Below are 42,122 nucleotides of genomic sequence, written 5' to 3'. Positions count from 1 at the left end.
AGTAAACCGGAGGCAGGAATAATAAATAATAAAGTAAACAGCTGCCAGGGTTAGTAATATTTCTAGTCAACACATAGCAGCTATTAGAGATAAACAAGTCAACCATTATTAGGGAAGTACAAAGTAATCCCAATCGACAGTAGTTTCAGATAGTTTCAAGCGTCTGAAACTTTTGTTTCAAGGCTTGGAACTAATGGTTTCAATGCTTGAAACTAGAGTTCCAAGCGCTTGAAACTATCTGAAACAACCGTGATTTTGAATTGGAAATTGCAGTTTGTACGAGAAGAATCAGGATGGAATTGACAACATAGATACAAGACAGGTATGAGAGCAAACGTTTGCTCTCATACCTGCTACCACACTTGCTACCATACCTGAAACAACGATGAATAAAGGGATACAGGCAAATTGTTAGAGCATGAGAGCAAAAACGCATTCAAATTACATGGGGAGATATGCAGAACCAATAAAAAGCAAATTAAAACGAAAGAAGGCTATTTATGGTAACTTTTTGCATAACATATTGGTTAACTTTGCACTCAATAATAAAAAACTTATGAACATCAATTCTGAAACAAAATATTGCCAGACTTGCGGGATACCTTTGGATATTGATTATACCAATCTGAAGGTAGACCAAAATGAGGAATATTGTGATTACTGTCTGAAAAATGGAGTTAAACTGTATGACTTCTCAATGGATTATCTTATCTACCTTTGGGGACTTTTTCCCGAAGAATACTATAAAGAGGTCGGCATACGCCATACTTCGTCGGAGTTGAGAGAAATTATGTCCAGACGGTTACCTGAAATTAAAAGATGGAAGCAAAAAATTAATACCGCTCACATACAATATGAATTGGTGATCAGAGTTCAAGAATATATCAATTGTCATTTATTTGATGACCTTGATTCTGAAAAGTTATCCCAAATTGTATGCATTTCCAAGTATCATTTCCGCCGACTTTTTAAAGCAGTTTGCGGTGATAGCCTTGGGAATTACATCCAACGATTAAGATTGGAGTACATTGCTTTTAAGTTAATATCCACCAATGTAAGTGTCTCCGAAATTCTTAGTCAAATCAATTATCAGAATAAACATACGCTTTCAAGGGCATTCAAAAACTATTTTAATTGCTCTATACCTGAATTTCGTAAAAGACATTCAAATGCTTGTTCTGAAGGTAAGAATCCAATACAGATTGAACCAAGTATTGAAAGAGTGCCTCATACACGGATTGCATATTTAAAATTAGAGAGAACACATCATGTCAGCCATAGTTTTTCAGTTTTATGGAAACAGGTGCTACAATTTTCTGAAAGCTATGGATTATTATCAAAAGGATGTAAATATGTAAGCATGACTCTTGATTATCCTTTTATCACGCTTGAAGAACAAAGTCGTTTTATGGTTGGAGTAACATTACCACAATCATTTAAAATTCCGAAGGGGTTCGGTGTTTATGAAGTTCCTGCGGGTGAATATGCTATATTTCGTTTTAAAGGATTATACCATGAACTGAATAGGGTATATCGTTATATTTATCTTGACTGGCTACCTGCAAATGATTATAGCTTGCGAGACCCATTTACTTTTGAGACTTATATCAATACACCCGAAAAAACTCCGGTTTCGGAACTAATCACAGATATTTATATCCCTGTCAAAAAGAAAGAAATATGAATAAAGAAGTAGAGAATGAATTGAAAAAGTCAAGGGTAGGTTTTGTTCATTTCGTAGATATATCCAAGTTGACCAATAAGCAGAATAGAGGTTTGCCATGTGCTATATTAATAGGAATCGCAATAAATCCGAAGTTTGTAAAAGATGTATTTAATAATCCTGATTATAAACCTGTTCTTGAAGATGAGTATGTAAAAACTGAAAATAGAGTGGGAGAAGTAACAGACGAGTTAGCTGAATTTCTTGTCAGCAAAGGGTATAAAGCTCTTTCACAATCTGATGCGGGACTTTTGGCAGAAGGTGTGTTTAATTTTGAAACGAAGGAGTCGGTTTTACCTCACAAAACAGTAGCGCAACTTAGTGGATTAGGATGGATTGGGAAAAACAATCTGTTTATTACTCCTGAATATGGTGCAGCGCAATGTCTTGGTACTGTTTTAACTGATGCACCGTTAGAAACTGTACCGTATGCCCCTATTTTCCCGAAGTGTGGTAATTGTAATATTTGTAGGGATATATGCGAAAGAAAAGTATTGAAAGGAACCACCTGGAATACAACAATCTCAAGAGATGATATAATTGATGTATATGGATGCAGTACCTGTTTGAAATGTCTTGTGCATTGTCCTTGGACGCAGAAATACGTAAACTTTAAAAGCAGGCTTTTACAGCCATAGAAGAACTAGCCTGACTATTTCATTTATAGATTAAAATAACAAGTATAGATTAAAATAACAGGCTGAAAAGAGGCTGACTAAAAAGTCGGTTCTATCACAACTCTCCTCCTTCGGGAAGGAGGAGTACCCGTAGGGGGAGGTGGTAGGTAAACACGCAATGCTTTTATTCATAGCAAATTAGATACAACCTTATTTTACCTACCACCCCGCCCTACGGGCACCCCTCCTTCCCGAAGGAGGGGAATTGGAGGTACTACTGACTTTTTAGTCAGCCCCGAACTATATTGCCTTATCTTGAACTGAAAGTAGATTTAAATAATAACTTTAGTGTGTCTTGAAAGATAAATAATCTACCGGAATCAGCCGGACCTCGCTATTTAGTCCCGAAGGCATGGGAGCCCAGTGACCATAGTTGGCCGGACGATAATTCAGATCGACAATATTGATCTCTTTAAATTTGCGCCACTGCACTCCCTGCCTGTCCAGTTCAGATATTCGGTTGGCAGGGAGGTTAGTGACTTCTATCTCGATGTGGTTTTTTCCTGATTTCAGCAGATGACCTACTCGTAGCTGGTAAGGTACTGCCCATGCGCAGCCCGCTTCTTGTCCGTTGATCCGGACACGGGCACTTTCGCGTACGTCTCCCAAGTCGAGTACCCAGTCATCGGCTTGCAGAGCGGGCAATTCGATATCCAATGAATAAACACCGCTGCCCATGTTAATCTTGGCTGCCGGATGGTCGATGCCTGTCCATGAGCAAGGGCGGTCGATGTCGAACGTACCCTTTATCTTCGGTTCGCTTTCGGCGAAGTGTAGTTTCCAGCCATGATCCAGGCTGAGGCTGAACGGTTGTTCCTGAATATAGTTCCAGGGCCGGGCAGCTTCCAGCGGCTGTTGATAAGTCTGCAAAATCACCGATTCGCCGGATTTCAGTTGGAGGTAGACTTGTGTTTGTTCTCCGGCCTGGCGTACCTTTGCTTCTCCGCATTCGCCTGTCATGGGATTGAAGAGGGCGGCAGCTTTGGCTTTGGTTCCCAGTGTTACCCAATCATTCACTCCTTTATCTTGAAGAGAAGAGATAAAGTAATGGTGCCCGCTATCGTTCACTCTGCGGATGGCTTGCAGTCCGAACTTGGTTTTCATTTCTTCCTGAGGAATATTACAACTTGCCAAAGTACGTGCATAATCCGTACCTGTAATAATCTTACCTTTGCCTACCGGAGTAACCGTTGTTTCGGAGAATGAAACGGAAGGTAACTTTTGCAGCGTCTGCTGATAAGTCTTGCGCTTCTGTTCCAGTTGACCGTATCCCGGTACGTCCGTCGGATAGTTTTCGAGGAATACGATCGTGGCTCCCTGTTGTGCCAGTTTCAGCAGATGAGCCAGAACGTCATTCGGCATCAAATGGGCGGCGGGTACGACCAGTGCTTTGTAACCGGTTCCGCCCGAAGTGATTAACTGTCCGTCTTTGAAACGGGTGCTGCGGATAAAGTTGTCCGAGATATAGTCTCCGTCATATCCGCTGTTATTGATACGGTGGATGGCATCAATAAATTTCGGGGCGAGCTTGGCCATGTGATGAATGCTGAATAGCAGCAAACGTCCTGGTTGCTCATCCCACATATCATAGACAGGCAGATAAATAAGGAAATCATTATCCGGTTTACCCATTTGCAGGAAACTCTGGCAACGGGTGATATAATCGAAGAACGAAGGGGCATCGTGCCAGATGCTGTTCGTCGGGTTCATATTGATAGAGGCGTAAAATAACCATCCCGGCCATTCGGCTTCTTTCGGCGAATAGGGAGTGCCGTGAAAGAACATATGATTAATGCCGGAGACGAACATTAGATCCATATCCGGTTTGCATTGCGACAAAGAAGTGCGGAAATGCTCCGTCAGCCAGGTAAATGTTTCGGTAGAAGTATAAGGCTTCCCGGCGATATGTGCGGCAGAAGAGGCATATTTCAGCATCGACAAGTCCGAATCATTCTTTTTGGTTAATGAATCCTGACGTAATCCTTTGATATGAAATTGGGACAAACCGAATCCTTCACATTCGGGGATGTCTACGGCTGCGTAGACATCGATCAGGTTGGCAGGCGATCCGTGTGCCTGATTACGGGTGATGCTGCCATTCTTGTGTGCCCAGTCCGTCCATTGACGGGTGAAGTTCTCCAGTAATAAGTCGGAGATCGTCTCCCGATAGTCGGATACGATGCGGCGGCTGACTTCCGGACGGCTTTCATCCAGAAACTCCGGAAAATGTTCTTCCAGCTTATATCCCCGTCTGCGGGCGAACTGATCCAGAAAGTCTTCTGTCCAGTCTGCCTGATAGACTTCGTAAGAGTCGTTGAAGAATGTATGCGGATAACTCGTCTTACTACTTTTGAAAGCACGGTCAAATCGGGAGAGATAGTTCTTGACGGCAGTCTTGGAAAGATGGTTCATTACGTATCCTTCCCCTCCGGGGGCGGCACGTTTCACTTTCTGACGTGTCTTGCTGTTATACAGCGCTATCATTTTCCATTTTCCGGCAGGGGCTTTCCATACCAGTTTGTCTTTCCTGACGTGGGAAGTAAGGTTGATGCAGCGCCCGTTTTCATCGTATGCCATTACGCGGCTTAAGACAGAATAAGGTTGTTGCTTCTTGTCTGTCACATTGATATCTTGCACGATTTCCTGGCCTCCTTCTATATCATAAGTCTGGAAGATGGCTTTGCTTGCCGCGTCTTCGATGCTGACTTCCGGTCCTCCGAAGGGCCATCCCGTTCCGGTGTTCATATCGATCTCGATGCCGGTGCGTTTTCCTTCCGCCTGTGTGTGTTTGAGGACTTCCATCCAGCGGGGAGAAAGGAACTGAATATCGTTGGCGTCATTGCCCTGTACACCATAGATGGGAGTGATTTCTACGGCGCCCATGCCGGCACGTGCGTATTCTTCCAGATTGTAAGTCAGGTTCTTTTCATCGACAGCGCTTCCCAGCCACCACCATCTGGTGCCGGGACGGGCTTCTGCCGGAGCATCCGGCCACTGTTGCGCTTGTATGCTTCCACCTGCTGCGAGCATACAGAGGAGTATCAGTTGTTTCTTGTTCATTATTCTTGGGGTGTATGATAGTATTCAATGTTTTCTGCGTCGTCGGTCACAAAGAGCGGACGTCCGTCCGGCTGTGCAAAGTGGAAGCGGACACCGTCGAAAGTTATGTTCTTTGCGTGACGGATATAAAATCCTTTGGCGGGAATCGTTCCGAACATCCAGGGTTCGGGATATACTTTCTCCTGTTCGGGTGGAGTGCGCTTGCCGTCTTCTTCGCTGTATCCACCTTTATAATATATATGAATGTTGCGGAAAGTAACATCTTCGATAGATGCACCGGGCACGCCGCTGATAATGGAAGAATACCGGCTGTCGGCGTTCCACACATTGATGTCGCTGATCAGAATACGCTTCATGGTGCCTATGGGTGTCCCTTCCGGACTGCGCATGCGCGCACCCAGGCGAAGGAAGATAGGAGCGTTGACGATATTCCTCATGGTGATATTGCTGATAACGATGTCTTCCAGATGGCCGCCGTCTACGGTTTCGAGCGCCAGTCCCCGACAATGTTCGAAGATACAGTTGGTGAGGACGATGTTGCGGAAGCCTCCGCTGCTTTCCGTTCCGAGCTTGATGCGTCCGGTACGGTATCCATGGTCGGGGGCCTGTGGTTCGTCGAGTTGCCAGCTGCCGTCCAGTACGCTTCCCTTGTCGAATCCGCTGACGTAGCAGTCGCTGATGGTAACGTTCTCCGTATCTTTGAAACGTCCCAGCGCATAAGAGGCTTTCAGAACGATGGCGTCATCCCACGGGGAGTTGACCGTGCATTGGCTGATGCGTACGTTGCGGCAGCAGTCAATGTCGAATCCGTCACGGTTGGTATCTACTTTCAGATTAAGCAGGGTGAGGTGCTCTACACCGGTGGCAAGCAGGGCGAAGTGTCCGCAATGGAGCATGGAGAAGTCTTTCAACGTGACGTTCCGGCAATCCTTGAGGCTGATCGCTTTGTTGCCTACACCCGGCAGGCGGCTTTCTTCGCGGGTCAGTCCTTTGCCGTAGATCAGTCCCGGACCGCTGATGGTGATGTTTTCCAGACCGATTCCCCAGATCAGGGAGTTCTCCCAGTGACTGTGACCGAAGTCCTGGTATTTATTATGTTCATTAGGTTCCGCCGAGTCGTATCCTTCGTCCTTTCCCGGAAAGGCGGCGATGATGCGTGCGCCTTGTTCCAGATAGAGATGGATGTTGCTTTTCAGCCGGATGGAATAACAGGCATATTCTCCGGCAGGCAGATATACGGTACCTCCGCCTTCTTGTGCGGCAGCTTCGATGGCACGGTTGATGGCGGGAGAATCAATCGTCTTTCCGTCTGCTTTTGCTCCGAAATCCCTGACGTTATAGATTGCTGCCTGCATATACAGGCAACCGGCCAGTAGACTGAGTAGTAGATATATTCTTTTCATCTTTGTATGGATTTAAGCTAAATGATAATCAATAGTATCTTCATTCTCCTCCTTCGGGAAGGAGGAGTACCCGTAGGGGGAGGTGGTAGGTGAATATATAACCCTATCATTTACAAAGAAATAGGAATAAACATTATTTTTCCTACCACCTCGGTCTTCGACCACTCCTCCTTCCCGAAGGAGGAGAATGGAGATACTACTGTTTTATTCATTTTTTACTATGTTTAGATTCATCAATCTTTGCAAAAAGATCCGGCAACATAAAATAATTATAATCTGCTCGTGCATTTTGCTCGTAGAAACAGAAATAAAGTTTACTGTTTGCTGCGAGCGGGCAGCGCCCAGCGAGGACAGGACGGTCTGTTCGTTTCCCCGATTCATAAAGCAAGAGGGGAGTCTTGTCCTGACGGCCGTTACTCAAACGGATATCGTCAGTGGGAGTGACTGCCTGCAAGGTGCGGAGTTTCATACTTTCACCATAATAACAGGTGAAGGCTTGTCCTTCTACGCTGAACACATTTATATCCATGTCCGGCTGACAGTCTCCGAAGCTCCAGAATAAGTTGTCGGCCTGCTGCAAGGAGGTGACCGCTACTTCAAGGATGAAGCCGCGGGTATCCGGCAGGGCTTTCCACCGGAAAGCGATTCCTTTCACTTTTTCCTGAGGGGCCAGCCAGTGACTGTCGGTTCCTTTCGATATACCCAGACGGAAAGTTCCGGCGGGAGGAGTCAGTTGCTGCGCCTGTACGTTAATGAGGCAGATTGCCAGCAGTACGACGGTCAGTAGTTGTTTTAACATAGTCGAAGTGGATATTACTTTGTTCATTTTCCTTTAATACAATAGCATCTTTGTCTTTGACATCCAATGTTATCTCCGATAGATTAAAGTTTCTCGTATAGCAGATTTTCCCCGGTTTATTGGTCTGCGCTTCGATGCCGTAAAGATAGAAGTTTTCCAGACGCAATGTATCATTCCAGCCCGAAGCGGAGATAAATTCATCTACATTTTCCGCTTTTACCTGCGAGAGGTATACGTCACGGAATCGCGGATACCCTTTTTCGGGTGGTTCTACCGGAGTCAGCATCACTTTCCAGTGCTCCGGAATTTCCTTGCCTTCATATTCTTTGGGCAAAGTGCTGTAGCTGTAACTCGGATTCCAGTTTAAGTCCGCCGCCAATACCTGACGGACATTTTCTGCGCTGACACGGGTCATGTAGATATTCTCAATGGTTCCCCCACGGTTCATGGCACTTTTCAGTCGCAGCACGGTATACGTGCCGACAGCTTTAAGATCATAGCCTAATACATTGCGGATGCTGCCGGAAGTTTCGCTGCCGCAGGTAATCAGTCCTGCTCCTTTGCGGGCTGTGCAGTTGCGCACTACCACATTCTCTGTCGGACGGTTCACACGCAGTCCGTCCGCGTCCCGTCCCGATTTGATACAAATATTGTCGTCGTTGCAGTCTACGTCACAGTTCTCGATCAGTATGTTGCAGGAGGAGTCGATGTCGATGCCGTCCGTGCTTGGACCGTGCCCGCCGATGTTATTGTTGATAGTCAGTCCGTCTATGGTGCAATAGTCGGAATAGAGAATCTGACATCCCCAGAATCCCGTGCGCATCAGGGTGAAACCGCTCAGTGTGATGTCCGAACTGCGTTCGACGAGGATTCCCCGTACACGTTTGCAGTCGTAATCCACTATCCAGCGTAACCCTCTGGCTTCGTATTCTTTCCTCATTTCCCAGTATTTATCCCAGAAGACTTTTCCACGGCAGTCCAGTGTACCTTCTCCGCTGATGGCGGCGTTCTTCTCGTCGACAATGTTGATCACTGCTGCCGGCCATGTCATCTCTATCCCTGCTATACGCGAACGAAATTCGGGATAATGGTGAATGTCGGGGCTGGCAAGCAGAGTCACCCCTTTGCCAATCTGCAGGTTTACACCGCTTTTGACAAACAAGGCTCCTGTCTGGTAATACCCCGGTTGCAGGACCACCGTTCCTCCGCCGGAGACAGCGCAACTGTCGATTGCTTTCTGAATGGCCTCTGTGCTGAGTACGGTACTGTCTGCTACTGCGCCAAAGGAATTGGCGGATATAATCATCTTCTCTCCGGGAAGTTGGCGGCTGCCTACGCTGTCTGCCCACGATAAATCCGGTTGCTGAGGTACCTGCCCCCATTCGAAGCTGTTGCCGGCTTGTTTGGCAGGAGTGCACGCTATCGTCAACGAGCCTGCCAGAAGTAGGGGAAGGAGGTTTTTAATTCTCATATAGTCTTTTAGTATAGGATTCTTTTAATTTCCATCCGGTTTCTCTATTTCCGTGAACGGTGAATCGTTCCAGTGGAAAGTATTCACATCGTCCGGATGTGCGGGATTGTATGCCGGGTCTATTTTCAGATGCTTCGCCAGTTCGGGAACGGCTTTCTTCATCCCTTCGATGACGCATTGGGCGATCTGATAGGCACCGTAAGGATTAAAGTGCGTATTATCTGCAAAATCCCTGGTCTGTCCCGGATATGTTCCTGCCGGATAGTGGACGAAAGCACGTTTGGAAGTGTCCGGTCCCAGCGCCTCGTACAGGGTGCGTGTCATTTCATTGAGATCGATCAATGGAACATTCTCTTTGGCTGCCAGCCAGCGCATCGCTTCCGGATAGTCTTCGTGTGTGTCGCGGATATGTCCGTTGGCGTCGAAACTACGACGCTGGGTAGGAGTGACAAGCACCGGATGCGCTCCGCGTGCACGCGCTTCGTCAATGAATGTTTTCAGACTGGTCATGAAGGAGTAATAAGCCCCTTTGCCTGGTCCTTTCTGCTTCTGGTCGTTGTGGCCGAACTCCATAAAGAGGTAATCTCCCTTTTTGATCTGGCTTAAAGCCTTCGCCAGGCGTTTGGCTCCGATAAAGGTATTTGCCGATTCGCCGGATTCGGCATAATTGGCGATACAGACATCGGTGCCGAAAAAGTGAGGAATCATTTGTCCCCAGCTGGCCCAAGGCTCGTTGTCCTGATCGACTACCGTACTGTTGCCGCACAGGAATACGGTAATTACAGACGGGTCGGCAGGTTCGATGCTGATACTCTGACATACAGGGGCGTCACCGTTGAATTCCAGTGTCAGTTTGTCGTCCCAGTTCAGTTTCGTCTTTTCACGGGGTTTGATGCGTACCGATTCTTTGTCGGATATGCGTGGATTCCGTTTGTTGATGATAAATGTCTCGTCTGTGAACTGCCCTTTCCTGGTGGGCAGATTATCGATGAAGAGACGGCGTGATTCGCCTCGTACAGTAGTTACGCCTGCCTGCTTCTTGCTTCCGAGACGTACGGTTACTTTGTAGTTGCCGTCCGGCACGCGGACAGAAAAGAAGAAAGGTGCTTTGCTCCCTTTTTCGGGAGTGGGTGCAAGGTCATATCCGTATCCTGTTTCCTCGCTGTAGCGGGGGGCGTCTGCCAATTGGAATGTGCGGGCTTGTTCCTGAGCGCTGATAGCTGTTGCTGTCAGCAGCAGAAGTCCGAGAAATGTTGTTTTCATATCAGTCGTTAATAAGTTTAATTAATTTTCGGTTTTAGTTCGTCGGGTGAATCTTTGGTATAGGATTTCACGTCTCCCGCCACTTTGGTGAATAGTTCCTGAATCAGTTCCGGAGCGATATTCGCTGTCGGGCGGAAAGCATCGGAGTTCATATAGTCAAGGATGGCTTTATGCATCTGGCGGGCAACGACCCGTTTTTCCGGTTTCGAAGTGATGTCCATGCTGGTCATCATCAATTTGCCGTTCAGTACGTTGGCTTCGAACAACATTCCGATTTTCCGGTTGATAAACCAGGTGTCTATGCTCTGGATGGTCGGTTGGAATTCGGCCGGGAAACCGGTGAACTGCATAACCTGTGCTTTGTTCAGCAGTTCCCACCATTGCAGGTTGCTGTGATATTCGGTCGGGAATTCACGGAAAAGCGGATGATATTCGTTGAGGAAGATACCTGTGGTATGAGGCGGACGCATCTTGAACCAGGAAGTATTCCAGAAGACAGGAGTGAAGTATTGTTTCACTTCCTTGCCATACTGGATTTTTCCGGCTGCCGTAATCAGTACGTTTCCTCCTTCTTGCAGGATGGAGATTGCCTTTGCGTCCAGTGTATCGGTGGTGTAAACATTGCCCTGAGTCAGTTCTACCTGTGCGGGATATACCCAGAAGTCCCAGTCATTGACGGTATCGCTGCCTTCGATACGAATTTCCATATTCAGCTTCTGCGGTCTAGTGATTCCGCTTAGCTGCATGTCTACACTTCCCAGCGGACAAAGATTTCCGACTGGTATATTCTGAATGCCTACAGTGCCGTGAGCGTATACTTTGCCATATTCATCCTTGATGCTGTATACCGTTTTGGCTCCCTGCAGAGGGGCTGCTCCGAAATGGGAAACTTCGATGTCGGCATGGAAAGTCTCGTCGTTGGTATATACGAATTTAGGAATACGTGCCAGCGGGACGGTCGGGCTGCAGAAACGTCTGAACTCATCTGCGTTGATATAGCCTTTTTCTTCAAAGAAGACATCCAGAAGACCTACTAATGCAGTTCCCTGACCGGAATAGTCGTTCAGTGCCAGCAACTGGAAGCCTGCATAGTCGGGTGTACGCAATGTTTTCTCGATTTCGTGTTTGTAGCAGATTGCCTGAAGCTTGCCCGAAGCCATCATAAAGTCGTGCCCCATGCTGCCCATGTGATTATCATTCAGGATATCACGGAAGATTTCAAAGTTCTTGGCCTTGTTCACTCCGGTGTATTTGCGTATCTCGCTGAAATTCGGGAATGCACACCATTGTCCCGTCTCATGAGAGACGTACGGTTGCTTCACGGAATCGATCTTGGCGCGGTAGTCGGACATGCTTTCCGGTTGCGAGCCTGCCCAGCTAAGACCGCGTGCACCGGCTTTCACATGATATTGATTGTGGGGCTGCCATTGCCAGCTACCACCTACGGAAGCTCCTGTGTATACGTGGCGAGGGTCGGTCGCTTTCCAGTAATCAACGAATTTGCTTACCCAAGGTACCCAACGGCCCGAAGGTTCATTGCCGCAGGCCAGCATGCAGTAAGAGGCGTAATTGCCGTATTCTTTGGTCAGAGCGATGGTTTCGTCCATCAGATATTTGTCAATCGGCTGCCCGTTGCCCAGTCTCGGACCGTGATTAGGCCAGCTGGGACCTTCGGGTTGCAGATAAAAACCAACGAGATCGGCAGCGATGAAGGCTGCTTCCGGTGGACAGAAAGAGTGGAAACGCATATGGTTTAATCCGTAGTTGCGGCAGATGCGGAATACCCGTTCCCAGGAAGCTACGTCCATCGGCGCATAACCTGTAAGCGGGAAATCGCAGTTTTCCACTGTACCGCGGAGCATTGTCTTGCGTCCGTTGACGTAGAACCATTTGCCTTCTATCTTGAAATCACGCATACCGAACTGTACCTGTTTCTTTTCGGACTGCTTGCCGCTGTTCAGCGTGGCTGTCAGTTTGTAGAGTGCCGGATTGAACTCATCCCATGTCAGGAAGTCTTTTCCCATCGGTAGTTCCATTTCTACCCGGTTATCTCCTGCCTGAATACGGAAGGTCTGTTGAACAGGGAGGACGTTTTGGCGGGTATCCGTATTAAAGCTTTCGGCAGAAAGTGTTATTTCTCCTTTGGCAGAAGAAGAGGATTTTACATTCATGCGTACCAGCGCTTTCCCGTGACTCAGATCAGGATATACCTGTATATCGTCGAAATAGACTTTGGGAGTCGTCTGCAGTTCGATTTTACCTACGATTCCGTTCCAGTTGCCCTGTGTCTGGTCGGTGATGCTATGTGAATCCGGACCGACATTGATCTCTTTAATCCGGTTGTCAACCCGGATAGTGAGCCGGCACGGCTTGCCGGGAGTGACGGCCGAGGTCAGGTCGTATACATGAGGAACGCAAAGGCTGTTTTGCATACCGATTTCTTTCGTGTTTACCCATACGGTTGTTTCAATATGTGGGCGTTCCAGAAAGAGGAGAATTCTTTCCCCTTTCCAGGCGGATGGAATTGTCACTTTCTTTTGATACCAGGCGACACCTACATAGTGCTTGTCGGGAGTCAGGAAGAAAGGTAATTTGACTTGCCCTTCTATCCGGTATTTCTCCATGTAAGGATTGAAATAGTAAGAACTGTCATATAAACTTCCTGTCCATTGGGTACGTGCGGTAACATTGTCCCCTTTTAGCTTTTCGGGCATGGAACCGGGTAAATTGATGGATTCGTCGAGCGATTTATTGAACCATTGTTCTTTCATCCCCGCATCTTCCCGGTCTATCTGGAAATTCCATTTTCCGGATAGGCTGAAAGAGTGGTTTTGCCCTGTTACAGTCAGTACAGAGGCGAATACAATGGCAATACTTACTAAAAGTTGTTTCATGATATGTAGAATTGATATGTTTTCCACTACGTTTAAAAATCTGCTGCTAAAGTAGAGCTTTTGAGTAATCTATAAAATAGAAAGATGTACAGATACATAGAATATTGTATCAAAAACGGCTTTTATGGCGGTTGGTGTACGAAACTACATGAATATGATAATATCTCCATCATCATTCATTTCTGAAATTCTGGGGGATACCATATCTTTGCGAAGTAAACTTTTTAATCTTAAAGTGAACCATGAAAAAAGTATTTGCCTGGATGGCTTTAACTCTTTGGTCGGTAATGACAATCTTTGCAGGTGAGACTGCTTATCTCTTTTCTTATTTTATCAATGACAGCAAGGACGGTCTGCATCTTGCCTACAGTTATGATGGGCTGAACTGGACTCCTTTGAACGGCGGACGCTCTTTTTTGACTCCGTCTGTCGGTAAAGATAAATTGATGCGTGATCCCAGTATATGCCAAGCTCCCGACGGAACATTTCACATGGTCTGGACTTCCAGTTGGACGGACCGGATCATTGGATATGCTTCTTCCCGTGATTTGATTCATTGGAGTGAGCAACAGGCTATTCCCGTGATGATGCACGAGCCGGAAGCTCATAATTGTTGGGCGCCGGAACTCTTTTATGACGAACCTTCGGAAACATATTACATTTTTTGGGCGACCACCATCCCCGGACGCCACAAGGAAGTGCCTACCAGCGAAAGCGAAAAAGGGCTGAACCATCGTATGTACTATGTTACAACGAAGGATTTTCGTACTTTCTCAAAGACGAAGATGTTTTTCAATCCCGATTTCAGTGTGATCGACGCGGCTATCGTGAAAGATCCGACACAGGGAGATCTGATCATGGTCGTCAAGAACGAGAACTCCAATCCTCCGGAGAAAAACCTGCGTGTGACACGCACGAAGAATATTGCCAAAGGTTTTCCGACAAAGGTATCCGCCCCGATTACCGGAAAATATTGGGCGGAAGGACCGGCACCTCTTTTTGTGGGTGATGCGCTTTATGTGTATTTTGATAAGTATCGTGATCATCGTTACGGAGCTGTCCGTTCGCTGGATCATGGTGAAACGTGGGAAGATGTATCCGATCAGGTTTCGTTTCCGAAGGGAATCCGCCACGGGACTGCCTTTGCGGTAGATGCTTCCGTCGTAGAGTCTCTGGTAGATGACCGGAAGCATCAATCTGTAAAAGCACAAACTTCTTCCTGGTTCAACGATAAGGACCTGACATTGACAGGAGTTTATTATTATCCCGAACACTGGGATGAAAGTCAGTGGGAACGTGATTTCAAGAGGATGCATGAACTGGGATTTGAGTTTACTCACTTTGCGGAGTTTGCATGGGCGCAGCTGGAGCCGGAAGAAGGACGATACGATTTTGCCTGGCTGGATAAAGCAGTAGCTCTTGCTGCCAAATATGATCTGAAAGTCATTATGTGTACTTCGACTGCCACACCCCCGGTGTGGATGAGCCGGAAGTATCCCGAAATCCTGTTGAAGAATGAAGATGGTACGGTTCTCGATCACGGTGCCCGCCAGCATGCCTCATTTGCATCGCCGCTCTATCGGGAATTATCGTATAAGATGATCGAGAAACTGGCACAGCATTATGGCAATGATTCCCGTATTGTCGGATGGCAACTCGACAATGAACCTGCCGTACAGTTCGACTATAATCCGAAAGCGGAACAGGCTTTCCGTGATTATCTCCGTGCAAAATACAATCACAACATTCAGTTGCTGAACGACGCGTGGGGAACCGCTTTTTGGAGTGAGGCTTATTCGTCTTTTGATGAAATCACTCTTCCTAAGCGTGTCCAGATGTTTATGAATCATCATCAGATTCTGGATTATCGTCGTTTTGCCGCTGCGCAGACCAATGATTTTCTGAATGAACAATGTCTGCTGATCAGAAAATATGCAAAGAACCAGTGGATTACTACCAACTATATCCCCAACTATGATGAAGGACATATCGGCGGTAGTCCTGCACTCGATTTCCAGAGTTATACACGCTATATGGTGTATGGCGATAACGAAGGTATCGGACGCCGTGGATATCGGGTAGGAAATCCGTTGCGTATTGCATGGGCGAATGACTTCTTCCGTCCTATACAGGGTACGTATGGCGTGATGGAGTTGCAACCGGGACAAGTGAATTGGGGGAGCATTAATCCGCAACCGCTTCCGGGAGCTGTCCGTCTGTGGATGTGGAGTGTATTTGCCGGTGGAAGCGATTTTATCTGTACGTATCGCTATCGCCAGCCGCTGTACGGCACAGAGCAGTATCATTATGGGATAGTAGGAACGGACGGCGTAACCGTCACTCCCGGCGGAAGGGAATATGAAACCTTTATAAAAGAGATAAGAGAACTCCGGAAACATTATGCTCCGCGCGAAACGAAGCCTGCCGACTATCTGGCACGTCGTACCGCTATCCTTTTCAACCACGAGAATTCCTGGAGCATCGAGCGGCAGAAACAGAACCGTACATGGGATACTTTTGCACATATAGAGAAGTATTACCGGACTTTGAAGTCATTTGGTGCTCCCGTTGATTTTGTCTCCGAACAGAAGGAGTTGACGGAGTATCCTGTGGTGATAGCTCCTGCTTACCAACTGGCTGATAAGGAATTAGTAAATAAATGGATTGCCTATGTGAAAAATGGTGGTAATCTTGTGTTGACCTGCCGTACAGCACAGAAAGACCGTTATGGCCGTTTGCCGGAAGCTCCTTTCGGTTCTATGATCACACCTCTGACGGGAAATGAAATGAACTTTTATGATCTGCTGTTACCGGAAGATCCGGGTACTGTTGTCATGAATGGAAAGCAATATGAGTGGAATACATGGGGAGAAATACTGATTCCCGCATCTGATTCGCAGGTTTGGGCGACGTATGCCAATGAATTCTATGAAGGTGGTCCTGCTGTCACGTTCCGAAAACTGGGTAAAGGCACTGTTACATATGTCGGAGTTGACAGCCACAATGGTGCGTTGGAAAAGGATATCTTGAAGAAATTATATGCACAGCTACAGATTCCTGTGATGGATTTGCCTTATGGAATAACGGTGGAATACCGGAACGGGCTGGGGATTGTGCTGAATTATTCAGATCGTTCTTATACATTCGACATACCGGAGGGAAGTAAGGTGCTGGTAGGAACTGAAGAGATCCCAACCGCAGGAGTACTGGTGTTTTCAATGTAAGGTATTGATTAATAATAGATAAGTGTAAAAAGATAAATAGGTGATGAAACAAATTGTAGGATTAGTATTGATTTTGTGTTGTACACAAATAGTGGCTCAGGAGGTTTTTCCTGATGGCAAGGCAATCCCTGAATGGTTCAGGGAAAACAAGGAAGTGAATGTGAATGCTTTAGGAAAGAAATATAGCATAACCGATTATGGAGTAGCGAACGACAGTACGGTGGTGCAGACAAAGAAGATACAGGGAGTAATTGATCTGGCTGCCCGGAATGGGGGTGGAGTTATAGTTATTCCCAAAGGTACTTTCTTAAGCGGATCACTTTTCTTTAAAAACAATACTCATTTACATCTGGAAGAAGATGCAGTATTAAAGGGAAGCGATGATATTAGTCATTTTCCGGTGAAAATGACCCGTATGGAGGGACAGACTTTAAAGTACTTCATGGCTTTGGTAAATGCAGACGGACTGGATGGATTTACAATTTCCGGAAAGGGAACATTGAATGGAAACGGGCTTCGGTACTGGAAGTCATTTTGGTTACGGCGTTCTATAAATCCGGATTGCACCAATATGGAAGAAATGCGTCCTCGCATTATTTATTTGTCCAACTGTAAGAATGCTCAGATTGAGGGAATCAGAATTATGAATTCTCCTTTCTGGAGCACTCATTTCTATAAATGCAGTTTTTTGAAGTTGTTGAATCTTCGCATTACTTCGCCTGCCAGTCCCGTAAAAGCTCCTAGTACGGATGCAGTGGACCTTGATGTTTGTAATAATGTGCTGATAAAGAATTGTTATATGTCTGTCAATGATGATGCGGTAGCGCTGAAAGGGGGAAAAGGACCTTGGGCAGATAAAGATGCCAATAATGGAGAAAACTATGATATTATTATTGAAGACTGTACCTACGGATTCTGTCATAGCGCCTTTACTTGTGGTAGTGAGTCTATCCTTAGCCGGAATGTGATTGTCCACCGTTGTAAGGTAGATAGAGCACGTGCTCTTCTAACTCTAAAGATGCGCCCGGATACACCGCAAAAATATGAGTATATTCTGGTAGAGGATATAACAGGGAATGTACAGAATTGTCTGAATATAGCTCCTTGGACGCAGTTTTACGATTTGAAAGATCGTAAAGATACTCCCCTTTCTTATTCTAATAACATTACGATGCGCAATATAGACATTGATTGTAATGTATTCTTTAATGTTAAGAAGTCTGATCAATATAAATTGTCAGATTTCTGTTTTGAGAATCTCACAGTGCGGGCTAAGAAAGGAAAAGTGGATCAGAGTATAATCGATTCATTTACGATGCATAATGTGAAGATAAACCAATAAAACGACAGAACGATGAAGACATTTTCACTCTTTATCTTAAGTTTATTAATCAGTGTAAACTATTTGTCTGGTGCAGACTGGAATGTACAAATTGCCAGATATAAACAGGATAAGGCTTGTGCTATCAGCTATACTTTTGATGATGGCCTGGCAGAACATTATACACTTCTTGTTCCCCAACTGGAAAAGAGAGGTTTCCGGGGAACATTCTGGATATGTGGTTCCAATATAAATAAGGATAACGAGAACATTACCGACACTACACGAATGACCTGGCCTCAACTTAGGGAAATGTCTGATAATGGTCATGAGATTTCCAATCACGGTTGGGCGCATAAAAACTTTGCACGTTTTCCTATCGAAGAGATAAAAGAGGATATTTTTAAGAATGATAGTGCTATATTTGCCAATACAGGTGTAATGCCCCGTACTTTCTGCTATCCCAATAATAATAAAAAAGCGGAAGGACGGAGAATTGCCGTACAGAATCGTGTGGGGACAAGAACTCACCAGCGTTCGATTGGAAGTAAATCGACTCTGCAGGATTTGGAGAAATGGGTGAATACCTTGATTGAAACCAATGACTGGGGAGTAGGAATGACACACGGTTTAACCTATGGCTATGATGCTTTCCGCAATCCTCAACGTTTGTGGGATCATCTGGATCAAGTAAAAGCGAGAGAGAATGAAATATGGGTAGGAACCTTTCGTGAAGTGGCTTCTTATATCAAGGAAAGGGAGGAAACTAGACTGGAAGTTGTGAATAAAAAGAATACCTTGTTGATTACTCCGGAACTTAAATTGGATCAGGAACTGTTCGTTGAACCGTTGACAATGGTGATTACCGGTAAGGAAATAAAGAAAGTGACTGTGAAACAAGGAAAAAGAAAATTGCCGGTACAGATCACTGACGATAAAGTTCTTTTCGATTTCGACCCGTATGGCGGTATGATTAAGGTGACACTGAAAATTCAAAAATAAAATTGATTGGACAAATTTTAATATGAGATGATAATGAAACAGAACTTTTTAAAATGGATGGTATGTATGTGTTTCGGGCTGTTGTCTGTTGCTACGGTAACGGCGGGCGGTAATTATAAAACTGTCAAAGTAAAAGCTCCTTTTCCAATGCAACCGATTAAAGTCTTTATTTATCCGGACCGGGATTTTAAGATTACGGATTTTGGTGCTGTGCCGGGTGGAGAAGTTGATAATACCAAAGCGATCGCTGCTGCTATTGATGCATGTAATAAGGCCGGTGGTGGTCGTGTGATTGTTCCGGAAGGCATTTGGCTGACGGGACCTGTACACTTTAAAAGCAATATAAACCTTTGTTTAGAAGAAAATGCCGTATTGAGTTTTACAGATAATCCGGAAGACTATCTACCGGCGGTAATGACCTCATGGGAGGGATTGGAGTGCTATAATTACTCACCGCTACTGTATGCATTCGAATGTGAAAATGTGGCAATCAGCGGCAAAGGTACATTACAGCCGAAGATGGGTACATGGAAAGGATGGTTCAAACGCCCTAAACCTCATTTGGAGGCACTGAAGGAATTATATACCAAAGCTTCGACTAATGTACCTGTTATAGAACGTCAGATGGCTACCGGTGAAAATCATTTGCGTCCGCATCTGATACATTTCAATCGCTGTAAGAATGTGATGCTGGATGGATTTAAAATACGTGAGAGTCCGTTTTGGACCATTCACCTCTATATGTGTGACGGAGGTATCGTCCGTAATTTGGATGTGCGGGCACATGGACACAATAATGATGGTATTGACTTTGAAATGAGTCGTAACTTTTTGGTAGAAGACTGTTCTTTTGACCAGGGTGATGATGCTGTTGTAATCAAAGCCGGTCGTAATCAGGACGCATGGCGTCTGAATACCCCTTGTGAGAATATCGTGATCCGTCATTGTCAGATATTGAAAGGACATACCTTACTGGGCATCGGCAGTGAGATCTCCGGTGGTATAAGGAATATCTATATGCATGACTGTACAGCACCTAATTCAGTGATGCGTCTTTTCTTTGTGAAAACCAATCATCGCAGGGGAGGATTTATAGAGAATATCTATATGAAAAATGTAGCATCCGGAACAGCCCAACGGGTACTTGAAATAGATACGGAGGTACTTTATCAGTGGAAGGACTTGGTCCCGACTTATGAAAAGCGAATCACTCGTATCGATGGCATCTATATGGATAAAGTAACTTGCGAATCGGCAGACGCGGTATATGAACTGAAAGGAAACGCTGAACTTCCTGTGAAGAATGTTCGGATAAAGGATGTAAAGGTCGGTTCGGTTAAGAAGTTTGTGAAGAAAGTAAGTAATGTTGAGAATGTGGTAGAAAAGAATGTAACTTATTCACAGAAAGATTAAAAGTAAATAGAGAATATAAATTCCCCGAATTAAGTTTCTTCATTAATTAGGTAATTTTTGAAACTTGATTCGGGGAATTTATATTACATTTTTTTGTCAGCTATATATAGCGTACATTAATTGTTTACCGGAAGTCAAACATCAGATTCAGATGTAGCCCTTCATCTCCCGATTTGATTCGGATATTTCCCGGTTGACTGTTAGGACCTTGTTGCTCGATCGGCTTGAACGAGCAGATAGCCGGAATATCGAGCAAGAATGAAAGATCACCTTCTGGGAATGCAGGCATGGTATCTTTTATCCGTCCTGCCGGTTCTTCGGGAGTGAATACCCGGAAGAAAGTACCGTCATTACGCGAATAAACGGTAAATGAAGTCTTCTCGCCCTCCAGTGTAGCCCAATAGAGGTTGGCATGGTAACCCTTGAACTCAGGATATATCAGATTCTCAAAACTTTCTCCGGTAATGGTGTTGTTATAATCTTTGTGCCAGATACTGTAGTTCGTTCCTGGAATTCGGTTTTTCCATACCCTGTATGGCCCGCGTCCCATCCATTTCATACCCGAACAGTTTTGTTCCGGATAAGAGAAGCTAAGACCGAGATTGAAAACCTGTGCATCCATGAAAGCATCGTCGAAGCCACCGCCACCGGAACCGCGATTTAATAAGATTGCATCCATATAGAGCAAACCTTCGTTTGTCAGACGCCAGACAATGGAATCTGCCGCACCTTTATATTTGGCACAATAAATGGCGTCGTCAGAGGAATGGCGAGTATAGCTGAGCGAAGGTTCATATCGCATCTTCATACCTACTGCTACCGGACCATCCTTGAATGGAACCTCAGTCTCACCGGATTTAATGTGACGGATCATACCGGTTGCCGCATCGAAGGTTATGCTGACTTTGCTGCTCTTTAGTTCGATGGCGTCAGACGTTTGTCGGGCTTCTGCTTTTTGAGGAGCAGGAGTGAGTGTCGTTTGCGCCAGGTTACGTTCAAAATATTGTTTTGCCAGATGAATCGGATAAGTCCAGTTACAGATACTTTTTCCTTCTCTATCAAAGGCCTCCAGTTCGAGCACATCACCTTTCCGGAATGAATCGGGCAGTTCAAAACGGGCAGTACCTGTTTCTCCCGGATTGATGGATGGAAGTTGGACTTTTCCTTCGACAATCACCTTTCCTGCTTCTGCGTTTCCCTGGAGAGGAGTGCCACATGATAAAACCTTATAAGTCATACGACAATCTTTCAGATTGGTAAAAGTATATTCATTGGTCAGGAGGAAACGGCCGTCGAAGTGGTTAGTAATGAGAAGAGGTTTCAACTGGATAGGCGACTATTGTGCACGGATGGCATAATAGCTTCCTTCTTTCTCTCGACGTGGTCCTACTACTCCGTCGGGTGCATTGGACTTGTCAGAGTCGAGTATTCCTCCTTTATCACTGCGTTTGGGAGCCTCATCGCAATATACCCAGATGAACCCTCCTGCAAACAAGGGATTGGTACACCAGCGATCCCAAAAGTCGCGCAGGCCGGCTCCTCCTCCCTGATCGTACATGGCGTGCATAAATTCGGTCGGCATGAACACTTTATAACCATTGGTGAAACGTGCTACCCCTGTCAGATAAGTAGGATAGTGATGCGTATCCAAGTCATTAAAGTCGGCCCAGGGATGTACCATATGTCGTTTTTGTAGTCTGTCATATTGGGCAAACAAAGGATCGGTTTGTGTATTCCAGCCGCCTTCGTTTCCGTTACTCCAAAGAATGATGCAGGGGTGGTTAACGTCCCGTTCAATCATCTCCTTTACGAGTTTTGCTCCGACTTTAGAGTCGTAACCGTTTTGCCAGCCTGCCAGTTCATCCATGTAGACAAGACCCAGTGAGTCGCACATATCAAGAAAATGTTCATCGGGCGGGTAGTGCGAACGTACAGCATTCATATTCATTTCTTTGATGAGCAGGGCATCCATTCGGCTTAATGCAGCACTGGTGGTACGCCCTCCGTCTACAGAAAATGAGTGGCGGTTGATTCCTTTGACCACTAGTTTGGTACCGTTCAAATATACACCGTCTTGCGGGAAGAACTCTACAGTACGAAAACCGATGCGTGTTTCTCTGGTTTGTACGATTTTACCTTCGGGATTCTTTAATTCCAATTTGGCTACATACAGATTGGGATTCTCTGTAGACCAGGGAATGATGCTTGCCCATTCACCGCTAATCATCTGCTCCTTATCGGAGTTATTGATTGGATGAGTGATTGTTGTTTGTCCGTTGGAGGTATATACGGTTTTCCCGTCTTTTAATGAACGGACAGATACGATGATTTCATGTCCTTTGGCATCTCCTGCCATATCTACGGCGGTCTGTAATTTCCCATGGTGATCAGCATTTAGTACGAAATGTTCCATGTGTACCTGTGGCAGAACTTCCAACCATACAGGACGGTATATACCGCCAAACAACCACCAGTCAGCTTTCCGTTCGGCGGCATTGATTGATCTGTTGGCTGATTCTTTGGCAACTTTCACTTCAAGCTGATTCTTTTTTCCAAGATTGAGTAATTCGGTAATATCATAATTAAAGCGATAGAAACCTCCTTGATGCATCTCACCTGCCGGCTTGCCGTTTATCATGATTTCTGCATCAGTCATCACTCCGTCAAAGAATATCTTTACCCGTTGCCCTGCCCATGATTTGGGGGCGTCAAATTTATAGCGGTAAATTCCGGTTTCATCACTGGGCGTTGTCCTTTTATGGTATACCATCGACCGTAGGTATATTCTCCGAATCCCTGTAGTTCCCAGTTACAGGGAACCTCGATCTTTTTCCATTTGCCACTATTCTGTCCCACAGAACAGAAAAAATCCCAGGTCTTGGTGTCGTCAATGCCTGTTCCCGAAAGATAAATGCGTTCGGGATGGGGAGCTTGTGCTTGTATGGTAGTCCCATTCCACATTGCTGTGAAAATCAGAGATACCAGTAAGCATCTAAATTTCTTGTTCATTCTATAATTGATATTATGAGGAATTTATTGTCTGGATACTGTAAAACGGTCTATGTCCGGTGCCCATCCGAAGTTATTTCCCATTTGCACCGTATTGTAACCTTGTTTTAAGCTGACAGGGATAGTCACAGATTTCACTTCATTGTTACTGTTCAAATCTTTGAGTACTGTTTTCGTTCCATTGACAGAAACTTCCAGTTTGCGGTTTTTGTCGCAAGAGTAGAAAATAGTCATTTCATAGTTACCTCCCTTTTCGCTGTATACTTCGCTCCATTCGGCAAAGTTCTCTTCCCGGCCGCCGAGTCGGGATATTTTCATTCTGCCGGAACAATCGGGGGCAGGTACATAAACAATTGGTTTGGATTTCTTTCCCAGATCGTCGTAGCAGGGAAGATATGCCCATTCAGCCTCATAAGATACGGGTTCCAGTCGTTTTTCAGCTTCCATTTTGCATATCATTACGCTGTGTGGCTGAACAGTCTGCCGTATTTCTCCTTTCATTTTTCCAAGATCCTTCTGTTTGATTAAGTCCCGTACTTTTACGTTACCACCCAGTTCAAGGGTTTCAAAAGGAACGATAAAGTCACATGGCTGGTCGGAAGGGTTATACAATGCTACCGCTCTTGTCAGTCCGCGTTTCCGTTCAATGTCCTTTACCAGTACATAGCTTTCATTCTCATGTTGAACGACGTGTGCCTGAAGTCCTAATACATCCTGATTCAGTGCGATCAGTTCTTTGTTTTTCAGTAGCTTCAATAAGAAGTCGGGAATCGTATTCATGTCACATCCGATCAGCAGGGGAGAACTCATGATGCACCACATTCCAAAATGGACTTCTTCTTCGTTGGGTTTCAGTCCACGTCCGATTTCTAGCATATCCATGTCGTTGTAATGTCCGTCGGTAGCATAGGCGGAAAGATATAAGTTCTTTTCTATAATACCTTTTACTGAATTCCATCTGGGACGGATATCAGGACTGATACGCCAGGAACGTGCCAGTCGTTTTGCCCAGGTGCCGGGAAAAGCCCATCGGCAGATATTGATAGATACATCCGTTCTTCCTGTATTGGCAATAGCCTGGCAAATCGTGCTGTAGCGCTTTTCTTCATCCAGCCCCAGTTCGCGTCCGCCACAATAATCGATCTTGATAAAATCATAGTTCCATTCTTTGAGATATAAATCCATATCCTGCTGTTCATGGCCGTATAGTCCGGAGCCCACTCCGTTTGCGTCGTTGTCGTAGATAGATCCGCAGGTGTTGTCTCCTGCATCCGAGTAAATTCCGGCTTTTAATCCCAGCGAATGGATATAGTCTGAAACCACTTTCATCCCGTTGGGAAAACGGTCGGGATGCGGATGCATTTTCCCCGTTTCGTCCCGATGCCCGAAGAAGCCGTCATCTATATTGATATAGTTGTAGCCTGCCTCTTTCAGTCCGTGTTTGATTAATGCGTCAGCTTGCTGTTTTATCAACTCTTCACTGATATTTACATGATAGGTGTTCCATGAACTCCATCCCATAATAGGACGGTCGATGTCTTTCTGGGCAAAAGTATTTGCCATAAACATGGTAGATAAAATGCCCCAGGCAATCAGATGTTTTTTCATACGTTTGTAGTCTTTTGTAGAAATGGATAACTTTCTTGGCAAAGATATGCAAAGTCGTAACTTGCTCCAATGGCAAATAAGTATAGAAAGATGGAAAATCGTCCGTTTCTTGGAGAATTGGGGCGTAAAAAACCGGATTAAAGCATGAAAAGTGTATGAATTTAAAGGAAAACGTATGAATTTACATGTACTGACATTACAACTGCCCTTATCTTTGCTAGCAAATGAAAAATACATAAAGTGATGACACATTTAAAAATCTTTTTATTGTTAATCGTTTGTGCGTTGTCCGTTTTGGATGGGAAAGCACAGACTGGTATAGCGCTTACTGACGAACTTAACGGCAAGCGGATCGGAGTAATAGGTGACAGCTATGTGAGAAATCATAAAGAGCCGTTTGAGAACACATGGCATTATAAGTTTGCAAAGAAGCACGGTATGGAGTATTTTAATTATGGAAAGAATGGGAATAGCATAGCTTATTCCAGCCCGCGATGGGGAAAAGCGATGTATCTGCGATATGCGGAGATGGCGGATAGCCTCGATTATGTCATTGTCATTGGCGGACATAATGATGCATTTAAACTGGATTCTATCGGAGGTATTGATAACTTCAAGGATAAAATGGAAATTCTGTGCAAAGGCTTAGTCGAGAAATATCCGACAGCGAAAATCTTTTTCTTTACCCGCTGGAACTGCAAGAACTTTAAAGGAAGTGACTCGGAAAAAGTAGTGGATGCAATGATTGAAGTCTGCGGCAATTATAGTATTCCTATTTTTGATTGCGCAAGAAAAGGAAGCATCTATGCCGATAATGATACTTTCAGAAGAATCTATTTCCAGAAAAGCAAGAATAATACTGATACAGCGCATCTGAACAGTAAAGGACATGACCGTTTTCTAAAAGTTGCCGAGAGTTTTCTGCTGCAATATTAGTTTGGAAGAAAATAGTGTTATTTACTATGATGAATAAAAGAGTATTTTGCATTCAGTTGTTGGTATCAACCGTTTGGTTGGGCTATTAGGACTCTGGGAATGTTCGTATTATTTACGTAAAGCATTACGTGCCTTTTTCTCTGTTTGTTATCATTCACTAATGAGGGATTGATTTACTTTTGTCGTAATACTAATAGTATTAATCAAACGAACTATCAAACTAACTAACAGAAGAAAAACATGTACGGAAAAAATCTTAAATTAGTATTAATGGTAATGTTGCTACTTGTGAGTAAAGCCACTTTCTCTCAAGTAACAGAACGCGAACGTCCCAAAGAGTGGAGTCAACTGGTGAAAGGTGCCCGGTTTATGGATCGTTTTCTGCCGATGAAAGGCAATCAACTGTCATCCGACACATGGGGAACCTCCGATGTGCGTCCGCGTTATGTTGATAATGGTATTGAAGACCGTGTCTGGTCCTATTGGGGTGGAAATATCCGAAAAGGAGAAGACGGTAAATATCATCTGATGGTTTGCGGATGGCTGGAAGCCTCTCCTAAAGGACATATGGAGTGGAGAAATTCATGGGTGTTCAATACCGTGAGTGATAATCTGACCGGTCCGTTCAAACCGGTTAATATCATCGGAAAAGGACATAATCCGGAGATGTTTCAGGCAAAAGACGGGCGATATGTTTTGTATGTCATAGACGGACGTTATGTTGCGGATGATATCAACGGAAAATGGGAATATGGAAAATTCGACTTCAATGCGCGCGATCGTAGAATCATCGAAGGATTGTCCAATCTTTCGTTTGCCCAACGGGAAGACAGTTCATATGTAATGGTCTGTCGTGGCGGTGGAATCTGGATCAGCCGGGATGGTTTGTCGGAATATAACCAATTGACAGACCGTCGTGTTTATCCGGATGTGAAAGGACGGTTTGAAGACCCTGTCATCTGGCGCGATCATATCCAGTATCATCTGATTGTCAATGACTGGTTGGGCCGTATTGCCTTTTATCTTCGTTCAAAGGACGGAGTCAATTGGGTTACTGATCCGGGAGAGGCCTACATGCCGGGAGTTGCCGTACACGAGGACGGACATTCTGAAGGCTGGTTCAAGTATGAACGTCTGAAAATGTATCAAGATAAGTATGGCCGTGCTATTCAGGCTAATTTTGCGGTCATTGATACTTTGAAACATGAAGATAAGCCATTTGATAATCACAGTTCAAAGAATATCAGTATTCCATTGAATCCGGGACTATTGCTGACAGTGTTGAATGATAAGCCCATTACCGCTGGAACGAAAACTATCCGGCTGAAAGTACAGGCAGAAGAAGGTTTTCATCCACAAACCGATATGGATATCAGCTCTTTGCGTTTTGGCGCTTCCGAAGAAGTGAATTATGGCAGAGGAAGTAAAGTATTGAAAACAGAGAATGATGGAAATGACCTGATCATTACTTTCGACGGAAAAGGAAATGGGATTACAGAGAAAGAATTTGCTCCTAAATTGATAGGCAGATATAAAAACGGAAAGATGCTTTACGGATATGCGCGTTTGCCGTATGTTGATTATGTGGAACCGATTCTTTCTGCACGTGCCCCTGTATTCTCTGAATCGCAAAAAGGCTGGAACGGGAATATTGAAGTACAGAACTTCGGACAAGTTAGCTCACAAAAGGCTTCGGTCAAGATAGAGTATAAGAAAGAAGGCAAAATGGTCAAAGTGGCTTCTGCTGCCGTACCTGCTTTGAAACCCTATGAAAAAGCTGACATCCGCTTTGCGACAAAGGCTGATTTTGAAAAAGGTGAGGACTATAACTTCCTTGTGACTATTTATTCCGGCAAGAAAGTTCTCTCTACTTTCCGTTTGAATCGGAAGGTAGTTGAATAATTGAAAGACTAACAATTGAAAGATTACCATGAAAAAGAAGATCACATTTTTATTGATGTTTGTACTGTCGTTGTCAATGGTTTCAGCACAAGGTACTTTCCGGTTTGGGACATCTGCAACACCCGAAGGCAAAACTCTTCTGGTGGATAGCAAGGGGCTTATCCTTGACGGCAAGCATATCATTCCCGTCATGGGCGAGATTCACTATTCCCGCGTACCGGAGTCGGAATGGCGCCGGGAAATCCGCAAAATGAAGGCCGGTGGTATCAATATCATTTCTACATATATCTTCTGGATTCACCATGAACCGGAAGAGGGAAAATGGAACTGGAGCGGCAATCATAACCTGCGCCGCTTCGTCCGGATTTGTGCAGAAGAAAATGTGATGCTGGTGTTGCGTCTTGGTCCTTTCTGTCATGGGGAAGTGTATCAAGGCGGAATTCCTTCATGGGTACATGAGAAAGCCGGGCAGAATCCTAAGTATAAGATACGTGCCCGTACTCCCGGATTCCTTGAAGATTGTACGGAGCTTTATAATACTATTTTTGCTCAGGTTAACGGACTTTTGTGGAAAGATGGCGGTCCTGTGGTCGGCGTGCAGATCGAGAACGAAAGTCGCGGTCCTTGGGATTATCTGGAGGCATTGAAAAATATTGCTGTGAAGGCGGGATTTGATGTCCCGTTCTATACACGTACCGGTTGGCCTGCGCTTCGGGGAAAAGAGGTTTTCGGGCAGCTGTTGCCGCTTTATGGTGACTATGCCGACGGATTCTGGGACCGGAAACTGGAGGATATGCCGGGCAGTTATGCCGATGCTTTCATTATGAGAGACAAACGTATGAGTAGTGCTATTGCCACAGAGACATTCTCTAAAGAGGAATTGTCGGAAGATTCCCCCTCTCTCAGTTCAAAATTGTCATATCCCTATTTTACTTGTGAGTTGGGCGGTGGTATGATGCCGGCGTATCATCGTCGGATAAATATCAATGGAAAGGAGCTTAAACCGCTGGTTATATGCAAGCTGGGTAGTGGCTCCAATCTTCCGGGATACTATATGTATCACGGTGGCACCAATCCATACAATCCTCTTCACACTATGGGAGAAACGCAAGCCTCTCCGGGTACTAATCATAATGACCTGCCTCATATGACCTATGATTTTCAGGCTCCTCTTGGCGAAGTGGGACAAGTATTCGAGACTCCCTTTCATGAAGGACGTTTTATCCATCAGATGTTGACAGACTGGGGCAGTGAACTCTTGCAGATGAATGTTGACTCATTAAGCAGGCATTATGCTCGCCGGGGTGCTTTCGAATTCTATAATGACTATGTGCGTATCAAGAATGAGAGCGGGACGTCCCATGTCACTTTTAAAGACTATCGGACTGGGGGTGCAACCATTGACTGGACTACTGTAGAACCATTCTGCAAAGTGGATGACCTTATCTATTTCATCGAAATCAGGGGTAAAAAGCCTCAAATCTCCGTTGACGGCAAGGTCTATACTTGTAAACTTAACAAGCAGCAGAAGGCGGGCAAGCTCAATGTCTGTGTGCTCTCATACGAAAAGGCAAAGACTGCCTATAAAATTGACGGTAAACTGCTTTATGCCAAGAATGGCGGTATTCTGTATAAGAGTGATTCATGCATCGTGGAGGAGGTCTGGACAAAGTCTCCTGTCATTGCCGCCACAGTCACGGAAGTGAAAAAAGCGGATGCTCCCCGTGTTGTCCCCATGGGTCGTCAGGCAGTGGCTGCGCAACCTGTAGAAGAGGACTTTGCAAAAGCTGCGGTATACACTATTAACTATGATACATCTGGAATAAATAATTATGATAATCTTTTTCTCCGTATAAATTATCGGGGTGATGTGGCCCGTGTGTATGCTGACGGCAGGCTTGTAGCAGATAACTTCTGGAATGGAAAGGAGATGTGGGTCCGTATGGCAGATCTCGTCGGCAAAAAGGTGGAACTAAAGATTTTACCTTTACGTAAAGATGCCCCTGTCTACTTTCAGAAAGAACAAAAAGCTATGATTGAGGCGGCCAAAGGTGACTATATGCTTGGGCTCGATTCGGTAGAAGTTATTGAGCGTCATACACTGGAGTTTAATGATGCTTTTTAATGTCACTTGTCACTTTGTAGAACTAACCGGTTCATTATCAATGAAAAACGGGTGACAATAGATGGTGATAATAGGGTGATAATAGAATAGTAACCTCTTTTCTGTTATCACCCTTATTGTATCTTTTACTGATTTAATCTACTGATTATTAGGCTTTAAATACACCACCCGGTTCCCATATCCGCGAGTGTTAAGAACTCCGTTTTCTACCAGAAGATTCAATTCCCGTAGTGCTTTTCCCTTCAATAAACCCGTAATCTGAGAGTATTCTCTTCGAGTGATGAAGTGATTCTTTGCTAAAAAGGCTTCCAGTCGGGAACGGCGTGTCTCTTCCGGCAAGTTCGATGATTCTTGAAATCCGAATTTGGCACGGGTCACCGTCCCCGAACTGCGTCGGCGAAACCAGGGAGTGGCTCTGAAATTTACGTTGTCGAAAGAGATAGAGACCGAACGGATCTCTTTCTTGTCCATCACCGGACGTGCTTTCAAACTAGAGGAGAAATATCCGATTTCTCCCAGTTTCACATGATACCCCTCACTTAAATAATAGGATACCTTCTCTTGAAAAGCTACCATGATACCTGCCAAATCTCCCTCGGTGAAAGAAGAGGCTTCGGCTATTTCACGAAATAACCGTTTGCTGTCAATGGTTCCTTTGGATACAATTCGGGGATACAGAGGCTGTACTTCTCCGTCTCCCTTTTCATTCGGTTTTCGCCGAAAGTCATAATCTGCTGCCATAGCGTCACTTGTTTTTTGTTGGTTAATAGGATTGTTACTCAATTGATACCGCGTGTGTTAGTACAAACACTAGTAACCTTAACATGTAGACAAGGCTCGACTAATATATTTTGTCTGTTTCACGTTTTCGTTCCACGTACGTGAACCGTTCGGACTATGTACGTGAACCCAATAGTTCACATACGTGGACCGATGGGACCATGTACGTAAAACGATTTCTTATCACTACAAAGATACATTAATCTAAGCTTCTAAACAACTTAATGAACGTTTTATTTACTATTAATTCAAGGAGCTTCCAGAAGAATGGAAAGGCGGATAAATATTCTGTAATAATAATGAATAGAAAGGTTGTTTGCTGTCTGTTTTATGCCTACCTTTGAGGGATATACATAAATATTAAAGAAAAGTAATGAAGATAACACAGATCAGGGAGAAAGATGGAGTCGAAGCATTAAGTGTATTAGATTTTAACTTGTTGATAGAGAAGATAAAAACAGAGATTAAGACCCGTCCGGTGACCGGATTGCGCCAAGCCCTGCATTTTGTTTTACCCGGAGAATCTTGCAGTTTTGCCGGAAAACTTCCCAAAGTAATACCCGCTGCCGTTTTCGGACGTGTAAATGGCGTGAAGCGAATGAAAGTATATAATGGCATCGTGGAACTGACCGTAGGTCCGTTGGCGGGAAAAGTAGAAGTGGATCTGGTCAAGAAAAAAGCGGCTGAATTGCCGCAGACCATGTTTGCATACATGGGGGCGAGTGGAAATTCCGTGAAGATATGGACTCTTTTTACCCGTCCGGACGGTACGTTGCCGCAGACGCAGGAAGAAGCTGAAATTTTTCAGGCACATGCGTATCGTTTGGCGGTGAAATGCTATCAGCCGCAAATCCCCTTTGATATTCAGTTGAAAGAGCCGGTTTTGGAGCAATATTCACGGCTGAGTCACGATCCCGAACCTTTCTATCGGGAAAATTCCGTGCCGTTTTATCTTTCTCAGCCTTTCGGGATGCCGAAAGAAATGAATTATCAGGAGAAGCTGACCCCGGAAAAGTCTCCGTTGAATCGTGCCGTTCCGGGATATGATACGGAAGATGCGCTGGCATTGATGTATGAGGCTGCCTTGCGAAAGACTTTTCAGTCGATGGAAGAGGGGTGGAGGCGGAATGATGATTTGCAGCCCCTGGTAGTCCGGTTGGCGGAAAATTGTTTCCTTTCCGGTATTCCGGAAGAGGAAGTGGTGAGGAGGACCATTCATCGGTATTATCATTCGAAGCAGGCTGTGCTGGTTCGCGAGATGATAGGCAATGTGTATCAGGAATGCAAAGGCTTCGGCAAGAAAAACGGGCTGACAAAAGAGCAATATCTCAATATGCAGACAGAGGAGTTTATGAACCGTCGTTATGAATTCCGCTACAATACACAGATAGGTGAAGTGGAATACCGGGAACGATGCTCGTTTTATTTTCGTTTCCGTCCGTTGGATAAACGGGCGCAGAATAGTATTCTGCTGGATGCGCAAAGTGAGGGTATTGCGGTGTGGGACCGGGATGTGGACCGTTATCTGCATTCAAACCGAGTATCTGTTTATAATCCATTGGAAGAATTTATTTTTCATCTTCCTAATTGGGATAAAAAAGACCGCATTACGGAACTGGCAGACCGTGTGCCATGTGCTAATCCGCATTGGACGATGCTTTTCCATCGCTGGTTCCTCAACATGGTAGCTCATTGGCGTGGGTATGACAATAAACATTTGCACATAATACTACCATTTATTATCTTTGTACTATATTAAAATAGCCAAGATTTATGAGAGGTGCAATTTACAGTAGAGTATCTACAGAAATACAAGATTATGGTAAGCAAACGGATGAATTGAAGGATTATGCTGCCCGTAATAATATTGAGGTAAAATATATTTTTGAAGAGAAAGTTTCTGGTTTTAAAGATGATAGAACAGAATTTAAGAAACTAGAGAAATTAACTAAAAATGATATTGATATTATTTTAGTGTGGGAATTATCCAGGCTTTCTCGAAGGTCTATCTTCATTCAGCAAACGGTGAAGAATTTCGCTAATAAGGGAATCTGTATCTTTACTAAAAAAGAAGGTCTCTATACTTTGAATGATGACGGCACGGAAAATAAGAACGCAATGTTTACCATTGGAGTAATATCAATGATAGCAGAGCAAGAAATAGAGACTTTGAAAGAACGAACAATTTCCAGTAAAAGAAGATATATTCTAAAAGAAGGTCATAGTTATACTCCTATAGCTCCCTATGGCTATAATTATAATTCGATAACAAAACAATTAACAATAAATGAAGATGAAGCAAAAGTTGTTAGAAGAATGTATCAACTATCTATAGACGGAGTATCAACCAATAGGATTAGTAAGATTTTAACTAGTGAGGGTATAAAAACAAAGAAGGGCAATCCTAATTGGAGTTTAGCAACAGTAAGAGATATATTGCATAATCCTGTATATAAAGGAGTGCCGAAATATACAATGACTATTAGAAATAAAAAAGTTGTTGAGTTAGTTTCAGCACCACCAATAGTAAGTGAAGAAGTATTTGAACAATCTGAAAAGGAATTGACTGAAAGAAGGAATAGAAGTAAGTCTGAAATGGTTAATAAACCATTGTTAAGAGCATTGATATTTTGTACAGATTGTGGTAGAAGGTATATATGCAACAGTGGTAGAAATATATATGCCTGCCAAACGAGGTTTGATAACATTAGAGCTAATTATGTTGCAGATTGTCATAGTGCAGGTATTAGTGCAACCAATATTGAACCTATAATTTGGAATTTAGTTGAGAGACTATTTAAGAGTACTATTGCATCCAGCAAGGCACAAGAACGGATTGAACCCTATCAAGAGCAATTATCTAAATTGTCAGAGTCGAAAAACAATTTTGAGATGCAAAGAGATAAAATCAATAAAGATGCAGCTAAGCTATTTGATACCCTTCTTTTAATTAGAGACACTAACCCTACAGTGTTTACTAGCAAAATGGAGGATTTTAACAAAATGAGTACGGAAGCTAACAATTATCAAAAAGAAATAGACATTATTGAAAGTAAAAAACAGGCAATTCAAAGAAGGATAAAAGCCATTGAGGAAATTAAAGACATAGATATTACGGATGAATCGGAAAAATATGACATACTTCATAAAGTAATTGAAGCTATCAAGATTTATTCCGTAAAAACGAATCAAAAGGTATTCACAGTATTATTTGCCAGTGGGCTTGAATATAATGTTCTTTATAATGTGAACAAACCCAAGTTTAGAATAGAATACGCTTTTGCCAGTGACGAAACTATTACTTTTAATAAGAAAGATAAATTGTTGATAAACAAGCTCCATTCTTCTGTAAGGGATATATTGCCTGATTTTTCTATAACTGCTGGAAATAATGATATGTTTGATAATGATGTATGTGGTGACTATAGTTTTCAAGAAGTGTGGGATTTACTAGAAAAATACAATAAAACAGAAGTCCTTAGAGAGTGGAAACCAGACTACACAAAGAGAACAATCAATAGGAGAAGCAAAAAGTAACAATCTTTTAATGTACATACTTCTTATCGGTTTGATATTCAGTAATCACACTTTATTAATACTTCTAGTCGATTTTTTCAGTTTGTGGTACTAGTATTAGGTCACTCCCTAAAAACTTAGTATCTTTGTATCAATATATTACAAATAGTATATAAGATAGCACAGGCACAAAAGATACACTATTTTATCACCATTTTTATTATAAAACAGTACCATGCAAACATTCACCTATGAAGAAATCAGAGAAAAAGCACTAAAGCAAGGAGTTACAGATAACAGGCTTAGAGTTGGCTTATGGGCTAGCTCAAATGGCTATATTAAAAGCAAAAGGAAGATACAGGGAAAAGTTATCACGGTCTATTCGATACCCCAAATGCAATTTAACTAAGATTTATATGAAGTGTCAGATTCTCGTTTTTCAAAGTGTCAGATACTCAAGGATAATATACTAATACAAAATATACTAATATCCATAGGGGTACACCCCGTTTTTCGTATTTTATATATGATACTACACAAACCAACAGGAATAATTTTTAAGAATAGAAAAGAAGCTAAGATATTTTTTGGTACTTCACGATACAGGAAGATAGAAAAAGAAAAACAGGAGATTGTTTTGATTGATAACCACGACTTCATAGCTACTGATGAAATATATAACGGTAAACAAAGACCTGATACGTATTCCTCAAAGTAAAAGTGCCAATATGGAAGCATTATTACTTTATTATATACGGACTAAATGCAATAAAGAATGTGCTTCCGCTATTGGCGAGAAAAAGATGCAAGAAGAACTAAATTTATCTGAAAGTACAGTTGAGGGCTATATTGGCAAATTGAAAGAATATAAATCAATATTATCCATAAAAACTTTGAATCCCAATAATGAAGAGGATAAAAAAGAAATTGATAAAGCTCTTGGTGTACCTTATGAGGGAGATAAACGGAAAAAGAATTTATACTATTTCCATGAACCACAAAGATTCTACTTTTTAAATCCACAGTTTATATACAGGACAGATATTGAGAACGAGATAAAAGGCTTTTTAATTCGTCTTGCTTGTTTATGTGACATAGGTACTACTAAGATTTATACTCCTATTTGCAGAAAGGAGAAAGCAAATATAAAGTCCATAGCAGAAGAGTTAAAGATGTGCAGGGAGAAAGTTAAAAGTTTATTGAGTAGGTGTGAGAATTTAGGATTAATAAGAGCTATACCACGTGGGTATATCATTTTAGAAGATTCCTTTCTACTTAATCTCAATGGTACATTAGAAGATAGGGTATATAATAGTATATATAAGTATTGTTTAGAAAAAGAAGTAGTACCACCGAATAGATATGAATTTAGTAGCAAAGGTAATCCAATGGAATGTGACGGGCTTCTAATGTGTGCTCCTTATATATTTGACAGGTGGAATATATATAATGCAAAAGCAGTAAGATGTAAAGAATATCCCCCTTTAATGTTTGAAGCTTATATAAACGCTATTCTTTTACCCATGAGATTTCCAACACTTCCAGAAGAACCACATTGGGAGTATTTTAAAAAAGTATTTTTAAACATAAATACAAAGGCAAGAAAGCCACAAATAGTAGAGATGTGTATAAACAATGAAAGTGAATATCCGTTTATAGCAGCTAGAAGTATTTATCCCGAAAAGTTACAAAAATCAGCAGTTTGGGATTGTGACGATTGAACCTAGTTTATTAGAAAACTCGATAAATGAAGTATAGGAAAAGATGCTTACTAAGGTCAAATAAGCTCATTATAGAGACTTTGACGAATAAATTAGTCTACTCCCAACTAAAAACAAAAATAGCCGCAAGCGAGTACACTTACAAATGTGCTCAACTGCGGCTTTTTTTGTGGAACTTCTAAATTCCTGTCTAATACAAGGGATATAGCAGTTCGCAATTTTAAATATGGGAGTTAATTTTCCCAATGGAAGTGTGGGAAAATGCAACTATGACCTGTTTGATTTACATATAATTCAAGGAGTTGAATCATTGTCAAACAGGTAGTTCTTGATTTTTAAGAATACTCAAAGTTACTCATAATAAACAAGGTAAAAAAATAAGCAATGCTCATTCTTTGATATTACTACTTAGTGTATCTTTATATAGTAGTATAATACTCTCCTTTCTATTATAGTGCATAGTAATACATAGGCACGCAATAAAGTATAGGTACTTATATATAATCCCCCCTACCTATAAAAATAGGAGCTTAAATATATATCAGCTTATTTCTCCTATGATTTACTGAATTGAAAGTTACGTACGAATGAGTAGAGTAGTTCTAACGTCCCCCGAGGGTAGTTGGATAGAAAACGAAATATATTTCAATCCACGTAATCAATTTATAAATCATTTAAAATTTTATTCGTTATGAGAAATCTACAAATTATTGGCAATGTGCCACAGGTAAGAAGAGAAAGTAACTTTGGTGAGTATGCAGAAGAAGCGGTAATAATCGAAGAACAACCAAAAGTTAAAAAAGAGAATCCTCATTTCTTGGAAGCTAATACGCTAGAGGTAACAATGCAACATTTAAAAGAAGATTGTATTACACCCGTATTCGCCAAAGATAATGAGCTTACAATTCCTCATCCTGCATTTATTGATACTGTTTATGACGCTGCAAATACGTTTTTCAGTGGTGAAAGCATTGATAAGCCCGATATTCGTGTAAGTCACATTATCAAGGGGAGAATACCCGAAGCAATACACAAACCTGCAAATCAACTTCTTGAAAGTGATAAGACTATCTACTACGAAAGATGTGCTTTTATTATTCAGATTCCTACGATTTACGAAACGGTGAACGGAAATAAGCTAACTCTTACTATTGGTGGTGTGAGAGCTTATAATCACACAAATCTGTATTCAAAGAAAGGAGCAGAAAGGTTTAAGGTATTTATTGGCTTTACTTGTAAAGTTTGTACAAACTTGTGTGTATCAACAGACGGTTTTCTTAGTTGCTTGGAAGTTACTAATACCAAAGATTTATATCGGGCTGTATTGGAAATGTTTCAGAGTTACCAACCTGCAAAACATCTACACTTAATGCGAACACTTAGTAACTCATATCTCACAGAACATCAATTTTGCCAATTACTTGGTAGAATGAGACTTTATCAATCATTGCCACAAGGTTATCAGAAAGATATTCCTAAAATGCTCATCACTGATTCGCAAATAAATACAGTTGCAAAAGCATATATCAATGATAAGAACTTTGGGAGCTTGGGGAATGACATAAGTATGTGGAAATTGTATAATCTATTGACAGGAGCAAACAAGAGCAGTTATATAGATTCATTCTTGGATAGAGCGGTAAATGCAACCGAAATAGCAACGGGAATAAATGCCGCTTTGCATGGAGACACTAAATATAAGTGGTTTATTGATTGATTAAACAGGGGAATATTCAGAAATGGGTATTCTCCTATTTTATTAACTACGTAAAACAAAAAATCATGTTTTATTATAAGATACTTGTTTGGCTCTTTTGGGTGGTATTGTCTTTTATAACAGGTTGTGTTCCGTTAATCCTACTTATTCTTTTAGTTGGCTTATGGGATATTGAGGAAGCGAATAAACCTCGTTAGTGTTCAAAACAGGAATGTGTTCAAATAAATCTGCAAAGTTGGTTTGAACACATTCTTTCATGTTATCAATTTAATCAAAGAATAAAATGAAAACAGCCGTAATATACGCTCGTGTTTCGTCAAGTAATGACAGACAGGACACGAGCAGACAAATAGAGGATTTAAAGAAATATGCTATCTCACAGGATATAGAAATTGTGAATATATTCCAGGAGCATATTTCAGGTGCAAAGAGAATTGAGGAAAGACAGATTTTAGGGGAATGTTTAGAATACTGTAAACGTGAATCTGTGAATATTCTACTTTTGTCTGAATTGTCAAGACTAGGGAGAAGTACATTACAGGTTCTTCGCTCTTTGGATATATTGCATGAATCGAAAGTATCGGTTTACATACAGAACTTGGGCTTATATACTTTGCAACCAAATGGGGAAGTTAATCCAATAGCGTCTATCATGGTGACAGTACTTGCAGAAATGGCAAATATCGAAAGAAGCAATATCCAATACCGTTTGAATAGTGGTAGAGCGAATTATATTGCCAAAGGTGGTAAACTTGGCAGAAAGACAGGTTCAACCAAAACGGATGATAAGAAAAAAGAAGAATATAAAGAAGTCATAGCTTTACTAAAGAAAGGCTATTCAATCAGAAATATAGCTAAGCTACAAAGTATTGGTATTTCCACCGTTCAACGGATAAAAAATCAGTTTATAAAGCCATAAGCATAAAATATCGGTAGGGTGGAAAAATTCAGAAATTTAGTTTTTATATGGGGAGTTTTGAATTTTTCCACTACCATAAATTTATAAAGCAGAAATAGCCCTCAACTTTTAATAAACAATAGTTCTTGCTATTACAAACGCTTTTCGTAACTTTGTACCAATTTCAGATACCTAATGTGTTGGGGCTGAAAGGACATATTAGTTAACGAAGAGCGTTTAAGATATTATCTCATATTGGAATCTGGACAATTTCGAAGGTTGAAGATAATAGGCAAGAACGCTCACGTCAATGTTATATACCTATCTTGTTAAGATAGTCTATATATCGTTTGGCGTGGGCTATTGTTTATTATTCAACCTTGGGCAGTCCAGAGCCTCAATATGATAATATTCAATAGTTCCCACGCTTTTTTCATTGTGTAATACTATCCAAAGGGAACAGGGTAGATAAACGATATATAACTACGAATCAGACATTAAGAAACAACTTTTGCTACTATCTTTTAAGTAGCCAACTCATTTTTTGAGCAGCTTATACTACAAATTAAATTATTAATCAAAAAATAAAAAGCAATATGAAAAAACTATTTATTGGATTATCCTTTATATTTTCGTTTATACTATTTTCCTGTAATAACATCCAAAGTAATCAAAGAGTAGATGATAAGGAAGAACAAAAACAAACGACAACAAAAGAAGAAGTGCGTAATAATATAGCAAAATATCTTGTGATTGAACGTGAAGAGCCTCAGCCTGTTGGAAGCGCAGTAAGATTGAACAACAAGAAAGAGAATGTTTTTCAAGCTACTTTTTTTGATATTTCCGTTTTCTCTGCATTGTTAGCACAATGGGGAGTTAAACCACCCACATATTGGGTTTTGAAGAATTATTCGGATTTTACTATAGATAAGGTTGTCATGGAATATGTTGATACAGAAGGAAATGTACAAGTATTGACCGAAACTTTTTTAGCAGGAAATACCAAAAGGCAGTTGATTGATGTAAACAAAGGTGGAAAGCCATACATAATTACTATAAAAAGTAAAGCTCTAGATTTATAAATACAAGACAATATGGAAAGAAAAATAGTATTAGCAATATTTGCACCTGCACTTGTTGCATTGGCAATGAGAATAGCACTTTTTGTATTGGCACTTCCTATTTTTGGTATTGCGTTTATAGAACCATCTTTTCAATATGATGCAGAAGAACTTGCGGGATTCAATATGTTTATATGGGATGAATCATGGCTATACTGGATATTGGTTTTATTGGGAACATTCTATGTTGAAATGAAAATTTTTAATGATTAATTCGTTCTTTATATGGTAAAATATATATTTTTATTTGTCTTTGCACTATTTACGAATATTGGAATAATGGCTCAATCTCCACAGTCCCCTAAAAGAACTGTCTTAGATTTTACGCCTAAAGTTCCGCAAGAAGTCATTAACCTTGCATTGGAAAGAGTTAAACAGAAAGAAGTTGCTTGTTTTAATAATGGAGCAATTCAAAAAAAGAAGTATAAGATTATAAATTATACTACTTCAGTAGCTGTTGATATGAAATATAATGTTTGGGTAGAAGTCGTTGACCCTTGTAATGATATTGCTAAGAAACTTTGGATTCAATATAAAAAAATTAAGGAGGGACAGTACGTTTGCACAAAAGATACTTTTTATACTAGTAAATATTAACTAAATCTTATGGGAGTAGTAATAGGAATTGTAATTTATGCAATAATAGCATATATTACCTGTCCACGTAAAGAAAATGGGAGTTTTGAAGAGGGTGCGGTAGTAATGTATATTATCGTTCCTGTTGTGGTTTTGGCGATTTATCTTATATGTAATAATTGATATTTTATAGAGAATGGTATTCTTCATGAAGAATATATATGCGATTTACATATTACTATTAATGCTATTACTATCTTGTACTAGTAAAAAGGATAGTAATATACAGGCTACTATTGCTAGCTTATCTATATATGATAATCATCCTACTTTGGATATATCAGAAGCTAAGCATTTGCAATGGGTAGATTCTGTATTAAGAGTAAAAGGTGTGAAACTGATTGATTACAGAAATAGGATATACCAATACGATGATACAAGGTTTTATTGGAATAGGACTTTTGATTATTTCTTGATATATCCCTCTAACTTTACACATGGAGAAGAATCAGATTTAAGTAATGGCAATCATTTCGTAAATGAAGATAGTACAATCTGTTTGAATGTGTATGCTACTTACTTCGATGTTTTTAAAGATGATTATTCGCTTCGTGAATGGTTCGATATGATGATTGATTCAGAAGTAGAACAAGGCAATAGAATTATCAAGAAAGATATTACAGACTATAGTTATACTATTGAAGGCAATACTAAGAGTGGTAGATGTTTTTTCTGTAAAGCTATTTGTAAAAAGGCTTATGAACGTGAGGTTATCATAACAGTGAAGTTGGAATATACAGATTCAAGAAAGGAAGAAGTGAAAACCATTATTTGTTTGTATAATAATGATAAATTTATTCGCATTAATTTAGATAAGAGATGAAAATGACTAGAATAGTATTATTTGTATTAATTATAGTAGAATGCTTTGTACAAGGGATATTAACGTATTGGTGGTACAAATACAAAAGTGGAGCATATTATAATTTAGTTATTAAAAAAAGTATGCTATACCATATATTATGTCAAACAGAGAATATATTACTAATAGTCATTGCTATAATACTATTCTATCTACTTATAAAACGGATGGTATATCAGATGAATACACATGGAAAGATACAAGTACAGAATGGACAAAATAGTTAGAATAGCTTTAGCAGAAATTATAATTTTTGTGTGCATTGATTACATACTAGGATTGCTAAGCAAAACACGAGTACTTCAATATTATTATATGAATATTAGATGTTGGCTCATAAATATAGAGAACATACTTTTATTGATAATTATAGCAACGCTATTTTGTCTACTTATAAAACGAATAAATACGAGGTTATGACAACAGAAGAACTTTTCGAGAAGTTTACTAGTAATTCCTTTACCGAGGAAGAATTATCAAGCTTGCATGAAAAATGCAAAAACATAAAGGGCTGGGATGTTCAAGAAGAACCTTATAGGCATATAAATCCAGCAAGTAAGGACAATTGGTTAAAAGATTGCCCTAAAAAACTAAGGGAAGAACTTGATAAATTATGGCAACTAGACTAACGGTATCTAAAACGGATTTAAAACAAATTGATTATGATAATAAATGCAATAAATGGAAATGGGAATAGACTGATTAGGGTCAATAAAGATACTAATAAAGATGCAGTTAAAGAGTTCTTAGTTACTACGTTAAGTCAATGTGATACAAACGGGCATTTTATCGAAACTCCTTATTCTGAATCTAAGCTACTAGATAAATATTTAGGGGAAGTAGTATTGAATATATATGTGACTAACCTATATCCAGAACCTATTGGAGAGTATATTCTTGATATACAAGATGATAATTTTGTAAGCCCCCGATAAAGTACCCGTATAAAAAAGAATCGCTATAGCAAATCGAACAAAGCTATAGTGATTCTGTATTTATATTCTTGTTTTTCGTTAGAGTATTATTAGAGTTCTTTGGAGT

Annotated in this window: 28 protein-coding genes and 2 pseudogenes; 21 read left to right on the top strand and 9 right to left on the bottom strand. The window is 41.9% G+C overall.

Going from position 1 to position 42,122, the window contains the following annotated elements; all coding sequences use genetic code 11:
• The first annotated feature begins 556 nt into the window (after positions 1-556).
• Together NBH01_RS23945 and NBH01_RS23940 are read left to right on the top strand one after the other, a co-directional pair.
• On the top strand, positions 557-1,684 hold the full coding sequence (locus NBH01_RS23945) for a GyrI-like domain-containing protein (RefSeq protein WP_032840598.1): 1,128 nt from the start codon (positions 557-559) through the stop codon (positions 1,682-1,684).
• On the top strand, positions 1,681-2,361 hold the full coding sequence (locus NBH01_RS23940) for an epoxyqueuosine reductase (protein WP_234134323.1): 681 nt from the start codon (positions 1,681-1,683) through the stop codon (positions 2,359-2,361). Before NBH01_RS23945 ends, NBH01_RS23940 begins: the two co-directional genes overlap by 4 nt.
• A gap of 324 nt (positions 2,362-2,685) precedes the next feature.
• Here NBH01_RS23940 and NBH01_RS23935 read toward each other — a convergent pair whose 3' ends face one another.
• The 6 genes from NBH01_RS23935 to NBH01_RS23910 all read right to left on the bottom strand — a co-directional run bounded on the left by NBH01_RS23935 (position 2,686) and on the right by NBH01_RS23910 (position 13,290).
• On the bottom strand, positions 2,686-5,460 hold the full coding sequence (locus tag NBH01_RS23935) for an alpha-L-rhamnosidase (protein ID WP_234134322.1): 2,775 nt from the start codon (positions 5,458-5,460) through the stop codon (positions 2,686-2,688).
• Entirely contained in the window at positions 5,460-6,863 is a 1,404-nt protein-coding gene (locus NBH01_RS23930; protein WP_234134321.1) for a rhamnogalacturonidase, read from the bottom strand. The genes NBH01_RS23935 and NBH01_RS23930 overlap by 1 nt, the downstream gene beginning before the upstream one ends.
• Positions 6,864-7,071: 208 nt before the next feature.
• Positions 7,072-7,662, bottom strand: coding sequence for a DUF4450 domain-containing protein (locus NBH01_RS23925; protein WP_225693802.1), 591 nt, complete (start codon positions 7,660-7,662; stop codon positions 7,072-7,074).
• Positions 7,613-9,133: a glycoside hydrolase family 28 protein gene (locus NBH01_RS23920; protein WP_196068928.1), complete on the bottom strand. Its 1,521-nt coding sequence runs from the start codon at positions 9,131-9,133 to the stop codon at positions 7,613-7,615. The genes NBH01_RS23925 and NBH01_RS23920 overlap by 50 nt, the downstream gene beginning before the upstream one ends.
• A 24-nt stretch (positions 9,134-9,157) precedes the next feature.
• Positions 9,158-10,396: a rhamnogalacturonan acetylesterase gene (locus NBH01_RS23915; RefSeq protein ID WP_055216702.1), complete on the bottom strand. Its 1,239-nt coding sequence runs from the start codon at positions 10,394-10,396 to the stop codon at positions 9,158-9,160.
• Positions 10,397-10,413: 17 nt separating this feature from the next.
• The gene (locus NBH01_RS23910; RefSeq protein ID WP_196068929.1) at positions 10,414-13,290 is read right to left on the bottom strand and encodes an exo-beta-1,4-galactosidase; all 2,877 of its coding nucleotides are present in this window, start codon (positions 13,288-13,290) and stop codon (positions 10,414-10,416) included.
• A gap of 242 nt (positions 13,291-13,532) precedes the next feature.
• On the opposite strand from NBH01_RS23910, the gene NBH01_RS23905 reads away from it, so the two are divergent.
• From NBH01_RS23905 to NBH01_RS23890, 4 genes are read left to right on the top strand one after another with little or no spacing between them, the layout of a single operon-like run.
• Entirely contained in the window at positions 13,533-16,514 is a 2,982-nt protein-coding gene (locus NBH01_RS23905; protein ID WP_225679244.1) for a beta-galactosidase, read from the top strand.
• Between the two features lie 43 nt (positions 16,515-16,557).
• Positions 16,558-17,856 carry a rhamnogalacturonidase gene (locus tag NBH01_RS23900; protein WP_196068930.1) on the top strand — a complete coding sequence of 433 codons (1,299 nt, stop codon included), beginning with the start codon at positions 16,558-16,560 and terminating at the stop codon, positions 17,854-17,856.
• Between the two features lie 12 nt (positions 17,857-17,868).
• Complete coding sequence (locus tag NBH01_RS23895) at positions 17,869-18,837, top strand: polysaccharide deacetylase family protein (protein ID WP_196068931.1); 969 nt, start codon at positions 17,869-17,871, stop codon at positions 18,835-18,837.
• Between the two features lie 33 nt (positions 18,838-18,870).
• On the top strand, positions 18,871-20,250 hold the full coding sequence (locus NBH01_RS23890; RefSeq protein WP_225679246.1) for an alpha-d-galacturonidase: 1,380 nt from the start codon (positions 18,871-18,873) through the stop codon (positions 20,248-20,250).
• A 124-nt stretch (positions 20,251-20,374) separates the two neighbouring features.
• Here NBH01_RS23890 and NBH01_RS23885 read toward each other — a convergent pair.
• Both NBH01_RS23885 and NBH01_RS23880 read right to left on the bottom strand, forming a co-directional pair.
• Positions 20,375-23,259, bottom strand: a pseudogene (locus tag NBH01_RS23885) (exo-beta-1,4-galactosidase).
• A gap of 24 nt (positions 23,260-23,283) precedes the next feature.
• Positions 23,284-24,867, bottom strand: coding sequence for an alpha-galactosidase (locus NBH01_RS23880; RefSeq protein WP_032840503.1), 1,584 nt, complete (start codon positions 24,865-24,867; stop codon positions 23,284-23,286).
• 243 nt (positions 24,868-25,110) lie between these two features.
• Between NBH01_RS23880 and NBH01_RS23875 the strand changes: the two genes are divergently transcribed.
• From NBH01_RS23875 to NBH01_RS23865, 3 genes are all read left to right on the top strand, one after another.
• Positions 25,111-25,803 carry an SGNH/GDSL hydrolase family protein gene (locus NBH01_RS23875; protein ID WP_008764375.1) on the top strand — a complete coding sequence of 231 codons (693 nt, stop codon included), beginning with the start codon at positions 25,111-25,113 and terminating at the stop codon, positions 25,801-25,803.
• A gap of 240 nt (positions 25,804-26,043) precedes the next feature.
• A complete protein-coding gene (locus tag NBH01_RS23870; protein WP_070750911.1) occupies positions 26,044-27,705 on the top strand; it encodes a glycoside hydrolase family protein in 1,662 nt (553 codons plus the stop codon).
• 28 nt (positions 27,706-27,733) lie between these two features.
• A complete protein-coding gene (locus NBH01_RS23865; RefSeq protein ID WP_008764377.1) occupies positions 27,734-29,830 on the top strand; it encodes an exo-beta-1,4-galactosidase in 2,097 nt (698 codons plus the stop codon).
• Positions 29,831-29,968: 138 nt separating this feature from the next.
• Here the strand turns inward: NBH01_RS23865 and NBH01_RS23860 are convergent, their stop codons facing one another.
• Entirely contained in the window at positions 29,969-30,571 is a 603-nt protein-coding gene (locus NBH01_RS23860) for an HU family DNA-binding protein (protein WP_011109146.1), read from the bottom strand.
• Between the two features lie 412 nt (positions 30,572-30,983).
• On the opposite strand from NBH01_RS23860, the pseudogene NBH01_RS23855 reads away from it, so the two are divergent.
• From NBH01_RS23855 to NBH01_RS23800, 12 genes and pseudogenes are all read left to right on the top strand, one after another.
• Positions 30,984-32,354, top strand: a pseudogene (locus NBH01_RS23855) (BT4734/BF3469 family protein); the annotation flags it as partial.
• A gap of 29 nt (positions 32,355-32,383) precedes the next feature.
• A complete protein-coding gene (locus NBH01_RS23850; protein WP_004321960.1) occupies positions 32,384-34,147 on the top strand; it encodes a recombinase family protein in 1,764 nt (587 codons plus the stop codon).
• 707 nt (positions 34,148-34,854) lie between these two features.
• Positions 34,855-35,847 (top strand): hypothetical protein, encoded by a 993-nt coding sequence (locus NBH01_RS23845; RefSeq protein WP_151927807.1) that lies wholly within the window; start codon positions 34,855-34,857, stop codon positions 35,845-35,847.
• A gap of 691 nt (positions 35,848-36,538) precedes the next feature.
• Positions 36,539-37,564, top strand: a complete 1,026-nt coding sequence (locus tag NBH01_RS23840; protein WP_004321954.1) for a DUF3871 family protein — start codon at positions 36,539-36,541, stop codon at positions 37,562-37,564.
• A 283-nt stretch (positions 37,565-37,847) separates the two neighbouring features.
• Entirely contained in the window at positions 37,848-38,483 is a 636-nt protein-coding gene (locus NBH01_RS23835) for a recombinase family protein (RefSeq protein WP_005678231.1), read from the top strand.
• 575 nt (positions 38,484-39,058) lie between these two features.
• On the top strand, positions 39,059-39,544 hold the full coding sequence (locus NBH01_RS23830) for a hypothetical protein (protein ID WP_004321951.1): 486 nt from the start codon (positions 39,059-39,061) through the stop codon (positions 39,542-39,544).
• A gap of 12 nt (positions 39,545-39,556) precedes the next feature.
• A complete protein-coding gene (locus NBH01_RS23825) occupies positions 39,557-39,796 on the top strand; it encodes a hypothetical protein (protein WP_004321949.1) in 240 nt (79 codons plus the stop codon).
• 12 nt (positions 39,797-39,808) lie between these two features.
• The gene (locus NBH01_RS23820) at positions 39,809-40,180 is read left to right on the top strand and encodes a hypothetical protein (RefSeq protein ID WP_004321947.1); all 372 of its coding nucleotides are present in this window, start codon (positions 39,809-39,811) and stop codon (positions 40,178-40,180) included.
• A 9-nt stretch (positions 40,181-40,189) separates the two neighbouring features.
• The gene (locus tag NBH01_RS23815) at positions 40,190-40,342 is read left to right on the top strand and encodes a hypothetical protein (RefSeq protein WP_004321945.1); all 153 of its coding nucleotides are present in this window, start codon (positions 40,190-40,192) and stop codon (positions 40,340-40,342) included.
• Between the two features lie 25 nt (positions 40,343-40,367).
• Positions 40,368-41,042, top strand: a complete 675-nt coding sequence (locus NBH01_RS23810; RefSeq protein WP_004321943.1) for a hypothetical protein — start codon at positions 40,368-40,370, stop codon at positions 41,040-41,042.
• 455 nt (positions 41,043-41,497) lie between these two features.
• The gene (locus NBH01_RS23805; protein WP_225483579.1) at positions 41,498-41,710 is read left to right on the top strand and encodes a hypothetical protein; all 213 of its coding nucleotides are present in this window, start codon (positions 41,498-41,500) and stop codon (positions 41,708-41,710) included.
• A gap of 33 nt (positions 41,711-41,743) precedes the next feature.
• Complete coding sequence (locus tag NBH01_RS23800) at positions 41,744-42,016, top strand: hypothetical protein (RefSeq protein WP_250700338.1); 273 nt, start codon at positions 41,744-41,746, stop codon at positions 42,014-42,016.
• The last annotated feature ends 106 nt before the right edge of the window (positions 42,017-42,122 follow it).

The sequence above is a fragment of the Bacteroides sp. B1-V-101 genome (genome assembly GCF_023656585.1).
Lineage (GTDB): Bacteria > Bacteroidota > Bacteroidia > Bacteroidales > Bacteroidaceae > Bacteroides > Bacteroides thetaiotaomicron.
The sequence above is the reverse complement of the archived record's forward strand: the minus strand, read 5'-3'. Positions and strand labels throughout refer to the sequence as shown.

Bases quoted from the DNA above. Each gene is read 5' to 3' on its own strand.
- NBH01_RS23825 (WP_004321949.1), top strand. From the start codon at position 39,557: ATGGAAAGAAAAATAGTATTAGCAATATTTGCACCTGCACTTGTTGCA.
- NBH01_RS23890 (WP_225679246.1), top strand. From the start codon at position 18,871: ATGAAACAGAACTTTTTAAAATGGATGGTATGTATGTGTTTCGGGCTG.
- NBH01_RS23930 (WP_234134321.1), bottom strand. From the start codon at position 6,863: ATGAAAAGAATATATCTACTACTCAGTCTACTGGCCGGTTGCCTGTAT.
- NBH01_RS23805 (WP_225483579.1), top strand. From the start codon at position 41,498: ATGACAACAGAAGAACTTTTCGAGAAGTTTACTAGTAATTCCTTTACC.
- NBH01_RS23915 (WP_055216702.1), bottom strand. From the start codon at position 10,396: ATGAAAACAACATTTCTCGGACTTCTGCTGCTGACAGCAACAGCTATC.
- NBH01_RS23945 (WP_032840598.1), top strand. From the start codon at position 557: ATGAACATCAATTCTGAAACAAAATATTGCCAGACTTGCGGGATACCT.
- NBH01_RS23865 (WP_008764377.1), top strand. From the start codon at position 27,734: ATGAAAAAGAAGATCACATTTTTATTGATGTTTGTACTGTCGTTGTCA.
- NBH01_RS23880 (WP_032840503.1), bottom strand. From the start codon at position 24,867: ATGAAAAAACATCTGATTGCCTGGGGCATTTTATCTACCATGTTTATG.
- NBH01_RS23810 (WP_004321943.1), top strand. From the start codon at position 40,368: ATGAAGAATATATATGCGATTTACATATTACTATTAATGCTATTACTA.
- NBH01_RS23900 (WP_196068930.1), top strand. From the start codon at position 16,558: ATGAAACAAATTGTAGGATTAGTATTGATTTTGTGTTGTACACAAATA.
- NBH01_RS23870 (WP_070750911.1), top strand. From the start codon at position 26,044: ATGTACGGAAAAAATCTTAAATTAGTATTAATGGTAATGTTGCTACTT.
- NBH01_RS23935 (WP_234134322.1), bottom strand. From the start codon at position 5,460: ATGAACAAGAAACAACTGATACTCCTCTGTATGCTCGCAGCAGGTGGA.
- NBH01_RS23830 (WP_004321951.1), top strand. From the start codon at position 39,059: ATGAAAAAACTATTTATTGGATTATCCTTTATATTTTCGTTTATACTA.
- NBH01_RS23835 (WP_005678231.1), top strand. From the start codon at position 37,848: ATGAAAACAGCCGTAATATACGCTCGTGTTTCGTCAAGTAATGACAGA.
- NBH01_RS23875 (WP_008764375.1), top strand. From the start codon at position 25,111: ATGACACATTTAAAAATCTTTTTATTGTTAATCGTTTGTGCGTTGTCC.
- NBH01_RS23840 (WP_004321954.1), top strand. From the start codon at position 36,539: ATGAGAAATCTACAAATTATTGGCAATGTGCCACAGGTAAGAAGAGAA.
- NBH01_RS23815 (WP_004321945.1), top strand. From the start codon at position 40,190: ATGGGAGTAGTAATAGGAATTGTAATTTATGCAATAATAGCATATATT.
- NBH01_RS23820 (WP_004321947.1), top strand. From the start codon at position 39,809: ATGGTAAAATATATATTTTTATTTGTCTTTGCACTATTTACGAATATT.
- NBH01_RS23850 (WP_004321960.1), top strand. From the start codon at position 32,384: ATGAGAGGTGCAATTTACAGTAGAGTATCTACAGAAATACAAGATTAT.
- NBH01_RS23910 (WP_196068929.1), bottom strand. From the start codon at position 13,290: ATGAAACAACTTTTAGTAAGTATTGCCATTGTATTCGCCTCTGTACTG.
- NBH01_RS23940 (WP_234134323.1), top strand. From the start codon at position 1,681: ATGAATAAAGAAGTAGAGAATGAATTGAAAAAGTCAAGGGTAGGTTTT.
- NBH01_RS23920 (WP_196068928.1), bottom strand. From the start codon at position 9,133: ATGAGAATTAAAAACCTCCTTCCCCTACTTCTGGCAGGCTCGTTGACG.
- NBH01_RS23925 (WP_225693802.1), bottom strand. From the start codon at position 7,662: ATGTTAAAACAACTACTGACCGTCGTACTGCTGGCAATCTGCCTCATT.
- NBH01_RS23800 (WP_250700338.1), top strand. From the start codon at position 41,744: ATGATAATAAATGCAATAAATGGAAATGGGAATAGACTGATTAGGGTC.
- NBH01_RS23895 (WP_196068931.1), top strand. From the start codon at position 17,869: ATGAAGACATTTTCACTCTTTATCTTAAGTTTATTAATCAGTGTAAAC.
- NBH01_RS23845 (WP_151927807.1), top strand. From the start codon at position 34,855: ATGGAAGCATTATTACTTTATTATATACGGACTAAATGCAATAAAGAA.
- NBH01_RS23860 (WP_011109146.1), bottom strand. From the start codon at position 30,571: ATGGCAGCAGATTATGACTTTCGGCGAAAACCGAATGAAAAGGGAGAC.
- NBH01_RS23905 (WP_225679244.1), top strand. From the start codon at position 13,533: ATGAAAAAAGTATTTGCCTGGATGGCTTTAACTCTTTGGTCGGTAATG.